Origin of the sequence: Streptomyces sp. NPDC005374 (assembly GCF_042872225.1) — a bacterium.
GTDB lineage: Bacteria > Actinomycetota > Actinomycetes > Streptomycetales > Streptomycetaceae > Streptomyces.
This window is the reverse complement of record NZ_JBIAKA010000025.1, coordinates 1-57331: the sequence shown is the minus strand read 5'-3', so window position 1 is coordinate 57331 and position 57331 is coordinate 1. Positions and strand designations below refer to the sequence as shown.

55 protein-coding genes (1 of these 55 cut by a window edge) are annotated in these 57331 nt (G+C 67.6%); 38 read left to right on the top strand and 17 right to left on the bottom strand.

Translation table 11 applies throughout. The annotated features are described in order from the left end of the window. From eccB to ACFYRX_RS42495, 16 genes are all read left to right on the top strand, one after another. Window positions 1-1122, top strand: the 3' portion of a protein-coding gene (eccB, locus tag ACFYRX_RS42570) for a type VII secretion protein EccB (RefSeq protein WP_389112252.1). Its footprint begins 456 nt before the window's first position; 1122 of the gene's 1578 nt are visible here — the last part of the coding sequence; its start codon lies beyond the left edge, outside the window; it ends in the stop codon at window positions 1120-1122. A gap of 335 nt (window positions 1123-1457) precedes the next feature. Beyond that, window positions 1458-1778: a WXG100 family type VII secretion target gene (locus ACFYRX_RS42565; protein ID WP_031049986.1), complete on the top strand. Its 321-nt coding sequence runs from the start codon at window positions 1458-1460 to the stop codon at window positions 1776-1778. Window positions 1779-1845: 67 nt separating this feature from the next. Next, window positions 1846-2139 carry a WXG100 family type VII secretion target gene (locus ACFYRX_RS42560; protein WP_389112250.1) on the top strand — a complete coding sequence of 98 codons (294 nt, stop codon included), beginning with the start codon at window positions 1846-1848 and terminating at the stop codon, window positions 2137-2139. 170 nt (window positions 2140-2309) lie between these two features. Then, window positions 2310-3608: a type VII secretion-associated serine protease mycosin gene (gene mycP, locus ACFYRX_RS42555; RefSeq protein WP_389112248.1), complete on the top strand. Its 1299-nt coding sequence runs from the start codon at window positions 2310-2312 to the stop codon at window positions 3606-3608. Window positions 3609-3613: 5 nt separating this feature from the next. Then, the gene (locus ACFYRX_RS42550; protein WP_389112246.1) at window positions 3614-3928 is read left to right on the top strand and encodes a hypothetical protein; all 315 of its coding nucleotides are present in this window, start codon (window positions 3614-3616) and stop codon (window positions 3926-3928) included. A gap of 38 nt (window positions 3929-3966) precedes the next feature. Further along, window positions 3967-5385: a WXG100 family type VII secretion target gene (locus ACFYRX_RS42545; RefSeq protein WP_389112244.1), complete on the top strand. Its 1419-nt coding sequence runs from the start codon at window positions 3967-3969 to the stop codon at window positions 5383-5385. A 75-nt stretch (window positions 5386-5460) separates the two neighbouring features. Continuing rightward, window positions 5461-6801 (top strand): S8 family serine peptidase, encoded by a 1341-nt coding sequence (locus ACFYRX_RS42540; protein ID WP_389112243.1) that lies wholly within the window; start codon window positions 5461-5463, stop codon window positions 6799-6801. 463 nt (window positions 6802-7264) lie between these two features. After that, entirely contained in the window at window positions 7265-7591 is a 327-nt protein-coding gene (locus tag ACFYRX_RS42535; RefSeq protein WP_389112241.1) for a hypothetical protein, read from the top strand. Next, window positions 7591-8877: a putative T7SS-secreted protein gene (locus ACFYRX_RS42530; protein ID WP_389112239.1), complete on the top strand. Its 1287-nt coding sequence runs from the start codon at window positions 7591-7593 to the stop codon at window positions 8875-8877. The genes ACFYRX_RS42535 and ACFYRX_RS42530 overlap by 1 nt, the downstream gene beginning before the upstream one ends. Beyond that, on the top strand, window positions 8874-9581 hold the full coding sequence (locus ACFYRX_RS42525; protein WP_389112237.1) for a hypothetical protein: 708 nt from the start codon (window positions 8874-8876) through the stop codon (window positions 9579-9581). Before ACFYRX_RS42530 ends, ACFYRX_RS42525 begins: the two co-directional genes overlap by 4 nt. Window positions 9582-9607: 26 nt before the next feature. Further along, the gene (locus tag ACFYRX_RS42520) at window positions 9608-10207 is read left to right on the top strand and encodes a hypothetical protein (RefSeq protein ID WP_389112236.1); all 600 of its coding nucleotides are present in this window, start codon (window positions 9608-9610) and stop codon (window positions 10205-10207) included. 97 nt (window positions 10208-10304) lie between these two features. Further along, on the top strand, window positions 10305-10856 hold the full coding sequence (locus ACFYRX_RS42515) for a hypothetical protein (protein ID WP_389112234.1): 552 nt from the start codon (window positions 10305-10307) through the stop codon (window positions 10854-10856). After that, window positions 10853-11599 carry a hypothetical protein gene (locus ACFYRX_RS42510; protein WP_389112233.1) on the top strand — a complete coding sequence of 249 codons (747 nt, stop codon included), beginning with the start codon at window positions 10853-10855 and terminating at the stop codon, window positions 11597-11599. Before ACFYRX_RS42515 ends, ACFYRX_RS42510 begins: the two co-directional genes overlap by 4 nt. Window positions 11600-11623: 24 nt before the next feature. Next, window positions 11624-12373 carry a hypothetical protein gene (locus ACFYRX_RS42505; protein ID WP_389112231.1) on the top strand — a complete coding sequence of 250 codons (750 nt, stop codon included), beginning with the start codon at window positions 11624-11626 and terminating at the stop codon, window positions 12371-12373. After that, the gene (locus tag ACFYRX_RS42500; RefSeq protein ID WP_389112229.1) at window positions 12336-13055 is read left to right on the top strand and encodes a hypothetical protein; all 720 of its coding nucleotides are present in this window, start codon (window positions 12336-12338) and stop codon (window positions 13053-13055) included. The genes ACFYRX_RS42505 and ACFYRX_RS42500 overlap by 38 nt, the downstream gene beginning before the upstream one ends. A 502-nt stretch (window positions 13056-13557) precedes the next feature. Beyond that, complete coding sequence (locus ACFYRX_RS42495; protein ID WP_389112228.1) at window positions 13558-13842, top strand: hypothetical protein; 285 nt, start codon at window positions 13558-13560, stop codon at window positions 13840-13842. A gap of 203 nt (window positions 13843-14045) precedes the next feature. Here ACFYRX_RS42495 and ACFYRX_RS42490 read toward each other — a convergent pair whose 3' ends face one another. The 5 genes from ACFYRX_RS42490 to ACFYRX_RS42470 all read right to left on the bottom strand — a co-directional run bounded on the left by ACFYRX_RS42490 (window position 14046) and on the right by ACFYRX_RS42470 (window position 17510). Beyond that, window positions 14046-14678 carry a hypothetical protein gene (locus ACFYRX_RS42490; protein ID WP_389112226.1) on the bottom strand — a complete coding sequence of 211 codons (633 nt, stop codon included), beginning with the start codon at window positions 14676-14678 and terminating at the stop codon, window positions 14046-14048. Continuing rightward, window positions 14675-15256 (bottom strand): hypothetical protein, encoded by a 582-nt coding sequence (locus tag ACFYRX_RS42485; RefSeq protein ID WP_389112224.1) that lies wholly within the window; start codon window positions 15254-15256, stop codon window positions 14675-14677. The genes ACFYRX_RS42490 and ACFYRX_RS42485 overlap by 4 nt, the downstream gene beginning before the upstream one ends. Before the next feature lie 9 nt (window positions 15257-15265). Continuing rightward, the gene (locus ACFYRX_RS42480; protein ID WP_389112222.1) at window positions 15266-16477 is read right to left on the bottom strand and encodes a putative T7SS-secreted protein; all 1212 of its coding nucleotides are present in this window, start codon (window positions 16475-16477) and stop codon (window positions 15266-15268) included. A 44-nt stretch (window positions 16478-16521) separates the two neighbouring features. Then, window positions 16522-16836 carry a hypothetical protein gene (locus ACFYRX_RS42475; RefSeq protein WP_389112221.1) on the bottom strand — a complete coding sequence of 105 codons (315 nt, stop codon included), beginning with the start codon at window positions 16834-16836 and terminating at the stop codon, window positions 16522-16524. A gap of 161 nt (window positions 16837-16997) precedes the next feature. Beyond that, entirely contained in the window at window positions 16998-17510 is a 513-nt protein-coding gene (locus ACFYRX_RS42470) for a hypothetical protein (RefSeq protein ID WP_389112219.1), read from the bottom strand. 387 nt (window positions 17511-17897) lie between these two features. Here ACFYRX_RS42470 and ACFYRX_RS42465 point away from each other — a divergent pair, with 387 nt between their 5' ends. The 7 genes from ACFYRX_RS42465 (at window position 17898) to ACFYRX_RS42435 (ending at window position 26277) form a co-directional block, all read left to right on the top strand. Further along, window positions 17898-18662: a hypothetical protein gene (locus tag ACFYRX_RS42465; RefSeq protein ID WP_389112217.1), complete on the top strand. Its 765-nt coding sequence runs from the start codon at window positions 17898-17900 to the stop codon at window positions 18660-18662. 283 nt (window positions 18663-18945) lie between these two features. Continuing rightward, a complete protein-coding gene (locus ACFYRX_RS42460) occupies window positions 18946-19383 on the top strand; it encodes a hypothetical protein (protein WP_389112215.1) in 438 nt (145 codons plus the stop codon). 83 nt (window positions 19384-19466) lie between these two features. Then, window positions 19467-21656: a DUF6571 family protein gene (locus ACFYRX_RS42455; protein ID WP_389112214.1), complete on the top strand. Its 2190-nt coding sequence runs from the start codon at window positions 19467-19469 to the stop codon at window positions 21654-21656. Between the two features lie 206 nt (window positions 21657-21862). Continuing rightward, window positions 21863-22345 (top strand): hypothetical protein, encoded by a 483-nt coding sequence (locus ACFYRX_RS42450; RefSeq protein WP_389112213.1) that lies wholly within the window; start codon window positions 21863-21865, stop codon window positions 22343-22345. Window positions 22346-23384: 1039 nt separating this feature from the next. After that, the gene (locus ACFYRX_RS42445; RefSeq protein WP_389112211.1) at window positions 23385-23708 is read left to right on the top strand and encodes a hypothetical protein; all 324 of its coding nucleotides are present in this window, start codon (window positions 23385-23387) and stop codon (window positions 23706-23708) included. Continuing rightward, window positions 23705-24835, top strand: a complete 1131-nt coding sequence (locus tag ACFYRX_RS42440; RefSeq protein WP_389112209.1) for a WXG100 family type VII secretion target — start codon at window positions 23705-23707, stop codon at window positions 24833-24835. Before ACFYRX_RS42445 ends, ACFYRX_RS42440 begins: the two co-directional genes overlap by 4 nt. Continuing rightward, window positions 24832-26277 (top strand): hypothetical protein, encoded by a 1446-nt coding sequence (locus ACFYRX_RS42435; protein ID WP_389112207.1) that lies wholly within the window; start codon window positions 24832-24834, stop codon window positions 26275-26277. The genes ACFYRX_RS42440 and ACFYRX_RS42435 overlap by 4 nt, the downstream gene beginning before the upstream one ends. A 423-nt stretch (window positions 26278-26700) precedes the next feature. Here ACFYRX_RS42435 and ACFYRX_RS42430 read toward each other — a convergent pair whose 3' ends face one another. From ACFYRX_RS42430 to ACFYRX_RS42410, 5 genes are read right to left on the bottom strand one after another with little or no spacing between them, the layout of a single operon-like run. After that, window positions 26701-28458 carry a WD40 repeat domain-containing protein gene (locus tag ACFYRX_RS42430; protein ID WP_389112206.1) on the bottom strand — a complete coding sequence of 586 codons (1758 nt, stop codon included), beginning with the start codon at window positions 28456-28458 and terminating at the stop codon, window positions 26701-26703. A 17-nt stretch (window positions 28459-28475) separates the two neighbouring features. Continuing rightward, window positions 28476-29252 (bottom strand): nucleic acid/nucleotide deaminase domain-containing protein, encoded by a 777-nt coding sequence (locus ACFYRX_RS42425; protein ID WP_389112204.1) that lies wholly within the window; start codon window positions 29250-29252, stop codon window positions 28476-28478. 5 nt (window positions 29253-29257) lie between these two features. Then, window positions 29258-29854 carry an SUKH-4 family immunity protein gene (locus ACFYRX_RS42420; RefSeq protein WP_389112202.1) on the bottom strand — a complete coding sequence of 199 codons (597 nt, stop codon included), beginning with the start codon at window positions 29852-29854 and terminating at the stop codon, window positions 29258-29260. Window positions 29855-29866: 12 nt separating this feature from the next. After that, window positions 29867-30499 (bottom strand): SUKH-4 family immunity protein, encoded by a 633-nt coding sequence (locus ACFYRX_RS42415; protein ID WP_389112201.1) that lies wholly within the window; start codon window positions 30497-30499, stop codon window positions 29867-29869. A 9-nt stretch (window positions 30500-30508) separates the two neighbouring features. Continuing rightward, on the bottom strand, window positions 30509-32227 hold the full coding sequence (locus ACFYRX_RS42410) for a nucleic acid/nucleotide deaminase domain-containing protein (protein WP_389112199.1): 1719 nt from the start codon (window positions 32225-32227) through the stop codon (window positions 30509-30511). 204 nt (window positions 32228-32431) lie between these two features. Here ACFYRX_RS42410 and ACFYRX_RS42405 point away from each other — a divergent pair, with 204 nt between their 5' ends. From ACFYRX_RS42405 to ACFYRX_RS42380, 6 genes are all read left to right on the top strand, one after another. Continuing rightward, window positions 32432-33154, top strand: a complete 723-nt coding sequence (locus ACFYRX_RS42405) for a DinB family protein (RefSeq protein WP_389112198.1) — start codon at window positions 32432-32434, stop codon at window positions 33152-33154. A gap of 216 nt (window positions 33155-33370) precedes the next feature. Then, a complete protein-coding gene (locus ACFYRX_RS42400) occupies window positions 33371-34147 on the top strand; it encodes a hypothetical protein (protein WP_389112196.1) in 777 nt (258 codons plus the stop codon). Window positions 34148-34270: 123 nt separating this feature from the next. Beyond that, window positions 34271-34558 carry a WXG100 family type VII secretion target gene (locus ACFYRX_RS42395; RefSeq protein WP_389112194.1) on the top strand — a complete coding sequence of 96 codons (288 nt, stop codon included), beginning with the start codon at window positions 34271-34273 and terminating at the stop codon, window positions 34556-34558. A gap of 65 nt (window positions 34559-34623) precedes the next feature. Next, the gene (locus ACFYRX_RS42390; RefSeq protein WP_389112193.1) at window positions 34624-35877 is read left to right on the top strand and encodes a putative T7SS-secreted protein; all 1254 of its coding nucleotides are present in this window, start codon (window positions 34624-34626) and stop codon (window positions 35875-35877) included. A 5-nt stretch (window positions 35878-35882) separates the two neighbouring features. Then, window positions 35883-37004 carry a hypothetical protein gene (locus ACFYRX_RS42385; protein WP_389112191.1) on the top strand — a complete coding sequence of 374 codons (1122 nt, stop codon included), beginning with the start codon at window positions 35883-35885 and terminating at the stop codon, window positions 37002-37004. A gap of 27 nt (window positions 37005-37031) precedes the next feature. Further along, window positions 37032-37901 carry a hypothetical protein gene (locus tag ACFYRX_RS42380; protein ID WP_389112190.1) on the top strand — a complete coding sequence of 290 codons (870 nt, stop codon included), beginning with the start codon at window positions 37032-37034 and terminating at the stop codon, window positions 37899-37901. A 75-nt stretch (window positions 37902-37976) separates the two neighbouring features. Here the strand turns inward: ACFYRX_RS42380 and ACFYRX_RS42375 are convergent, their stop codons facing one another. The 5 genes from ACFYRX_RS42375 to eccCa form a co-directional block, all read right to left on the bottom strand. Then, window positions 37977-38579, bottom strand: coding sequence for a hypothetical protein (locus ACFYRX_RS42375; protein WP_389112188.1), 603 nt, complete (start codon window positions 38577-38579; stop codon window positions 37977-37979). Window positions 38580-38599: 20 nt separating this feature from the next. Further along, entirely contained in the window at window positions 38600-39316 is a 717-nt protein-coding gene (locus ACFYRX_RS42370) for a hypothetical protein (RefSeq protein WP_389112186.1), read from the bottom strand. A 13-nt stretch (window positions 39317-39329) separates the two neighbouring features. Next, complete coding sequence (locus tag ACFYRX_RS42365; RefSeq protein WP_389112185.1) at window positions 39330-40628, bottom strand: hypothetical protein; 1299 nt, start codon at window positions 40626-40628, stop codon at window positions 39330-39332. After that, window positions 40625-40936 carry a hypothetical protein gene (locus ACFYRX_RS42360; protein WP_356593824.1) on the bottom strand — a complete coding sequence of 104 codons (312 nt, stop codon included), beginning with the start codon at window positions 40934-40936 and terminating at the stop codon, window positions 40625-40627. Before ACFYRX_RS42360 ends, ACFYRX_RS42365 begins: the two co-directional genes overlap by 4 nt. 88 nt (window positions 40937-41024) lie before the next feature. After that, window positions 41025-44963 (bottom strand): type VII secretion protein EccCa, encoded by a 3939-nt coding sequence (eccCa, locus tag ACFYRX_RS42355; RefSeq protein ID WP_389112183.1) that lies wholly within the window; start codon window positions 44961-44963, stop codon window positions 41025-41027. A gap of 260 nt (window positions 44964-45223) precedes the next feature. On the opposite strand from eccCa, the gene eccD reads away from it, so the two are divergent. The 6 genes from eccD (at window position 45224) to ACFYRX_RS42325 (ending at window position 52382) form a co-directional block, all read left to right on the top strand. Next, window positions 45224-46687 (top strand): type VII secretion integral membrane protein EccD, encoded by a 1464-nt coding sequence (gene eccD / locus ACFYRX_RS42350; RefSeq protein ID WP_389112182.1) that lies wholly within the window; start codon window positions 45224-45226, stop codon window positions 46685-46687. A 257-nt stretch (window positions 46688-46944) separates the two neighbouring features. Beyond that, window positions 46945-47232 carry a 30S ribosomal protein S15 gene (gene rpsO / locus ACFYRX_RS42345; RefSeq protein ID WP_007385095.1) on the top strand — a complete coding sequence of 96 codons (288 nt, stop codon included), beginning with the start codon at window positions 46945-46947 and terminating at the stop codon, window positions 47230-47232. A gap of 312 nt (window positions 47233-47544) precedes the next feature. Continuing rightward, window positions 47545-49761, top strand: coding sequence for a polyribonucleotide nucleotidyltransferase (locus tag ACFYRX_RS42340; protein ID WP_389112179.1), 2217 nt, complete (start codon window positions 47545-47547; stop codon window positions 49759-49761). Beyond that, on the top strand, window positions 49758-51137 hold the full coding sequence (locus tag ACFYRX_RS42335; protein WP_389112178.1) for a M16 family metallopeptidase: 1380 nt from the start codon (window positions 49758-49760) through the stop codon (window positions 51135-51137). The genes ACFYRX_RS42340 and ACFYRX_RS42335 overlap by 4 nt, the downstream gene beginning before the upstream one ends. Before the next feature lie 32 nt (window positions 51138-51169). After that, on the top strand, window positions 51170-51922 hold the full coding sequence (gene dapB, locus ACFYRX_RS42330; RefSeq protein WP_389112176.1) for a 4-hydroxy-tetrahydrodipicolinate reductase: 753 nt from the start codon (window positions 51170-51172) through the stop codon (window positions 51920-51922). Between the two features lie 7 nt (window positions 51923-51929). Next, window positions 51930-52382, top strand: a complete 453-nt coding sequence (locus ACFYRX_RS42325) for a hypothetical protein (protein WP_389112174.1) — start codon at window positions 51930-51932, stop codon at window positions 52380-52382. A 67-nt stretch (window positions 52383-52449) separates the two neighbouring features. On the opposite strand, the gene ACFYRX_RS42320 is transcribed toward ACFYRX_RS42325, so the two are convergent. After that, window positions 52450-53004, bottom strand: coding sequence for a hypothetical protein (locus ACFYRX_RS42320; RefSeq protein WP_389112173.1), 555 nt, complete (start codon window positions 53002-53004; stop codon window positions 52450-52452). 91 nt (window positions 53005-53095) lie between these two features. Beyond that, window positions 53096-53335: a hypothetical protein gene (locus tag ACFYRX_RS42315; protein ID WP_389112334.1), complete on the bottom strand. Its 240-nt coding sequence runs from the start codon at window positions 53333-53335 to the stop codon at window positions 53096-53098. A 191-nt stretch (window positions 53336-53526) separates the two neighbouring features. Here ACFYRX_RS42315 and thyX point away from each other — a divergent pair, with 191 nt between their 5' ends. The 3 genes from thyX to ACFYRX_RS42300 all read left to right on the top strand — a co-directional run bounded on the left by thyX (window position 53527) and on the right by ACFYRX_RS42300 (window position 57223). After that, the gene (gene thyX, locus ACFYRX_RS42310; protein ID WP_389112171.1) at window positions 53527-54267 is read left to right on the top strand and encodes an FAD-dependent thymidylate synthase; all 741 of its coding nucleotides are present in this window, start codon (window positions 53527-53529) and stop codon (window positions 54265-54267) included. A 217-nt stretch (window positions 54268-54484) separates the two neighbouring features. Beyond that, complete coding sequence (gene dapA, locus ACFYRX_RS42305; RefSeq protein WP_389112170.1) at window positions 54485-55384, top strand: 4-hydroxy-tetrahydrodipicolinate synthase; 900 nt, start codon at window positions 54485-54487, stop codon at window positions 55382-55384. A gap of 153 nt (window positions 55385-55537) precedes the next feature. After that, complete coding sequence (locus ACFYRX_RS42300) at window positions 55538-57223, top strand: ribonuclease J (protein ID WP_389112169.1); 1686 nt, start codon at window positions 55538-55540, stop codon at window positions 57221-57223. Window positions 57224-57331: the final 108 nt, after the last annotated feature.

The following is a 57331-nucleotide window of genomic DNA, read 5'->3' as shown; positions in this document are numbered from 1 at the left end:
GCGAAGACGGCGAAGACCTGGGCGCTGTGCCAGGCCCCGGGGGCTGACGGGCAGCCCGTCAGCGCGACGTACGTGCTGGACAAGAGCGACAACACCAAGCTGTTCGAGAAGAGCAACGGGCAGCTGAAGCCGAACCAGGTGCTGTACATCGAGGGCCCCACGGACCCGGAGGTCGGGCACGGCCAGCGGTACATCGTCACTCCGGACGGGAGCGCCTACCTGATCGGCGGCAAGCTGTGGCGGCTCACGGGCGACAACACGATGCAGGACATCGAGCGCGCGGTGCTGGGCAGCGGGGTGGCGCCGCAGAAGGTCGGAACGAACTTCATCAATACGCTCAACGTCGTCGGTGACCTCGAATTCCCCACACCGCAGGATCTGGGGGCGCAGCCGGGATCGGAGGCGCACATCGAGGGCCTTCTTCCCAAGTACTCGAAGGTCGGCCTCGTCCTGGACGCTCCTTCCGGCAGCACGCGGCACAAGTTCATCGTGCTGAAGGACAAGGTCGTGGCCCTGTCCGACTTCACGGCGCAGATGTGGCTGCGGAACCCCTTCATCGGTGCCGTGTACGGGACCGAGGACGCGGCGCCGGTGAAGGTCAACTTCAACGACATCCAGCCGGAGCCGGGGGAGTGGCTGGGAGGGAAGAACTGGCCCGACGAGATGGTGACCCAGGCCAACACCGTCTATGAGAAGGGCGGCAGGAAGACCTCGTGCAGCGTCTGGCACGGCGGTGACAAGAACGAGAAGACCGGCTTGCCGCTCATGTCGGTCTGGACCGCCGCGGACTTTCCGAAGGACGTCTCCCAGAGCGGGTCCCGGACCTACGTCTCGCCCGGCAGCGGCCTGCTCTTCAAGCGGATCACGGGCACCAACGCCGGCGGCGGCAGCACCTTCCTGGTGACGGACACCGGCCTGCGCTACTCGATCCCCGCCCGTAACGACAGCGAGGTGACGGGCGGCGAGAAGGCCGACGCCCAGACCCAGCAGACCAACACCTCCCAGGTCCGGCTCGGTTACGGCAAGATCCGCGCGGCGTCGGTTCCGGCGACGTGGGCGGACCTGCTGGCGGCGGGGCCGGAGCTCAGCAGCGGCAACGCGGAGCAGGCGCAGGGGTCGTAGGCCTGCGGGAGCTTCGCGCGCTCGAAGTGCCCGAAGTCCCCGAAGTCTTTGAAGTCCTCGAAGTCTTTGAAGTCCTGGACCCGGGCCGTCCCCTCCTGGGGCGGTCCGGGCGGGCCGCTGTGCCCGCCCATGTCACTCACACTTCACGAACGCACTTGTGAAAAAGGTGAGTTGACTTCATCGCGATCTTGATACAAGCCCCAACTGATGTTCGCTCTGTCAGCGGATGCGACTAGAGTGGAACCAGACCGGACTGGGTACGCCTGCCACCATTCGGTGACGGCGTTCCGGGTGAGGGTCTACTCAGAACTCCTACGTCTCATGGGGGACACGACATGGCTGGACAGCAGTTCACCATGACCGAGGAGGAGATGGTCGCGTTCAGCGGCAAGATCTCCTCGGTCAACTCCTCGATCCAGGGCGAAATCTCCCGGCTGCAGACCGTGATCGACACGATCACGGGCGGCTGGAAGGGCTCGGCGGCCACCGCGTACAACAACCTGCAGTCGCAGGTGAACCAGGATGCGAACAAGATCAACCAGATCTTGAACGACATCAAGGAAGCGATCGACCAGAGCACCAAGTCCTACGCCGCTTCGGAAGAGGAGCAGCGTGCGTCCATCCAGAACATCGCGGCTTCGTCCCCCTTCGGATGATCGGACCTGTGCGCCGCGGCGCACGGCCGTGACCGACCATCCACACATCTGAGGAGACACAGAAGAGATGTCCGGGCAGATTCTTGTAAATTTCGCCACGATCTCCCAGGCCGCGCAGGACGTGCGCAGCACCGCGGGCAAGGTCCGCACGCAGCTGGACGAGCTCGAGGCCGGCGTGAAGCGGATCTCCGCCAGCTGGGAAGGCTCGGCGCAGGAGTCCTACCGCGCCAAGCAGGCCGAGTGGGACCAGCGCGCCGCCTCCATGCAGCAGACGCTGGAAGCCATCGCCAAGGCCCTCGACAGCGCCGCCCAGAACTACCAGGCTACCGAGTCGAAGAACGCCCAGATCTGGGGCGGCTGACGTGATCGCTTGATGGGGGCGGGTGCGCGACAGCGCGCTCGCCCCCATCGGTGATTCACGGGGCGTGTGGACGTTTGTGCTCATAGCCGGTTAATCGGCTGATAGCTGTTCATGGCTATTCATAGCTGTTTCACGCGCCCGTACGGAAACAAAACGGGAGGACGTAAGAAGTGGGATCCGGGGCATCGCGCGCCGCGCATCGGAGCGCCGCAGGCACCGCCGCCCTGGCGGTCCTCGCCTGTGGGCTGCCCATCGCCGGCGCCGCACCGGCAGCCGCCGCGGACCGGGTGCGGACCGTCTTGGCCGACGACGACGTGCGCTTCCAGGTCGACGACACCAGCTGCTCGTTCCCGTCCGACATCATCAAGGGAACGCCCTGGTCGCTGCAGCGCATCGTCCTCGACCAGCTGTGGCAGGACACCAAGGGCAAGGGCATCAAGGTCGCCGTCATCGACACCGGTGTCGACACCGTCAACGCCCAGCTCAAGGGCAACGCAGTCGCCAACGGCACGGACTTCCTGCACAAGGGCGGCAACGGCAAGAACGACTCCCAGGTGGGCCACGGCACCAAGGTGGCGGGGATCATCGCCGCCCGAAAGCTCGACGGCACGGGCTTCATCGGCCTCGCCCCGGAATCGACGATCATCCCGATCCGCCAGAACGACGACAAGGGCAGCGGTAACGTCGACACGATGATGAAGGCCATCAGGTACGCGGCCGACGCCGGTGCCAAGGTCATCAACATCTCGCAGGACACCGCGTCGAAGATGGACCCCGCGGTCGACGAGGCCTTCCGGTCGGCCATCGCGTACGCCCAGTCGAAGGACGCGCTGATCGTGGCCGCGGCCGGCAACGACGGTGCGGACGGCAAGATCAAGGAGACCTACCCGGCGGCGTACCCGGGCGTGCTGGCGGTCGCGGCTTCCGACCGCAACAACGCCCGCGCCCCCTTCTCCCAGTCGGGCCCGTTCGTGGGCGTCGCGGCACCGGGCATCGACATGGTCTCGACCGTCCCGACGGGCGGCAACTGCGTCGACCAGGGCACGAGTTTCGCGGCCCCGTACGTCTCGGGCGTCGCGGCCCTGATCCGGGCCAAGCATCCCGGATGGGGCTACAAGCAGGTCATCACCCAGATCGAGCAGACGGCGGACCGGACCAAGCCGGGCCGCGACGACTTCGTGGGCTGGGGCGTCATCGATCCGGCGGCTGCGGTCAACGACGACACGACGGAACCCTCCGCCGCCGGCCCGAAGCCGGACTCGGCCGGCCCCGCCGGCGGCTCCGCCGACGTCCAGGCCGCGACGCTGGTCCTCGGCGAGACCGAACAGCAACGAACGGAACGCTACGCGCTGTACGTCCTGGCAGCCGGCTTCGCCCTCGTGCTTCTGCTGTTCGGGGGCGGCCGGGTACTCAGTGACTGGCGGCGCAAGCAGGGTGTGGGTAACAACGTGGAGTCAACGGGGAGCTGAGCAGTATGGCTGAGCAGTACAAGGTCGATCTGAGTGAGATCGAGGGGACGATCACCAAGCTGAACGCTGTTCTCAAGGACATGTCGTCCTCCAAGGCGAGCGTTCAGAACAAGACGTATCTGCCGCAGGGGGCGCTCGGGACAGGCTTCGGGGAGGCAGAGACGTTGTACACGGCTCATGCCCAGATGAAGGAAGTTCTTGAGGGCGTTGTCCAATACCTGGAAGACCTGCTGGACGATTTCGGGCAGAAGACGAAGAAGACGCACGATGCGTTCAGTGACGCTGAAGCGGACAACTATGCCGCATTCCAGGGTAAGTGACAGGTGTTCTGCTACATGGAGATGAGGGGACTGTAGCCATGGCTGGCAAGGGCATCGGGGATTTGGAATACATTCCGGCCGACCAGTGCTTCGCAGCAAAGCCCACCACAAAATTCGGGCTGGAGTGCGACATGGACCAGATGAAGGCCATGGTTCAGAGCGCAGATGCCGGAACCGTGAAGTCGGTGGCGCAAGGGTGGGCCGACCTCAGCAACGAACTGATCGGAAGCGGCGGTATCAAGGAGGGCCTTGAAACCGCTGTTCAGCACGTGCTGGCACACTGGGAGGGCCAGAGCGCGGACCTGTTCAAGGCGCGGGCGCAGGAGATCGGCAAGACGCTCAGCGACAGTGCGGGCTACGCCGACCATGTGGCGGTGTCCCTGCGGGGCGCGGCTGCGGTCCTTTCGAGCGTCAAGGACGCGGTCTTGGCGATGGAAAAGCCGGGGAAGCTATCCAGGGCGGCGGACTTCGTCGGAGATTTTGGTGACAGGGACGGGGGCCCGGCTGCTGACGACGCCCTCAAGAATGGGGCCAGCTCGGGGGATGTCCTCGCCAATAAGGAAGGCAGTCTGTCTGCAGGACGCGAGGCTCAGCTCAAGATGGCTGAGCAGATGGAGATACTGGGGGCGGCCTATAACAGTCGGGCCCTAGAGATGGGCAAGTGGAAGGGTGGGATTCGGGATTCCGAGGACTACCCTGGCGATCCTAGTGGCGCGGTTCCTCCCGCTCCCGTGATCTTGCCTACAGGGACCGCGACGCGAAGCCCGCAAAAGGTAACGGCTGCCACTGCTCGCAGTGGCAGCCAGACCAGCACGATCAGTTCGTCCAAGGCAGTGACTCCGCCATCGGGAATCACAGGCGGTGCACACAAGCCGTCTGTCTCGCAGCCGCAGGTCGGCACGGCAATTGACGGTATCGGCGGTGGTCGTACAGGTGCGCCGGTAGTCGGTGGTGGCGGGAGCGCGGTGGGTGGTGGCTCCGTCGGCGGCGGTACGGTCGGCGCCGGGGGCTTCATCGGTGGCGCGGCTGGTGGTGCGGCGCCTGGGGCTGGTGCCGCTCGCGGCGGCATGGTTGGTCGTGCCGGAGCCGCCAGTGCCGGTGCGGGTGGCACGGCAGGTCGTGCCGGTGCCGGCGGCGTAGGTGGCGCAGGCACCGCCAAGGGCGCGGCTGGACGTGTCGGAGGCACGGCTCGCGGTGGCGTAGTCGGCGGCACGCCCAAGTCCGGTGCCGGCGCAGGCAGGGGGACTGCCGGCGGCTCGGGCTTGCACAGCAGCCGCGGCGCCGCAGGCAAGGGAGCCAGCGCTGTCCGCAAGGGTGGCATCGCAGGCGCCCCTGGCTCGCGCACTGGCCGCCGTAAGGAAGACGAGCAGCACGAGGGCGAGCGTCCCGACTACCTTGTCGAGGACGAGGAGACGTGGACTCCGCAGACCAACGCGGCCCCTCGAGTCATCGAGTAGTCGCCTATGTTCAGCGGCAAGTGACAGGATGCGTGGGCGTGGTCGAAAGACTGCGCCCACGCTCAGTAACGGGAGATGGAAGACGGAATGACCTTCAGGCGAACGGCGCGTGCGCTGAGTGCTACAGCATTGACTGGCGCTCTGATCCTGGCAGCGGCTCCCGCTACTTTCGCAGACCAGACCAGACGTGATCAGTGGGCGCTGAAAGCACTGCAAGCCGAATCGGTTTGGAAGGTCTCAACCGGCAGCGGCGTTACTGTTGCTGTAGTCGACAATGGTGTTAATGCCGAGCATATAGACCTGAAGGGTAACGTACTCAAGGGACGAGACTTCGAGGACGGCGACGATGATGCGAGCCCGGTAGGAACAAATTCGGGGTCAGGTCACGGCACATCAATAGCTTCGGATATTGCTGGTCATGGTCACGGTCTAGATGGAGAAGACGGCGTCAAGGGGTTGGCGCCGGACGCTAAAATCCTCCCTATTCGTTCAGGTACCAATGGATACGCGGATGCAATCCGCTACGCCGTGGATCAGGGTGCCGAAATCATCAACATTTCCGAATTCCAGACGCAGGATCTCCCTCAAGACCGAGAAGCTGTGGCATATGCAATTGCGCATAATGTCTTGATCGTCTCAGGTTCGGGAAACGGTGGAAGCGCTAATATTCAGTTTCCCGCGAAGTATCCTGGTGTGCTGGCCGTCGGTGGCGTGGACAGTAGTGGGGAAATTTGGGAAAAATCCAACTACGGACCCGAGGTTCTTCTGGTTGCGCCAGCCGCTCGCATTGTAAATGCAGGGTGGCCCGGCAACACTAAGCTCAGCATCGGAGACGGGACATCGGACGCCACTGCCTTTGTGTCTGCCGCCGCAGCGTTGATCCGTGCGAAGTTCCCGGACCTTACAGCAGGCCAGGTCGCTAACCGCCTGGTGAAGACCGCAGTCGTCCCCGCATCCGTCAAAGGTATTTCCCTCCCCGATGAGAAGTACGGTTACGGCATCATCAACCCGCTGGCGGCGCTGACGAAGGACATCCCTGCAGGCTCTAAGTACGGACCGCTCAAAGTTTCAGGCTCTGAGGGCTCTTCCTCCGCTGCTCCCAGTACCAGCAAGTCTGACGCCGACAACGCCGCAGAAGGTAAAAAGGAAGACCAGGGGTCGAAGGCTCTCCTCGTCGCCCTTGGGGTGGTCGCTGTCGTGGTGATCGGCCTCATTGTGCTCCTGACCGTGAAGCTGTCTCGGCGCAACAAGAACAAGAATGGTGGGCCCGGTGCTCCGGCCGCGTATCCGCAGCACGGTCAGCAGCCCTTCCCTCCGCAGCAGAATCCGTATCAGCAGCCTGTCTCGCCGCAGCAGCAGAACCCATACCAGCAGCAGCCCACCCCGCCCCCTGGGCAGTGGCCACCGCAGCAGTAGATAAATTTCTCGCTGCTCATCTGGGATATGTGTGCGTGGGTGCAAGTGACGACTAGGTCGTTGTTTGCACCCATGTTGCTTTCTGGGTAATTGCGTGATGATTGGAGGCGAGGTCGGCTGATTGGGCGGGTGTCTTCTGCCTGCGAGGATCGGAAGGGGAAAAATCAAATCGGCGTCTGTGATTAAGTCCCCCGCGTGTAGCTGCATCCATTCCACTCTCAGTAGAACAGCGCCTCGGGGACATCCTTGCTCTGCCCCTGGGGCGTCTTCTTGGAATGGTCGAACCTCAGGGCATGGTCGCACAACTGCTCCACACTTCGTCATTCAGTGCGATCAGGTGGACCGAGTGATAATCGCCCTCGGTAGGATCGGGTAAGTTTTCACAGAGCGGTGCCGTGGGAAAGCGCGAGCTGGCTGTTACGTGCCGCTGGGCTGCTTTTATTGCCGTCGCGAAGGGGTCGCATTGAGCGGGGAATTCAAGGTTGACCTTGACCATCTGAAGTCGTTCGGTGACACGTTGAAGCGATCGGTGGAGGAATTGGAGGGGGCGCGTAAAGCTCTCGCGCATGTCCGCGCCGACCAGATCGGCACAGCTCGGTTGGACGAGGCCTGCGACACCTTCCAGGATCGATGGCAGCACGGGACCGATGAGTTGAAGGAGCTGATCGAGGCGGTCGGCGAAGGTGTCGAGACGACCATGCTCAGCTACAAGAAGTTCGAGGAGGAGCTCTCGAAGGCCCTCCAGCAGATGGGGGATACGGCGGCAGCGAACGCAGGGGGGAGGCGCTGATGGGTGCCAATCCGTATCCGAGCCTCGGTTGGAACCCGGTACCCGGCGCACCGGACGAGGTTTCCGCGCTGCACCACAAGGTGAAGTCGGCGGCGGAGACGCTCGACAACTGCCATCGCCAGATCGAGCGGTTGCTCGCGGCCAGTTCCAGCTGGCAGGGGGACGCGGCGAGCGCGTTCCGGGATTCCCTCGACGGTGACCTCAAGGAGTACATGAGGAACGCGGGGCGGTCCCTCGGGAAGGCGGCCGGCTGGTTGGGTACCTGGGACGGCGACCTGGCATCGCACCGTGACTTGGCGAGGAAGTACGACGATGCCGCACAGGAGAACAAGTCCGAGGTAGCCAAGGCCCAGCAGCGCCACGACGAGGCCACCAAGGATCCTGACCTCAAGCTGGCCGGGAGGGAGTTCCCCAGCCAGGCGGAGGCTGATGCCGCAACGGCGCGTCTACGGGCCGCCGAAGGCGCGCTGACCGAGGCCACGACCCAGCTCAACAATGCCACCACCGCGTACGACGACGTCATCAAGAAGGCGCGAACGCTGGAGGAAGAGCACACTCAGCGGGCCAGTTTCATCGCGGGCAAACTGGACGAGGCCGACGACAAGTTGGCGCCGAAGGAGCCTGGCTGGCTCAGCAAGACCGTCCAGGCCATCGGTGATGCCCTCGCATGGGTCGGCGAGCAGATCCTGGAGCACGCCGGAACCATCGGGGCGATCGCCGGCCTGCTGGCACTCCTGCCGACGCCGGCGGCGCCGATCTTCCTGGCGATCGCGGTGGGGGCGAGTGCCCTCTCCATGGCCAAGAACTTTGCCAGCGAGGACTTCAGGGATGCGCTGACGCTCAAATACGGTTTGAAGGAAGGCTTGTTCGCGGGGGCCTCCCTCGCCGGCGATGCTCTCGGAATGGTGCCCGGAGTTGGAGCGCTCGCCAAAGCGGGAGGTGAGGTAGGGCTCGTTGCGGCGGCGGCCAGAGAAGGCGGTGAGGCCATGTCGCTGGGAGCGAAGTTCAGTAAGTTCGGCAGCGAAATTGTGCCGGCATTCAACTTCAAGGCCCTTGAGTCTGCGACGGATCCTCGCATCGGAAAGCTTGACTATTCGATTCAAGGTGCCAACGTTCTGGCGAACTCGGCATCCTCCTTGGAGTCCATTGGTGTCTTTCCGAAGGATGGGCCCGGGCATGATGCCGCGGAGGTGACGAAGATGGGCGCAGCCTCCAGAGATCTGAAGGGTGGAGTTACCGACATCGTGCGCGACCTGGGCGAACTGGTGACAGGGGTCCGGCTGTGAACGGTTTTCTGGACATTGCGCCACCCGAGCCGAAGCCGGACTTCTGGTATGGGCTCCCGCACGGTTACGTCAGGTTGGACCTCCAGCCGACCGCCGAGGGTCTCCAAGAGGTGGCGCGGCAGATCCATGAGCTTCCCAGCGAAGCCCGTGACCACGCCGAGCAAGTGCTCCGCTTGTACACGGTCGTCGTGGCGATGCTGCGGAAGCAACAAGTCCAGGGATGCGCTCTCGGAATGCACCCCGATGACAACGGCGGGTCTTCGCTGTCCGTCCTCACGGTCTCCACACTCCCGACGCCGGTCGCGAACCCCAAGGCTGCGCTCACGCAGATTTTGTCGCGAACTGGAACGGGACCCGACAACGGGATTGTTCCGGTGACGCTCCCCGTTGGGACGGGATTCCTGATCGAGTCCGAGCAGCGAACCATCGCGCCGATCGCCCCTCCCGAGGGTCAGGAGGCGCCTCCGGAGGAAACCGTTTGGCAGGGGACCGTTGCCATCCCCAATATGGCGTCTTCAGCGGTTATCACTGTGCAGTTGGTGACTCCAGTGATAGAACTTTCGGCAGACTACCGTGGAGTATTGCTGGGCGTTGCGCGTACGGTTACGTTGGCTGATCCAGCAGTGCTGACCGAAGGCGGCGTCAATTCGGGGCCGCTTTTTGCTCCTGGTGCCGCAACGGGAGATTCGAATCCCTTCGGATGAACACAGGCGAGCGCAGAGGAAATGCTATGGCAGAGACTGTTCCGGCTCCTTACGTAACGGATGGAACGGACTTCAGAGGTGCGCTGAAGTATCACTACGGCATCGCACTGAGGCGATTCGCTAAATTCGGCATTCCCTGTGCGGTAATCTTCGTTCAGATGTACCTGTGGCCGATGGAGTATCGCGGATTCCTTCTGCCGGTGGCAATTATTGGGTTTCTTGGATTCATGTTCACCTCGATTCTCTTCTATGCGCGAATGTCCATGATCTGGAACTGTTCTCGGGTATTTCGAACATACCCGTTGGAGTTTCGTGGGCCGCTAGAGCAGGGCAGGTTGGAGAACCGAAAGCAGTACCTGCGTTTCAGTCAACAGGCTGGTCAGTTGGTGACGATGCTCCCAAAGGATCCCCTCCAGCGCTCAGGGTGGCCCAAGAGGGCAGTCGACGGCGTCTGGTTCGCTGGCGATGATCCGTTCGGCGGGGCGGCCATTGTGCCGGGCACGGGCGAGCTGCTCTTCATGCAGCCCAGCGAATGGCACCAGACAGCAGAAGCTCGAGAAAACGCGGGAGGAGATCGCATCACGCAGGCCAAGCGCGCCGGAATCAAGAAAGCCGTTCGTTATTAGCCTTGATCGTTTGTAAACCCCTGTAGGCTTCCGCAATTTAAGTCACAATAGCGGGCGGGGATCTGACGCTTCATATCGTTGCAGTATCCCGGAAGGTGTGCGCAGGGTAGCGACTGATGCCGAAGAAGCGGGCCGCTCGTTAGCAGTGGACCGGACTGATCGTGAGCCGCAGTTGATTGACCGGCCCGCCACTGTGACTTCACCCCCGGCGGCAGCCTGCCCCGGCCTTATGGTCAGTGGCGACCTTGCCAGTAAACGCAGTTCGAGCCGTATGGGGACTCAACTACACCGGGCCGGCGGACACACCCGGGGCCTTCAACTCGGCCCAGACCGTCTTTCCGATTCCGCCTTCGCGTTCCTGAAAGCCCCAGCGGTAGGTCAGCGCGTCCACAAGCAGCAGTCCGCGTCCGCCGGTCTTGCCCTCGCTTTGAAGCAGTTGAAGGACATCGGTCCCAAGGGCTCGGTCTATGCCGAGCTGGAAGAGGCCTGTGATGCGTTCCAGGATAAATGGGGCTATGGGATCGGTCTGATCGCCGATGCCACGGGCGGCGTTACTGAAGGACTCTCGGAGTCCCGAAAGGTCTACGAGACGCTGGAGGATCAGATCGCCGAGGCGTTCCAAGTGTCACGGAAGGCAGGCAACAAGTGACGGCGGGACCGGAGTCCTCGACCGAGGGGCAGGCGGAGGCCGGCCTTGCCGCGCCGACGTTTCGCTTCCAGGTTCAGCCCGAGTTCCACGAAATCCCCTTGGGGATGGGTGCCGACGAGTCCGCTTTTGACGCGCAGATGGCTGCGTTCGCGAGTGACTACTGGGGTGGGCAGGAAGAACGGGAGCCACTTCGAGTGCTGACCGCAGGTCTCTACGGGGCGAATTCGCGGCATTTGGCTTCCGAGGGAGCGGTCTACAGCGCGATGGGCGTCTTTCCTGTCGGAGGTAGTGCGGACGGATTGGAGCGACCGGAGCGGGTCAGCCGTTGCACCCTGCTGGCCAGTGTTCAGGACCTCGACAACCCTGACCCCACGCTTGCCGCGGCTGGAATCGCCGAGACGCTGGCACGGAGCAATGACGGTGGCGACGTCATGCAGGTCCGCCTCCCGGCCGGCCCCGCCGTCGTGCACGTCGCAGGCACGCGCATGGTCTGGGAGCTTTCGGACGGTACGCAGGAACGATTCGCCATCCGCATAGAGATCTGGTTGCCGTTCCCTGACGAGGATCGGGTTCTCCTGATGTCTCTGAGCACCGCTGACGTTCAGGACCTGTACATGTACCAGGCGATCCTGGCGGACACCGCCGACACCGTCACTTTCGGTGCCGGCGATGAAGCCCACCAGGAGGAACTGCCCCTCATTCCTGCCATGGCCCCTCCACCCACCTCCAACCCGTTCGGATGACCGCGTCGAGGAGGACGTAAACGCATGAGCACGCAGGCCTACGATGCGCTGGGCTTCGACCCGGCGCCGGGTGTGTCGGCATCGGTGCAGCAACTCGTCGCCACTTTGAGCAAAGTGGGCAACCAGCTGAGCACGGCCCACGGCACGCTCACCAAGGTGGGGAAGACGGACGGCGTATGGGAGGGCGATGCCGCTTCCGGCTTCGCCAAGAAGGTCGGAGAGCTGCCGAAGTACCTTTCCGGCGGCCACAGTTCCCTGACCGATGCCGCGCAGGCCCTGAACCAGTGGCACTCTCGGCTCAGCGATTTCCAGGTGCTCGCTGCCCGTTACGAGCGGGAGGCAGAGGAGGCCCGCAGGGTCCTCAAGGAGGCCCATGCCAATCCCGACCTCGGACTCGTGGGGAAGACCTTCGACTCCGAGACGGCGCTGGACAACGCTCAGAAACGTCTCGACTATGCGGTCAAGCGGGTCAACGAGGCGACCCGAACGCCATCATCAAGAAGGCCCAGGATCTACTCGGTGACCACGAGGAAGCCGCGAGGGCCGCTGCCGAAGCCATTCGCAGAGCCGCCGAGGGCGCCCCGGACAAGCCGGGTCTCTTCGACCGTTTCATGGATGCGCTCAAAGGCCTCGGCGACAAGATCAAGGATCTGGCCGGGGATATCTGGGAGTGGATACAGGAGCACGCCGACACGATCTACAAGATCGGTGACTGGCTTGGCATGGCGGCCGCAGCATGCGATGTGCTGGCCATCGTCTTCTCCGAGACGGTAATCGGAGCCGCCGTCTTCGAGATCGCGGCAGGATCCTCAACGCCGGCGCAGTCGGCTTCTACGCGGCGGGCTGGGCAGCCGGCGCCAAGAAGGGTTCCTGGCTGGACATCGGCCTCGACATCGCTGGCTTCGTACCCTTCGGCGATCTCCTCAAGGGCGGCAAGGTTGCCATGGGCGCATGGAAGGGGGTGGAAATCGCGGCGGATTCGTTCAAGGCGACCGACCGTATAGCCGAGATTGCCGGGAAGGCCAAGAACGCTGAGGTATTCCTGGAGTCGAAGAAACTCCTGGGTGTGTTCGGTGAAGGTAAGGCGGTGTACCGGGTCACAGCCGACTCAGTGAAGGACCGACTCGCGATGGCCACTGAACGGGTCTTCAACGATGCGACGCGGTATGAGAGGCCGCTGACAAGTCCCGTCAAATGGGCGGACGAACACCTCTTCCCGAAGATCATCGACCACACTCCGCTGGGTAAGATCCCGGCTTTGGCCGAGGCCGTACAACTGGGTGAAAACGGCAAGACGTTCATTGATCCGACCTCGTGGGTCTCGCGTGGTGCGGAGGCCACGTACCGTGGATACAAGTTCGTGGAGTCGGCGGAAACTGCGCTGTCCGACGAGGTGCAGGGCAAGTACGAGAAGTACAAGGATCTGGCCCATCGAGGGCTCGGAGCATTTGGATGAGCACCATGACCCTTGGAATCGGCCGGGATTGGGATCCGAGACCGCCCAAGTCGGCGTTTCGTATCTGGGTACGGTATTGCGTGCAGTGGCTCTGGGGTCCCGTGGTCTGGTTGCTCGCCCGGATTCCACTGTTGCTGCTGACCGTTCTCGAGATTGAGGTCCAGGGATCGGGTACCGGACGGATGCGGAAACCGCGTTGGCGGCGACGGATCTGGGTGGACCGGGAGCGACTGCGTCTCGACCGAATGCGTTACCCGCAGGCGCAGGAGCGTGAGTTGCGGCAGCTCCTCGCGGACCATCGCCTGAACTGCGTCCCGCCGCGGCCTGGAGCACCTGTACCGCTCCCCTGCTCCGGAGGCAAACACCGGCTGGGTATCGACGACTGCTACTACCGTCTTCTGGGGGCGGGGCGCGCACTGGACATCGCCTCCAACGAGTTCGGGTGGGTACTGGTAGAGGGTGCCGAGAGTGAGCTGCCTGGTTGGCTGCAGCTGCGATGCCCGTGAACTCGCAGGATGGTCCTGGGGTGGTGGCGGCGTGCCTGCAGGAACGGCTCGCCGGCCCCCGGGCTGTGACTGGACGCGCGGGAAGCACGGCGCAGATCATTCAGGTGGATGACAGCTGTTTCCGTCAGATCGGTGCCACGAGGGCGTTGCAGATCGTGGGGGAGTACGGCTGGCACCTGCCCGAGGACACCGCTCGCTACGCGCCGAAGTGGCTGGTACTGCGCCGTTCGGCAGAAGTGCCGGAGTACCAGCGGCAATTCGGGACGCACACGCCGCGCTGAGCACAGCAGTCGCAGAAACAGGAGCCGGGCCTTCCTGCGCCGTCCGCTCCGATCCCGCTTGGCAGACATTCCACTGCGGGCGAGATCGGCGAGCGGATCCGTCTCCGGGGCGCGGGACCGTGGGAGGTCGGTCTCGCTTGGATCGCCTTCGAGTCGGGGGTGACGCAGTCAGCGACATCCGCTGCCCCCTGCGGGCAAGGCATTCAGGCTCCCACCCCGCCGGGTGCCAGCGTCACGCTTCGGAGGAGCTCGGCGATCACCCCGCAGTAGTCCTCCCAGTGATCCGTACTGGGTGTGCTGAAGGTGATCACGATCAAGTCCTGTGCGCCGGGCACGGTTTCGCGGGGGACAGGGATGAAAGCCTGGATCTGGGCGACCTCGACCGGGAGGTCCTCGCCTGCCGTGGTGAGATCTGCCGGGATGCGGAGCGTGGCGCTCTGCTGGAAGGTCAGGACGGCTTGGCCGCAGGGGAGGTCCCAGAGTCGTACGGCGCCGTCGGGGCCGTGTCGACGGGTCATGAGCTCGCCGATGCCGATGACGGCCGTATGGGGATCGCGGTAGGTCAGAGGCTGCCTTGCGATGGTCAGAGTGCCGCTCGACAGGTCGCCGTTGATTGTGCCCAGGCATGTTGCCGCGTAGAACATGTTTGCCGCCTCGAGAATCGAGGACGCCCTGGCGTACTCGGCTGTGAGGCTGTCGAGACGTTCTTCGTCGAGATCGTCGAGATCGTCGGCACGTCGGCCGATTCGGGCCCCGGCTTGGGCGCGTGCCTCGGCGGGGTCAAGGCCCGGCATGATCTCCCGGAAGAACGAAGGGACCCGGAAAGTGACGTTCATCGGGGGCCTGTCCATTCTCCGCGTCGCCCTGCGGAGCGGCCTGTCAGGTAGAGGGCTGCTGCTCCGGCCAGAAGCACGACGGCGATGACAGCCGGTACGGCGAACGTCTGTCCGGCCTGTGCGGCGCTGACGGCCTTCGCCGACGCGGCGGCACCGATGAGGCCGAGCAGGAGGGCCAGTCGCTTGATGCCGCCAGGATTGACGGACTTCCTGACTTGCTGGGCTGCGGACTGGAGTTCGGCGGAACCGGGCCCGGGGAGAGAGCCGGTCGGCAGGGACGGGGTGAACGGTCCGGTGAGTCGGAGAACCAGGTACCGGTTCTGCATGCGGTAGCCCTCGGTGTGTGACAGGTCGTAGCCGTGCCGGCGGGCGAGCCACACCGTTTGCTCGACCGACAAGCCGGCGCCCGTGGCCGGGACCCGCACCTCTGGCCGTCCGTCGAAGGACTTGAGGATCTCCTGTCGACGGCGCTCGCGTGTCGCGGGAGAGCCGACGTGCAGGTTGTAGAAGAGGAAGGGCAGGGCGATCAGGACGATGAGCCCCAGGCCCATGAGCGCAAGCAGTACGGCGGTCTTCATGTCTGGCCCTCAGTTCCCCGCCCGGTGCTGTGCCGTGCGGTCCTTCTCGCTGCCGGTGTTCCACGCGTTCTCGAAGGCGACCGCGAGTCCCCCGCCGGGTACGGCCATCTCGACGCCTTGCCGGACATCACGGGGGATGAAGTAGCCGACCGCGGTGCTGTCCTCGACCGACGCCCATATCGAGTCGGCGGTGCCACCGATCCCGAGGAACTTCTCGCCGCCCGCCACGGCGGCCACCGTCTTCTCGGCCATGTCGGCGCCCTTCAGTAGAGCGCTGCCCGCTCCCAGCGAGACGACTCCGGCGGCATCCTCCGCGAACGTCCGCCAGGACACGTCCGCCCCGGCGAGCGCGGCACCACCGTGGACGACCAGGGCGCCCGCTGCGAGGCCGCCGGACACGGCGCCCAGGATGACGCCGGCCGGGGCGCCGATACCGGTGGCGTCCAGAGCCAGGCCGACCACACCGATGACCGTACTGAGCGTGGACAGTACGTCTCCGATGGCGGCGATTGCGTTGGCGTGCTCCTTGACCCAGTCCGCGACCTCGTTGGCGAGCCAGGCATGGGCCTCGATGAGCTGCTCGAAGCCTTTCCTGACCCGGTCGAAGAAGCCTGGTTCGTCAGGGGCTTCCTCACAGGCTCGGCGCAGCAGTTCCGCGACTTGGTCGCCCAGGTCGTCGTGTTGCCGCTGAAGACGTCTGGCGTCCTCGAGGATGCGGTCGAAGTCGGCCTGCGCCCGGCTGAGTTGTTCGGTGGCACTGTCCAGACGGCCCTGGGCGTCGGCCAGTGCCACATCGGTGGCGAAGGTCCGGCCGGCCAGCTTCAGGTCGGGATCGGCCTGCGCCGTGAGCACCTGCCGACGGGCCCGCTCCGCCTGCGCCTCGTACTCACGCGCGGACCGTTTCATGAACGACAGTTGGTGCTGCCAGTCGAGCAGCGCGCTCTGGGCTTCGTGGAATCCGTCCGTCGCGGTGGACAACAGTCCTGGAAGATCCTTCACCTTCGCGGTGAAGGCGTCCGCCGCGACGCCCGTCCAGCCGCCGCTGCCGCGGACGATGCCTTTCAGGATGTCCTGAGCTGCGAGAAGTTTGCCGTAGGCCGTGTTGATGTCGTCGGCGAGCGCCTGCACAGCGCCCGGGTTACCCGGCGCCGGGTCGAAACCCAAGGCGGGAAAGGCCCCCTGAGCTCCTGGTATGACGGGCACGTCGTCCCCCGAATTCATGTTCTTGTGGTGCAGGACCGTTGGTGAAATCGGTGTTCAGGGAATCAACCGAACGGTGAAGACTCAGCGGCGGGGCTATTGGAGGCCGTGGCCGGTGTCATCGCCTTCTGGACGGCGAAGTCGGTCTGGCTGTATGCCTGAGCAGTGGCCTGCAATCCGCCTCGGATCGAGTCGGTCAGCTCGGAAAGCTGTTTGATCCCGTACTCCCATGAATGCCGGAAGCTGCCGCACGCGAATTCCACCGCCTCATGGCCCATGTCCTCAACCGATGCCTGCTCCAGCCGGTAGCCGGCAGCCCGCATCTCCGAAGTGCAGTCGCCCAATTTCGTTGCCAGCCCGTTCAGTTCTTCGGCATCCACGCGGAATGTTCCTGACACAGGCGACATTTGCCACTCCCGTCGATCGATGCGTCACTCGCGACGCGTCACCATACGGGGCGGTTTTCCCGATCTCCCCAACGGATTGTCTGCGGGAGGGGGTGAAGTGTTCTGGTCTTGGTAAAGAATGATGCCGCTCGATCTCACAATTTGCCGAAGGCCACCCCACGCCAAGTCCAGCCGGACGTGAGGACGGTGTCCCGCAGGGGGTCGAGGAGATCCGCGCTGTCGAAGCGGAAAGTCTGCGTGACCTCACGGCTGCCGTCCTCGCCGCGTCGGATCCCTCGGTGGGTGGAGATGGTCCTGCCGGGTCCGCGTGTGTACTGCGACGAAATCTTCAGTCTCGGAGGATTCCCGACGCGGCTGACCTCCCACCCTTCCTGCAAGGCGCGTACCTCGTGGTTCTCGTGGACAAGGCGCATACGGATGCGGACGGCGCGGGACAGTTGGGACTGGAGGAAGAAGGGCTGCCAGATCGGCTCCGCCAGTCGCCACTCCGCGACCAGGTCCGCGTCCTCCGGGGCGCCGTCGCGGATGACGTAGGGGAGGTCGGGCCGGTTGAGGCCCAGGAGTGCTGTCCGTACCTCCTTGGCCGAGGTTGGTACGACACCGTCGGCGGGGCGCCGGGTTCCGGTCAACTTGTCGAAGAGTCCCATGAGATCAATCTACGAGTACCTGTGCCGAGAGGTTGAAGAGCATTCCGAATGGTTCCGCGCGGGGCGGAGACTCCCGGCGGGTTGTGTGAAGCATTGGTGGCCGACGGGTGGGGATATCGCTGTGATTCGCCCATGTTTGGAGAGCGGAGCTGTCTGTCGCCGGTCCTTGCGTCGGGCTCGCCCACTCCGGCGATCAGATCTCAGCGCGGCTCGCTCGCGAGTTCCGCTAGGCTGCGACGGCCGTATCGGCGTCGAGGTGCGATATCCCGATATCCCCGAGGGTTTCGGGCTGCAACTCCGCCGATCGGTAACCGAGTTGGAGTGCCGGGCGACTGCTGTTAAATGATCACGCAAGTTCGCCCGCTGTCGAATATCTACGGGGTATTGATGCAGAAGCAGATTCTTTCCGTGCGGCGTGTCGCCGTTGCGGTCGCCTGTGCCACCGCTCTGGTGTCACTCACGGCATGCAACAGCGACAGCAATGCCGCAGATTCCGCGGCCGGCTCCACGCCCTCAAAGGCCGCGGATGCGATCCCCGCCGCCAAGCCGAACGGAATCGACAAGCTCTCCGTGAAGGAGATCTACAACACGGCCATGAAGACCAACGCCGCGGCGGGATCCTTCCACGAGAAGATGGAGCGCGCCGACGCCAAGACCGATCTGCGGGTGTCCGCCACGGAATGCGTCGGCACCGTCGAGATCTCGGAGAAGGGTTCCTTCGAGATCATCCGCAAGGGAAGCGACGTATGGGCAAAGCCCGACTCGACGTTCGCCGAAGGCATGAACGCGGCGCTCGGCAAGACCACGTTGTCCACGGAGAAGTGGATCCACGGGACACCGGCCAACGCGCTGATGGCGAAGCTCGCCAGCTGGTGCCACCCGGAACAGTTCACCGCCCCCGACACGCTCGACACCGGCAGCAAGGCGACCAAGGGCAAGGTCACCACGGTGGACGGTCAGCAGGCGGTGGAGCTCGTACTGGCGGAGAAGGGGGAGTCCGTCACCTGGTACGTGGCGACCACCGGCAAGCCGTACTTCATCAAGCAGGACAGCACCCGTGACGACATGCAGGACCTCACGGACGCCGACTTCGGCACGCCGGTGGGCGCGAAGGCGCCGTCCGGGACGGTCGTGGCGGCCCCCGTGGTCTGATCCGCAGTGAGCAGGCGACGGCTCGGCGGGGTGGGTGACCGTCGGGCCGTCCGCGGCTGCCTTCGCGTCTCACGGTCCGGTGAACGGTGGTCCGCACAACGGGAGATCCGGTATCTTCAGCCTGCTTGATTGGCATGTCCTCGCCCTGCAGCGCGCCTCAGTGCGCCGAGTGCGCGGCTCGGCCGGAGTGGGCGCCTCACGTCGTACGGGTGAGGCGAGATCCGCAGGCCGGGGAGCGGACCGGGCATGCCCACCACTTTTCACCACGGGGATGGGACAAGGGATGAGTACTCCCTTCGATGCGCCACAGCACGGCCAATCCACTCGGACGCGGCTGAACTCCGTGCCCGCGGACGGCGGCGGAGGGGGCGGTGGTGGTGGCGGAACCGACGTCGACACCCAGCGCCTCGACCAGGCCGCCAACGCGCTCGTCGAACTGCGCGGTGACACCGAGAACGCCGACAACGGCGCCGACGACGACTGCCTGAGCGCGTCCAGGGGCCTGAACAAGCACACCGCCGGCGGCATGGCCGAGGGCGGCTCCTGGGCCACCGCCGGCTCCCTGGTGACCATGGACGTCCGCTGGGGCTCCCAGGTCCTCAATCTCAAGCGTCTGCTCCAGGACATCAGCGACAAGCTCCACACCACCTCCGGTCACTACACCAGCACCGAGCAGGAGGAGCAGGCCCGGCAGCACTCGATCAGCACACCCTTCGGGTGAAGCAGGCCGCCCGGGCCGCCGTCGCGCTGCCCGGGCCGGCCCATCGAGTCCGACCGGAACCCCCTCACTAGGAGCTGTCGCACATGGTGTCCATCCCCTACCTCGACAAGGCCGACCTCGGCCCGCTGGCCGACGCCGCCGCGTCCTGGAAGGCACTGCCGGCCAAGTACGACGCGCTGCAGCGGGAGTTCGAGCAGCGGGTCATCAACCATCTCAAGGGCCACTGGGACGGCGACGCGGCCGACGCGGCCTTCGTCACCATGGGCAAGGCCCGCACGGAGTACGAGAACGCCGCCACCGAGGCCGAGCGCATCGCCAAGCTGCTGCTGGACGCCCACGGCGAATTCACCGCTTCCCAGAAGCAGTTGCACGCCCTGCTCGACGAGGCACGCAGCGACCACTACAAGGTCTACGACGACGGCCGCGTCGAGGACGTCGACCCGAGGCAGGACAGCCCGACCGCCTCCGCCTCACCCGGCCTCGCCGAGGAACGCAAGAAGAAGCTGGACTCGCTCGTCTCCCGGCTGACCCGGGTCCTGGAACTGGCCACCGCCGCGGACGAGGCCGCCAGTTCGGCACTGGAGCGAGACTCCAACGGCGACAGCCAGTCCTTCAACACCAGCGTCTACACCACCCTCGACTCCGTCGAAGCCGACCAGGCGGCCGCGCTGATGAACAAGAAGGGCCGGCTCTCCGACGCCGAGATCACCAAGCTCAACCTGCTCCTCTCCGCGAACAAGAACGACCCGGAGTTCTCAAGGGACTTCGCCGTCAAGACCGGCGGCGAGAACATGCTGAGCAAGTACAACGAGCTCATGAGCCCGCCGGCCGGCACCACGCTCTCCAAGGCGCAGCTGGCCCAACTCAAGGAGCTCAAGGCGAACTTGGGCACCACCATCGGAACGGCCACCACGTCGGACGACAAGGGCGGCCCCGACAAGGACATCACCAAGTTCCAGAACGACCTGCTCAAGGCGGGGCAGCGCGACTTCAACGCCAACCCCACCGAGTCGCCGTACGGCCTCAGCGGCTACCAGCTCACCAGCAGCCTGATGGGCGAGGGCAAGTGGGACAAGGACTTCCTCCAGGACTACGGCGACGCACTGATCACGGCGGAGAAGAACGGGGCCAACGCGGGGCAGAACCCGGATGCGTACTGGGGGTATCCGCGGACGCTGGGCTCGACCAACATCGGGGCGCTCGACCCGATGACGGGATTCATGGACGCCCTGGGGCACAATCCGGATGCCTCCACCGAGTTCCTCACCTCGGACGCCACGATCGACGGTGAGAAGGTGGACCATCTGGACTACCTGCTGAAGGACCGGCACTGGCCCGAAGGGCCGGGCTACACGGGCGATCCCGCCAACCCCAGCGGGTACAACAACCTCGGCCACGCCATGGAGTCCGCCACCTCGGGCCGATCCTTCGACGACGACGGCGCTCCCGTGAAGCACACCCCCGAGCGTGCGGCTCTGATGAAGGACGTGGTCGACACCATCGGCGGCGATCCCAAGCTCGCCAGTGACTCCGGTCGCGACGCGCTCCGCGACAGCCTGGGCAACATGACGGCGGAGTACATGGCGGACGTGCAGGCGGCCATGGGGAACGAACAGGGCACGATCAAGTCCTTCGGGGCGGAGGCCGACCTGGACACGGCGACTCTCCAGCCGTTCCTCGGGACGGTCGGCCGGGACCCGGATGCCTATGTCGCGATCACCGAGGCCTCACAGGCCAACACCGCGATCTGGATGCAGCAGGTGGCCGAGAGCAACCCGTCCGACATGGCCACCGCGATGCAGAACGTCGCTCATCCGGGCGGGGTCGTGGCAGGCATCCTCAGTGACGCACGCGACCAGGCGATCTTCGATGAGCACTCGGCGTCCGACAAGGACTTCAATGACGCCGTGGCGGTGGGCGACAAGTGGGCGGGCCGTGGCCTGGGCATGGCGGTCGGGGCGGCGACCAGTACCGCCGTGCCGATCGTGGGAACGATCGCGGGATGGGCCGTCGAGGACATCCAGGCGATGGTGGTGGACCAGGTTCAGCAGGACACCGTCGACGAGGCCCAGCACGAGGCACGCGAACGGTATGCCGAGGGCAGGGAAGGGGTGAGGTCCTCGAGCGCGGAGTCGCTGCGCCAGGCCATCGCGCACTCCGGTCTGCAGATGTCCCAGCAGGACATCAATGTGTATGCCGAGGCCGTGGCGCGTGCCTCGGAGGACGGATACGCCGCGGGCACCACTTGGAACTCCACGACGAGCGGACGGTGATCACGACAGTGCCCAGCTTTCCTGAGCCACGTACCTTCTCCAGGGCCCGGCGGCGGCTCTGGCCGCTCGTCGCGGTCGTCACGGCGGCACTGGCTGTATCCAGCTGCAGTAGCGGAGGCGACGACAAGACGGACAACCGGAGTACCTCTGTGTGCGACGGCAAGCTCCGGGGCGAGTTCTCCGGAACGCTCGCGGGTGACGGTGGCGTGACGTCCGAAGAGACCCACGACTTCCATCCCAAGGAGTGGACCGCGGCCGGCAGATGCTATCTCTACGGGGAGAAGCACTCCGTGGAGATCGACTATCTCTTTCACTCGGACACCATCGACAACCTCGACAAGTACAGGTCCCCGGGCCCCTCCACCGTCAAGACCTTCAAGGTCGGGTCGGCCACCGGATACCTGGAGACGACCAAGGTGCGGGTGGCCAAGGGAAACGTGAACCAGAACCGGGCGTGGCTGGCTCTGCCCTGTGCCATTCCGGGAGAGGCGACACGCGATCACGCCATGCTGGAGATCGAGGTGAAGGAGCCGCCCCCGGCGCGGACCCTCGACGACTCGCTGACCAAGGCGTTCGTCTCCGCCCTGACCGTCGCAACGAGCTACCTCGGTGACGATGTCTTCAAGTGCTCGGCTTCCCCCTCCGCAACAGCGTCCGGATCGGCCTCCCCGAGCGCTTCGGACGGCTGAGACCGGCATGCGGTGGCATCACCGGGCTTTCCGGCGTTTCCGGAGCGGGGAATGCGGGCGTCGTCTGATGGGTTCCGTGGTGGCACTTGCCCGCTGAGTTTCGTTTTCTATGGGTCTCAGCTGCAGTACTCCGCCACCCGGACCGGTCGGGCGTGCAGCGGGAGGCTCCCGGTCGGCCCGATGCTTGAATCCCGTGGGAAGTCGAAACTGTACTTTCCGGTCTCGGTTTTCATACGTCCAGTTGGCAATTCGATGTCTCGGACGAGGTGACGGCGCCCCGGTCCGGCCACTCGGTGCAAGGTGGGCTGCGCCGAGGTCGCCAACGAGACCTCGGCGGGCGCCCTCAACGCATACGGCGCCCACACCTTCAGCGCGATCCGGAGCGCTTTCCGGCACCCCTGAATGCGCGTTGGCAGTGTCTGATGGTTGCTGACGTCGACGAAGCCACGGCATCCGTGCTCCTCGACTGCGACAACTGGATGCCGGAGCAGCGCGGCGTGCGGCGGAGAAGACCGGCTGCGAAGCGGAAGCCGCCGACGTGAGTGCGCTCCCCGCCCCGGTGACCGACGCGAGGACCGTATCGGCTGATGATGCCTCGGGGACCTGGGACGGGATGGCCTTCGCATCGACAGTGCGCGAGACCGACGTAGGAAAGTCACCGGTGGAAGACTGTCTGCTCGTTGGGGGCTTGCAACTCACCGCTGCGTACGGCCCCTTCAGCGACGCGTCCGACGCGTCGGACGCGCTGGCCAACGGCAAGTACGCGGGGTACTACCACGCCTCCCCGGTCGAGGGCAGGGACCGCAGGTTCACGTCGAACCCACTCATGTCGACCTCACCCACGTCGCCGACCGGCCAGCCGCTCGTGATGCCGTACGGCGGAAGGTCTGGATGCCGTCGGGAACGCGGTGAAGGGGCATACGGCGTCCCTTGGTTGACGCAGTCCCTCCATCGTGTGCAGGTACGTGACTCTTCGGTCGGCGCGAGGTTGCGGAAGTGCACATCAAGATCTCGAAGGGTGAGGGGTGCGAAGCGACGCATGTCCGGTGACTTCTATGTGGATCCGCAGGAACTGGCCAAGCTGGCCAACGCGTTCGACACGCGGGCGTACGACCTTGCCAGTGCGGTCAAGGGCTTTCAGGGGGCGGCAGGAGCGGAGCAGATCCACGACGGTTTCGGGTTGCTCACGGAATCCGAGGAGGTGACGTCGACCTACGTCGAACTGGCCTCGGAGATGGCCGAGTCGCTCGGGGATCTGGCGCGGCACTTCGACGAGGTGAGTCAGGCCCTCAAGGACAACGCGGAGAACTCCGCAGCCTCGGACGACGCTCTCACCGGTCTCTTCAAGGGCGGCCGGACGTGAGCGGGGAGAGCCTCGCCGAGAAGGTGTACGAAGCCGGGATCGAGCTCGTGAATCCCGGAGGCCGCCCGGATGTGCTGCGTGCGGCGGCCAAGGGGTGGCGGACCATGGGAGAGGAGCTCGCGGAGGCGTACGGCGGGCTCGACAGGAAGGTGCAGGGCGTCCTCGGCGAGCACTGGCGAGGGGAGTCGGCCGAGGCCTTTCGCGCGTACTGGAAGAAGATCGGTGACGCGGTCCATGAGACTGTGCCGCTGTTCGGGCAGGCGGCGAAGGGGCTTGAGGAGGCGGCCGACAACATCGAGGAGATCAACGAGGAGATCCATCAGATCTACCTTGAGATCGGTGTCTCCATCGCCGCGTCGGCCGCGCTCTCGTTTGTCACCCTGGGCTTCTCCGCGCCTGCCGGAGCCGCCAACGCACTCCGTCTGGCCGCGCAGGCCGCCGACGCCGCCTCGAAGTTGGGGCGCCTGCTCAACTCCGCTGCTCGTGTGTTCCGGTACCTTCGCGGGTTGGCGAGGGGGAACGCGTGGTTGCGGCTGGCTGCCGAGCTCAGTGTGCAGTGGGGCGCGGGAACCGGTACGGGAATCGTCACGAGTTTGGCCACCGACAATGGCCCCGAGTATCAGAGCAATGCCATCAACGGTGCTGTGGGCGTCCTCGGCGGGAAGTTCCTGACGGGCCATCTGGCCTCGACGCTGGGCGGAGGCATGATGGCGAACGCCGTGGACGGCGCGACGGTGGGGGTTCTCTCGTCGGTCGCCGGTGACACCGTCAACACCCTTCGTGGCAAGCAACGATTCGACGGATCGCAGCTGGCACTCGGAGCCCTCGCCGGAGGCCTGACCGGAACAGCAGGGAGTGTGGCAGTGCACCGGGCCACGGACGGCCGGACCCTCTCCGCGACGCACAGCCTGGTCGGTGATGTCGCGACGAACGCCCCCATCGGCTTGGGCCTCGGCGTCGGCGGCAACCTCTCCAAGCAACTCGACGGGGCGGTCAACGGTGATCCCAACGCGGATGCCGAAAAGGAAAGGCCCGGCGCTGCCGCTGACAGTCGGAAGGACGCGACTGAGGATGGCAAGGCTTTGCGGGAGTGGCCCGACACACAGCGCTATGGAGTGTTCGGGTGAGCAGTGAGCGGACTATGGACAAGGACGCGAACGGTGCAGGCGAGGCCGGGTTTCGTCTCTTCCCGCGCTGTGGAAGATTCGTCGCCGCGGCAGTCCCGCTCGCTCTCGTGGTGCTGACCGCCGCGTGGCTCTTCTTGGGAGCCACGCTGGTCCGGACGGCTGCCCTGTGGTGTTCGTTGGCGCTGCTGGCCGCATGCGTGGTGGTCCTGGGCGTGGTGGTGGGGTGCGCGGGCGGTCCGTGCCGTCGCGAGACCTACCGACGGGGAGTGCGGGTCGCTCTGACCACCCCGGGCCGTGGTGAGGGCACAGTGCCCTTGCGGCTGGGCGGAACGCGCTGGTTGTCGGCCCGCTACGCGGGTGCGATGGTCGCCGTTCCCACGCTGTTGACCCTCTGGGTGACGCTGGCGGCAGCCGACGCGCGGGGGACGGGTACGAGTGCTGTACTCGCCGAGGCGGATGCGGTGATCGAGAAGCGTCCCATCGTGAAGATCGAGAACGAGGTCGCGGAGGGGAGCAGCCGCTTCGCCGCCGCCACGGCCGACCTCACGGTCCTGCTCCCGTCACCGAACGGCGGACGCGCTGTGCCGGCCACATTCGAGGCCTCCACCAATCGGCGTCAGGGCGTCGGCAGCGAGCTCTACGTCGCCTACGCCCCCACCCACCCCGAGCTGGGCGCGATCGGCGACGACCAACGCGAGGACGTCGAGCGGCAACTCGCGGGGCGGGCCGTGCAGTTCGGTGACTCTTGGACGATCGCGGGCTTCTGGGCCCTGGCGACTCTCGGCCCGCTCGTCTACTGGTGGAGGAAAGAGAGCCTGCGCCGTCCCCCGCGCACCGTCGGTCCCGACTGGAAGGCACTGCGCGTCACCGTCAAAGGAACCGTCGCGCACACGGACGCACCCCCGCCCGGCAGCCCGGAAGCGGCGGACGAGAAGAAGCGCCGGGAGAACACCCGTACCGTGCGATGCCTGGCGCTGGAGGGCCGCGAACGACAGGTTCCCTTCCACGCCCAGATGGCCGGCGAAGTCGCAGGGACCGTCCTGACGGGCGCACAGGGCTGGCTGCTCTGGCATCCGCGACAGCACCGTGGCCGGGACGTCCTCGCCGAACTCGTGGGCGACGACGGCTGGCAACTGCCGGGTGCGGTCCCGGTGCGGGTGGCGGAGCAGATGGAAGAGGCGGGCGTCATGGATCCCGCACATCCCGACCCCGACCGCCGGGTCCGCCTCCTTGACCTCGGCGCCGGCTGGCTCGCGACCGCGTCCGCGCTGCTCCTCGCGGGGGCCGCGGTGGCACTCGGTTGTCTGGCAGTCCTGCTGCTCGTCCCGGACAGCGGCGCTTGGCGGCTGTGGACCGCCGCGGCGGGTGTCGTGGCACCCCTCGCCGCCTTCACCACGCAGGCGGTGGTGAGGATGGAGAACGGCGACGACGCAACGGGTTGACAGCCCCTTCATACCGGAGCCGCCTCACCTTCTTTCCCCGTAGACCGCGGAAGAGTTACGGCTGCGGCAGCGGTGCCCAGCCTCCCTGCCTCTGCGAATACGCGCCGCCCGCCCTGCGGGCGGCGGTACGACATGGACAAGCTCGACGACCGTACTGCTACGGCGACAGAACGGACCTGCCGCGGCGCAACCGTAGGAAGGTCGCGCCCGAGGCGTTGCGCGAGGAGTTGCGCGGCGAGATCCGGGGCGGTGCCCCGAACGCCCGGGGTACATCCTGGTCAATCCCGCCCAATATCCCGGGATTTCCGTCGCCGAAACCGAGGCCGAGGAGGACTTCCTGGAACTGGCCACGCAGGTATCTCCACGACGGCCCCGGCGATGGCCGGCGCCCCGCAGCGCCTTCGTCTTGGCCGGCAAGCCACCTCACTCCTCCCACAGCCCATCCAGCCGCAGCCGTACGCCATACAGCCCCTCGGCGTTCCCGAGGACCAGCAGACCCTCGGGTGTCATCGTGAGGGCGTCGCAGCCGTGCAGCCATGGCAGCACGCGCACTCTGCCCGAGAGCACGTGCCACAGGTGCAGCTCGCCGTCGCTCCAGGCCACGGCGAGCACCGGGCCGGCGGGGGTGTCGGCGGCGGCGAGCGCGGTGGTCCGGTACCGGCGCTGCTGCACCGGCACGGGCATCGGCTCGGCCGAGACCTCCCACAGCCTCACCGAGCCGTCCGCTCCGGCGCTGAAGGTCAGGGTCAGGCCGTCGGCGGTGTCGACGCAGGTGACGGCCGTGACCGGCTGTTCGTGCACGCGGTAGGAGCGCGGGACGTCCTGGTACTCGCCCAGGGACCACACGTGCACCGTGCCGCCCCGGTCGCCGACGACCGCGTACGCGCTCCGGGAGCCGCCGCTGCCGAGCGCGGTGACCAGCGACTCCTCCTCGGCGAGCGCGGCCGAACCGTGGTGCTCGGCGATGCGCCCGAGCGCGAACGCGGTGGTCGGGTCGTCCTCGGTCACGAGCGGCAGCAGTGCGTCGGACCCGTCGAGCAGCAGCGCCGAACGGGCGTCACGAGGGGCGACGGAACGCGGTCGTACGGGGGTCGGGTGGGTGAATGACGACGCGGTCCCGTCCGGCGCACCGCTCTCCACGTCGTACGTCCGCAGCCGCCCCGCCGGGTCCGACACCAGCAACCGATGCTCCCCGCCCGGCAGTTGAGCCAGTGCGGTCACCGAGAGGTCCGGGCGGGCCCACGCCGCCGACCACCAGTGCCGCTGGGCGAGCGGGCGCAGGTACTCGGTCAGGTGCGGGTCCGTGCCGACCGCGGCGGCGTGCAGCAGGGCGGCCCGTTCGGCGCTGTCGGTGTGATACGCCGTCAGTTCCGGTGCGGCACGCCTCCACACCTCGCGGAGTCGCCCCGGCACCGGGATGCGCTCGTCGGCGAGGGTGGCGGTGAGCGCGGCGGCCGAACCGTGCACCAGGAACCCGGGATCCGCCAACAGGCCGCGTACGGCGGCGCCTTCGTCATCGGTGCGCAGTGCCACGTCGAGGATGCGGCGGCGTACCGCGTCGGGAGCCCGGGACCAGTCCGGGCGGTCGTCCGGTGTGTGCGGAACCGTGGCGACGAGATCGCCGTACGAAGCCTGGTCGGGGCCTTTGCCGACGCCGTCCCCCAGGTCGATGACCTCGACGCCGTCCGTGGTCAGCAACCCCGACCTGCCGACCTCGACGGCCGCACGCAGATGGGGAATCGCGAGCAACGGCTCCAGCAGCTCGGTGACCAGCGTCTCCGGTGCCGCCGACGGAAGATCCGCGGGTCCGGCTCCCGCCCGGTGCAGATCGGGTATGAGCAGCAGCAACGGCCGTTCGTCCGCGCCCACTTGGTCGAGCAGACGGGCGGGGGAGAGGGTGCCGTAGCCGAGCTGGCGCCCCAACTCCCAGGCGAAGGTCTCCGTTGTCAGCCCCGCGGACGGCACGGTGGCATGGACGGTGATCCCCGGCCGGCCGACGGTCCCGGCCAGGAGCCAGGCGAGCAGGCCGCTCTTTCCGCTGCCCTCCGCGCCCCGCAGCAGACACAGCCGGGGTCCTTCGGTGTCGGCCGCCCAGTCGAGCAACTGCTGCCCCGCAGCCCGCTTTTCGTCGTCCAGCGGCGGCCAGGAGGCGATGTCCGGCGTGACGGTACCGACGGTCATGATGTGCTGGATCCCCTTTACTGCGGCTGCTGGGCCGCTGCTTCACGCAGTTGCCGGATGCCCTCGGCGCGGGACTCGGCCGTCTCCCCGTAGGGGAAGTTGTGCGTCAGCTGCGCCTCGGGGAAGGTCTGCCCGAGCCACAGCGAGCAGTAGTGCCCGGGCGTGAAGCAGGCCTCCAACTCGGTGTGGATCCGCAGGACCTGCTCCGGTTCCACACCCGCGGCCTGCAACCGGGCCCACAGCCGCTCCTCCGGGTGGACGCCGATGTCGCCGGCCTGGGTGACGATCTGCTTCTCGCCCTGGTCGTTCAGGATCTCGAAGGCGGTGAACCACTCCGCGCTCGCGGTGTCCCGGATGTCGTCCAGGACGAGGGGCCACCAGTTTTCGCGTCCCTCGAACGCCCGCGCGTCCAGCGCCCGCAGCCGCTGCTCCAGCTCCGCGTACGCGGCGGCGGCCGCCTGCGGCTCGTCGGTGCCGAGGATCGCGGCGAGGGCCTGGTCGAGCGCGGCGAGTGACTGGGCGAACGCCTCCGCGGTCGCGTTCACGAACCTCGACTCCTCGGTCCAGTCGAGGAGTACGGCCCGTACGACGCCCTCGGGGTCGGCGCAGAGCTCGAACCCGCGGTCCGAACCGAGCCGCGTCCACTGCCGGCATTCGTCCAGCACGACCGTACGGCCGACGGACTCGGCGAACTCCTGCAGCGGTACGGGGTCGGACTCGGCCGTCGCGAAGTACGGGCCGACGGTCAGGGGGAGGGTGATCTCCGCGATGCGTCGAATATCGCTTTCATTCATCGCCATTACCTCGCCTCGGGTTCGGCGACATACTCAAGGATGTCGTGCCAGCGGGAATTGCTGACCTCAAGAGCGGCCGGGTCGATTTCACGCATCTGCTCGTTGAGACGGGTCGCGGCACTCTTCGGATCGATGTCCTCGAGTTCCGACTCGAAGTCGTAGTTCGGACGCTCCTTCTCCAGCAGGCGGAGAAAGTGGGCGAAGGAGGGGAGGTCCTTGTTCAGCGGATAGGTCCTGGACTCGTCGCCAGGCAGGCAGTACACGACTCCGGTGACCCCGTCCAGGGCGATGTCGTCATGGGGCACCATGCCGAGAAGGAGCCAGCCCTCGGCCCCTTCGGGCAGGTCGGTCCAGCGCTCGCGGAGGTCGTCGTAGGCGTCGCCGAGCGTCCTGGCCTGCTCCGGAGATCCGTCCACGAGGTCGAACCAGGGATTCGGGCGGCCCGGAATGCCGACATCGCGAAGAAAGTCCGCGCTCGGCCGGTGCCGGATGTCCGCCGCCGCCACCGCCGCCGCGGAAAACGTCGTGAACTCCCCCGGATCGAACGGATCGAACGGACCGAACGGATCGAAACGCCGGACATCGCCTGCGAAGGCTGTCATGGATGGTTCCGCCTAGTCGATGGACTCGTACACGTTCGACAGCACATCGTCCCACGGGGGCAGTCGAGGAGCGTCTTCGTCATCCCGGTCGACCTCCTCCGACCAGGCGGGTTCCACACCCTCGAAAGGAAGCGGATCGGCCTGGATCATCCGTTCCCGCAGAGAGATCGCCACTGCCTCGGAATCGTCGACGTCCTCGGACACCGAGAAGTCGTACTTCGGGCGCTCGACCTGAAGCAGATAGGTGAAGTAGACGAAGGAGTCGAGGTCGCGGTTGAGCGGGAGTGCCCGGTACTCGCCGTCCGGCAGGCAATACACCCTTCCGGACTCGGGATCCAGGACGACGACGTCGTAGAAGATCTCACCGATGACCAGCCAGTTCTCCCAGCCCTTGGGCATGTCCTCGTAGTCGGAGAAGCGGGCGATTTCCGCGCAGCGGCGGAAACGGCCCGGGGTGTCCTCGCCCTCGAAGAGCGCGCCGTCCAGGAGGAAGAAGGAGCTGCGGTCGTGCGGAAGTCCGACCTCGGTCAGGACCGTGCGGGCCGAGGCGTGAAGTCCGGCGGGGAGTTTCTCCTCCTCCCACCTCTCGATCTCCTCGGCGGGGAAGACCGACTCCATCATCGCGTGGTCGACGAGCGGGGGCATGTGCTGTTGCTACCTCTTCTTCGGGTTCATGCCGGTCAGGTACTTCTCCATCGCGTCATTGCCCCTCTGCTTCGAATCCGGTGTGTCGCCGTATTCGACGGTATGGGAGACGCGTACGTCCTTCGGGAGGTACTCCGACATCCAGGCGCTGCAGTTCTGGGCGCCCTTTCCGGTCGAGCAGGGTTCGCGTTCGGTGTAGAGCTCGGTGAGCCCGTCCTTGGTCCCGGCGTTGAGGAACGGTATGCCCACCTGGCGCTCCGAATGCGATGCGGGCCATTTGCTGCGCCCGACGATGATGAACTCGTCATCGCCACCCTGCTTTCCGTAACGGCCCGCGGCGTAGTTCCGGCTGGAGAAGCCCTTCTTCGACTTTCTCCCGTAGTCCTTGTTGGCCTGCCGGGCCGTCTTCGTGGCCTGCGAGAGATCAGTGCTACCGAAGGCTACCTGCTGCGAGGGTTTGCTCTCCCGCCTGTCCTTGGGCGGCAGCGGGTAGTTGCCCGCCTTCCGCTCGGGGACGGTGTCGCCCTGGAGGTTCAGCGAGGTGAGGCGGGTGCGGTCGTCGTCGGTGAGGGAGTGGTGGCCCTCCGGGGTGATCCGGGTGACCTTGCCCTTGTCGTCGAGGTGGTAGACGGGGATGTCACGGCTGGGCGACTTGGTGAGGCCCTGGATTTCGGTCGCGATGCCGTCGTCGTTGTCCTTGTGCCGCTTGGCCATCTGCTTCAGGCCGCCGGTCATGCTCTCGTCGAGGTGGGCGGCGGAGCGCTTGACGCCCCGGCCTATGCCCTCCATGACCTCGTCCACCATGGGGTCGAGCGCCGCGGTGAGCGGGTCCTTGCCGCGGGCGCGGCCGTGCGAGGACTTCGCACGCGACAGCTTGGTGCCCGCCCCGTCCCGGATCTTGCCGCCCGCGCTCTTGAGTCCGCTGCCGGCGCGGTCGTAGGAGTCGGGGTCCATGCTGAACTGACCGCCGCCGCCACCGCCGCTGCCCGAGCCGCTGGATCCGCCGTCGGCACCGGCCAGTTGCATCGACGCGCCCGCGCTGCCGCCGGCGCTCGCCAGTTGCATGCCGCCCGACTTGAGGGTGTCGACGCCGTCGCCCAGGCCCTTCTCACCGGCTTTCGCGGTCTGACCGAGGTCAACGCCGTTCTGTGTGCCGAGGGCGTTGCCGCCGATCTGCACGACCAGGTCGCCCGCCATCGCGCCGATCGCCTGGAAGACCGGGCCCATCGCGACCTCCATGATCCGCCCGGCGATCTCCTCGCACACCTCCTCGAAGATCTTCTTCACGGCGACCCGGGTGACCTGGGTGCCGGCGATACCGCCGAGCGTCGACAGGCCGAAAGTGAGCGGGGCGGCGGCGATGGCGGCCGCGATCTCCGCCGCCAGGATGCCGAGTTGGACGATCGCGGCGAGCTTCGCGCCCTCGATCAGCACGGCGACCGCGTCCAGGGCGGTCGCCGCCACCCGGCCGCCCTCGGCGAGGTTGGTCAGATGCTTGCCCTTGACGAGGTCCCAGTGCTTCTCCAGCGCCTGGATCGCGAGACCCTCGTTGCCACCGATCAGATCGGTGATCGCCTGGTGCGCGTCGGCGGCGCCGTCGTCTATGTCGTCGGCGAACTCCCGCATGGCCTGGGCCATGTCGCGGTAGTCGTCCTCGTCGACGTTGGGCCAGCTGATGCCTATCAGGTCCAGGGCCGCATCCAGCTCGCTCGGCAGGACTACACCCACAAGGCCCCCCGTTCGAAAGTTTCTCGAGGAAACGTAACTTTGATCGAATCGTGGACACAAGTTGAACCACCGTCACATGACTTGATCTGAGGCCCAGTTGGCGCAGACCTTTCCCAACGGAACCTGGAGGCACGGAAATCCGTCGCACCCGCCGCGGAGGGCCGGTTAGCCTCCGCCCGGACGGGACCGAGAGGGGAGCCGGGCATGGAGACGGGACGCGTACGGACCGACCGACTGGGCGTGCTGCTGGACCAGTTCGACTGCGTCAGGGAGCGGGCGCAGGTACGGCTGGAGGGGCTCGGCGACGAGGAGTACCTCTGGGAACCGGTGCCTGGCTGCTGGTCGATCCGGCGCCGGAGCGAGGCGGTGACACCCAGGGCCTACGGTCCCGGCGAATGGCTGCTCGACCAGGGCGCCCCGGACATCCCGGCGGGCGAGTACGCCGAGGTCGCCCGGCAGGCCGCCGACGGCATGAGCGTCCCGAAGATCGCCGAGGACTGGAGCGTGAGCGTCGAGCGGGTCGAGGAGGTCCTCGCCCACACCGGCCCGGTGGAACCCGACATCACGCCGGTCACGACCATCGCGTGGCGGCTCGGGCATCTGCACTCCTGCTTCGCGGGCGAGTGGGAGTGGACCTTCGGCGAACGCCGCCAGGACCCGAAGCAGATGGTCGACTTCACCCCCTCCGCCGCGGTGGCCCAGGCGCGCTTCTGGTCCCTGCTCGACCGCTGGCGCGACGCCGTCGGCCGGGTGACCGAGGAACAGCTCGACACCGTCGGCTTCTCCCAGTACCCGTACGGCTCCGCCCCCGACGAGCCGTATATCTCCGTGCTGTGGGGGTCCAACCTCGAACTCATCCATCACATGGCGGAGATCGCCCTGCTGCGGGATCTGTGGCAGGCGCGGGGCGGGCGGACGTCGTTGTAGCGACCGGGAGCCGAAGACCGCGGAGGCGTGGGCCGTGTGCCGGACGCCCGGCGTCGTGGTGGCCTCCACAGAGCGATTCTTCGGGGGAGTTCCCGTGAACACCCTGTGGACGAGTCGTCGTCGAACCGCCCGACACCGTCCACCCCGCGACACGGCCGACCGACCTTTGAGATTCTGGCGCTCGTCATCGTCAACGGCATCGACAGTTGGGCGGCCATGAACCACAGCAGCCAGGAACGGTCCTCGCAGGGGCGGCAGCCGGGGCCACCGCAGGCCCCGGGACAGTACGGCCAGGCCGCCGCCCCTGCGTCGCCTGCCGGCTCCGCGTCCGAGATCAGGATCGAGATCGACAGCAAGCGGCTGCGTGCGTACGCCCGGACCAAGGCGGGGGAACAGACTCTCACCGTGCGTTCGGCGGGCGAGGAGACGAAAGGAAACCCGCTCGCCCACGTCCATGTGCCTCAGGACGGCCCGGACGGTGGGCGTCAGTCGCGGCCGCCGTTCACCGTGAGCGACCTGAACGCCCAGCTGCTCTGCTCGGTCCGGCCCAGCGGCCCGGGTGTGTACGAGGTGTACGCGGGGGACGGCGCACCGATCGGCCGGATCACACGCCAGGACGGACGGGCGCTGCCATGGCCGCGCCGCCCGCGCTGGACCGTGCAGGCGGTGACCGGCGGCGAGCCTCTCACCGCGAAGCGCGGAACCCCGGCCGGGTGGGCGCTGTTCACCGTGTTCTCCCCGGTCTACCTCGTCATCTGGGTGCTCGGGGCGCTCCAGGGTCTGGTGCCGCTGCTGTTCGGCGACAAGGAAGAGGCGAAGAAGGAGTCGGCCTGGGACCTCGGCCTTCCGAGCCGCGCGCTGTGGCACGCCTCGGGTGATTCCGAGGTCGTCGTCGACTATCGGGGCGGCGGCATCTTCCACATCGCGGCGACGCGGCTGGACCTCCGGCTGGCGTACGCGCAGTCGGTGCTGCACGTGTGGGACGGCGTCTGAGGCACTGTCCGCGGCGCCGTCCTCACATGTTGGCGACCGCGAACATCCTCAGGTACCCCGGCGGTTGACCCTCCGATAATCTGTGCGCCGGTGACTGGATCACGACGACGGGGAGACACGGGGATGGCGGACTTCCAGATCGATGTCGATCGCATGAAGACCCTGATCAACCGGCTGGACCAGGTGGACGACCGCATGCGCGGTGCCCAGCAGCGGCTCAACAAGGTGGGCCCCAAGGGACTCGGCACGGACGGTCTCGACAACGCCTGCGACGGCTTCCAGGACGACTGGGGCGACGGCATCAAGCGGATCGCCGACGGCGCCAAGCAACTGCACGAGGGGCTCCAGAAGACGCTCGAGTCGTACGAGTCGACCGACCGGGAGCTGCAGAAGGGCTTCAGCCAGAAGTAGTCCCGGCCACGTCCCGGCCACCGCCGGTCCGACAACTCGCACACGCACACAACGGGGAGAAGACGATGGGGATGTTCGACGATCCCAGCTGGCCCGGACTGACGTTCAACCCGGCCAAGGGTGACCTGCACACGATCGAGTCGCTGGCGTACGACGTGAAGACGGTCGGGGACGAACTCGACGAGATGCGCGAGATGCTGGTGGGCATCGGCAGGACCGACGGGATCTGGGACGGCGAGGCCGCCAAGAAGTTCCAGGAGAAGGTCGGCGAACTGCCCAAGTACCTTCAGCAGGGCCACGAGTCGATGGCCGCCTGCTCCAGGGCACTGCGCGGCTGGCACGACGAACTCGAGACCATGCAGCGCCAGGCCAAGAACCTCGAGGAACGCGCGGTCGAGGCGCGCAAGCGGCTCGACCAGAAGAACGGCGACGTCGACCGGGTCAACGTCAAGATCGAGGGAGCGCAGTTCCAGCAGCTCACCGAGCAGCAGGCGAAGGCCCTGTCGGAGGAGGCGGACTCGGCTTCCAAGGCCGCCCAGGACGCCGCGTCCGACCTCAAGATCCTCATCCAGGACGGCGAGGCGCTGCGCAGGTACTGGGAGGAACAGGCCGCGAAGGCGGAGAAGGCCATCCGCGAGGCCGCGAAGAACCGGCCGCCGGACATCAGCATCTGGGACAAGATCACCGATGGTCTGAAGGGCGCCTGGGACGGCTTCAAGAACTTCCTGATCGACAACGCGGACCTGTTCTCCACCATCTCCAGCGCGCTGGCCGCGGCCGCGATCGTCGTCAACGTCATCCCGGTCGGCGGCCAGGTCGCCTCCGCGATCCTGGGCGCGGGCGCCATCGCCTTCTCCGGCGCCGCCATGGCCGGTCACTGGATGGGCGGGGCATCGCCCTTCAAGGTCGGCATGGACGCGTTCGGCATGCTTCCCGGCATGGGGGCGGCCAAGGGCCTGTTCACCGGCATCAAGGCGGGAGCCAAGGGCGCCAAGCTCGCCGCCGGTCTCACCCAGGGCGGCAAGGGCCTGATGCAGGGCATCAAGAACGGTGTCATGTCGACCCAGATCAACAAGCAGATCCTGGGCCGCCTCGGCAAGGCCCTGCCCGAGTCGGAGGTCTGGAAGATCTCGCTTCCCACGAAGGCGGGCAGCGCCCTCTTCGGCACCGGAAAGCTCATCTTCGGCGGCGACGACGGTGGCAGCCAGCCCGCGGTGTCGACCCACCCGACCCCGGCGAACCCGAGCCAGCCCTCTCCGGTCCGGACGATGCCGTACCCCGCCACGGGTGACAAGTTCCTCCAGACCCTGGCGGCCTGAGCACCATGACCGAAGTCACCACCGTCATGGCAGACCCCGAGAGCCGGCGCGGCGACCTCCACGTCGGCTGGATCATGCCGCCGTTCTTCCACGAGCTTCCCGTGGACGCGGAGAACGTCGACGAGGCCGGCGACCGGCTCGGCGAACTGGTCACGACGATCCTCGCGGAGGGCAGCGAGGACGATCAGATCACGATGTTCGCCCTCTACCTCCAGATCACCGCTCAACTGGCGGAGGCCGGCGCCGAGTACGCCGGCTTCTGCCTCATGGACATGGACGGGCGCCGGAGCACCGCCACCGTCGCCGTCTACCGCATGTCGCTGGAGAAGATCACGTCAGGCGAGGCGCTGTCGGAGGCCTACTCCACGCTTCGCCGGGCCTATCCCGACGACGACGTCCAGATCAGCACCCTGCCCTCGGGCAGGGGGGACAGCCAGGCCGTCGTGAGGATCGGCGGCGCACCGTTCGTGATCACCGCCGACGCGTCCCCGACCGGGGAACCTCTGGAAGTGCCCCGCGGCCAGATCCAGGTCTACATCCCCCTGCCCAACGACGCCGACATGCTGGTGTTCGAGCTCTCCACGCCCTCCATGGAGGACTGGGACCTCTACTCCGAACTGTTCGCGACGATCGTCCGGACGCTGGACTGGGCCACCGAGGAGGAGGCCGAGATGGCCGCCGCCCTCTCCCAGGCCCAGCCGGTCCCGGACGTGACGCCCGACCAGGCCGTGGTCCAGGAGCTCTACGCCCACTCCAGCCGGATCCTGGACGCCCTCGGCGTGCGCGGTCGGATGGACGAGGGCAACGCGGTGTCCGCGGTCACCTGCGTCGACTGCTGGTCCAGGGGCCTCAGATCGGTGTGCACGGCACGCCATCACTGGCAGATCGACGGGGTCGAGGAAGCGGAGCTGACCGTCGCCCTCGGGCGGCTCGAAGAGACCTTCCGGGGGGAGGGCTGGCTCAAGGTGTCGGGGACACCGGGCCAGAGCGTGTCCCTGGCCGCGGACGGTGACTCCGGGCACCGTGTCAACGTCACGCTGATCTCCGGCCGCCAACGGCTCGTCGTGGAGGTGATCGCTCCCTGCACACGTGTCGTGCGGGGCCCGGTCGACTCCGCCTTCGGATAGAGGCCGACCTGAGGAGGCGGCCGCATCATGGACAACAACCCCAGTGATCTCCTGCCGATCGGCGCGCACGCGCTGTCCGCGGACCCGCGTCTCGCCGACGCGGTACGGCAGGTCGGCAACACCTACGGCTACGACTACTTCGACGACGGATCGGTCAGAAAGACCCTCGCGGAACACGAGGCCGCCCTACGACGGCTCGGGCGCGGGGGACTGGTCTGGGCCGGATCCCTGGCCATCGCAGTCGGCATCGTCTGGCTGGTATGGGTCGCGGCCGGCAAGCCGGACAACATGGCGGTGGCGGCAGCACCCCCGGCGGCCCTGCTGGTACTGGCGCTCGCCGCCTTCGTCCAGGTCAACCTCCAGGGCAGGCGCAAGCTCCGCCACCCCTTCCTGGAGGGATACCGGCACGTCCTCGCGGCGGCGCTGGCGCACGGTGCGCCCGTGACCTACGTGCCCGCCTGGCTGACCGGCCGGGGCGGCGCGGCACTGGACGTGGCCCCGCTGCCGTCGTACGCCACCCCCGTCGGCGGACCGTCCACCAGCGGCGGAGCCACCCCTGTGGCCCCGCCGCCCAAGCCGCCCGAGGTCGAGGAGTATGAGCGGATCGCCGACCACGGCGGCTGGCACGACGAGGCGGGCTGGATCCTCGTCGTCGCCGGAGCCGTCGGCGTGGGCTACGCGGTGGTCAAGGACCTGCCCGCGGCGTACGCCTCGGTACTGCTCATCGCCCTCGGTATCTGGACCTGGCTGGCCGGACACCGTCTCGGCAGGCGCCAGAGGGAACTGTCGGGCGAGGCCCTGCGTTACCTCGACGAGCTGATCAGGTCCCAGGCCGCCGGAGCTCCCGTGCACGAGCTCTCGCCGCCCTTGCGCAAGCTCCTGGACACACGGCTCTGACAGACGGCGCGCATACGACGGTGGCGGCACCCGGGGAGGGTGCCGCCACCGTCGTGTCCGAGACCGCTCAGCCCCTCACCCGACCCGCGCCCCCGCCGCCCTGGCCCGCTCGCGCGCCTCGTCGCTGACACCGCGCTTGCGGGCCGACATCCGGTCGTCCACCGCCGTACGCTGGGCGACCCCGAACAGCCGTCGCGGGCCCGGTACGGCGACCACGCCCAGGAAGCGGGGGTCGCCCGCGAACCAGACCTGGTCGACGTCGCCGGCCTTCACCTTCCGGACCCAGAAGGTGTAACCGCTGCCCAGGAAGCTGCCGTAGCCGAGGGAGACGGTCTTGTCCGGGCGTTCGGGGTCCGTGAAGGAGAAGCGGGTGGTGCCGTTCTTCGCGATCGACGCGGCTCCGGGTACCGACTGCCAGGGGTAGACCTTCAGGACCCGGCGCAGCGACCGGATGCCCAGGACCCTCGCGGTGCTCAGCATGGCCAGGTAGATCAGCACGAACAGGGCCGGGAAGAGGACCCAGAGCGTCCACACCGGTGTCAGCAGCACCGCGTACAGCCAGGCCACGAAGGACCCGAGCGAGAGCACGAAGGCACTGAGCCGGAACGCGGCCGTGCGGCGCCAGGCCCGCCGGGTGGCCGGGTCCTCGTACGCCGTCTTGGTCAGGGGAACGTCCACTGCGTTTGACTCCATCAGGGTCAGCCGAAGACCGCGCGCACGGACGCCTCGACCTCGGACTGGGGGATCCGGGCCTTGAACTCCTCGGGGAGCGGGTTGTCGAAGCTCACCATCTCCGCCATGGCGCGGTGGATGTCACGGTAGTTCTCGCGAGCGTCGACGGCCGTGGTCGTCAACGTGAGGACCGCGAGGTTCCGCCCGTCCGGGAAAGGCAGGTACGCGGTCGCCTCGTACAGGGAACGCTGCCGGGGGTCGGCCTCCGCAGGCAACTCCACCAACGCCTCGGTGAACGCGCCGGGCCCGCAGGGCAGATCCACCACGGCGACCGGCAGCGCGTTCTTCCGCGCGGTCGCCGCCTGCGCCGCCGCCAGCTTGGGCGGGGCCCAGGGGATCTCGCGCCGGGCCAGCATCACGACGGACTCCAGCATGGCGCCGTCGTCCCCCTCGTGGGCGCCGATGGCGAAGCTCACCACGCCTTCCCGCCGCATCTGAGAGGTCAGGGCCTGTGCCTGGGCGAGCTGTTCCAGGAAGCCCGCCTGCTGCTCCTGGGGGACCAGTTCGAGGAGCGACTGGACCGCCTCGACCACCCTCGCGCCCTCGGGAGACTCCGGATCGGCGAAGAGGTCGCGGAAGGGGACCTCCACATAGCCGGGCGCGAGCGCGAACCACAGGTCGCAGCCGCGCTCCATGGCCGACTCGTCGATGGCGTACTCGAACTCGTCCGCGTCGTCGGTCATGAGTTCCACTCCTTCAGTGTGTCGCGCCGAACAGGATCTTCAGCGTCTTCAGGGCGGTGGCACCATGGCCGGCCCCGTCGAAACTGCCGGCCCGGACACCGTCCGCCCCGGTCGCCGCGTTCTCCGCGACGGGGTTCTTGATCTCGTCCCACATGTTCTTGGCCACGCCGTACGTCCCGGTGAGCGCACCCGCGCCGGAGACCGAGACGTCGATGATCCTCGCCGCCGCGGACGGGTCGGCTGCGCCCTTCACCAGCCAGGTGGTGAGCGGGTTCTCGGCCGCGTGGATGCGCTGCGCGGCCAGCCACGTCTTACCGCCCGCGCTGCTCAGCTTCTCGCCCAGGGTGAGCACCTCAGCACCGGCGCTCGCCGACCGCGCGGCCCCGTTGACCCCGCGTGCGACGGCACCGACGCCCGGCACCATGCCGAGGGTGTCGCCGACCACGCCCACCGCGTTGCTCCAGAAGTCCGCGTCGAACTCCCCCTTGGTGAAGCCGTCCTTGAGGGAGGCCCGCACCACCGGGTTCGACAACCGGCTGATCAGCGTCGCCGCGCTCGCCGCCGCCGCGACCAGCAGGAGGATGGGGCCGACCGGCACGGCGAAGAAGAGCGCCGCGAGGCCCGCGATGGCGGCGATCGTGCCGAGGATGTCGGTGAGGTTGTCGCCGACCCAGTCCATGGCCTTCTCGAACCAGTTCGGCTCCTCGGGCGCCAGCTTGTCGGTGGAGTCCCGCAGCACCCGCGCCTTGCCGCGGGCGTCGGTGCCGTGCTCCTCCTGGAGCTCCTGCGCCTTCCTGACGACGTCGCCGTAGGCGGTCCTGGCGTTGGTCACCGCCTCGCGTGCCCTGGTGAGTTCCTCGGTCGCCCGGTCCAGCCGCGCCTGCGCGTTCCTCAGCTCGGCGTCGTCCGTGAACGTCCTGCCCGCCAGCTTGAGGTCGGGGTTCGCGGAGGCGGTCTTCTCCTGGCCCTCCGCGGTGTCGATCCTCCCCTTCGCGTCCTTCGCGTCGCCGTCGAGGGCCCGCGCCCGCTGCTGGTAGCCGTCGAGCGCCTTGTGCCAGTCGGCCAGCGCGGTGGCCGCCCTGGTGATGGAGGCGTGGGCGTTCTTCAGGTTCGTCGGCAGCGCCCCGTCGAGCTGCTCGCGGAAGGCGACCGCCGCGTCGCCCTCCCAGTCGCCGCCCGACCGCAGGTTCTCGATCATCTTGTGGGCGTCGGAGATGGTCTGCGCCGACTTCTGGAGCCGTGACGTCAGTTCGGACACGACCGACACGCTGCCCGGTGCCGGGTCGAAGCCCAGCGAGGGATAGGTGGTCACTTGCCGCCTCCCTGTGCCGCCGCCTTGCGGAAGCCCTCTTCGAGGGCGTGGTCGACCTCGTCGTAGTTGGCCTTGCTCTGGCCCACACTGTCCGCGAACTTCCCGGTCAGCTCCGCGATCTGCTCGGAGCCGTACTTCCAGTGCTCGTGGAACTCGGCGCAGGCGTCGTCCAGCTCCTTGGTGCCGATGCCCTCCGCGGACACGTCCTGCATCCACTTGCGGACGTTGTCCAGCTCGGCCTTCGCGTCCTCCAACGTCTTTCTGAACCGCCCGAGTTCGGCGGTGTCGGTCTTGAAATAGTCCGTCACGATCTCTCTCCCCGTTCGACACGTTTCTTCACAAGAACAAAGGGAGGCGGGCCGCAGACACGGCCCGCCTCCCTCGCCGAGCCGCTACTCAGCTCTCCGGCAGATATCCCGTCTGGACGAGCTGGCCGCTCGACCGGCGCGAGATGAACTGGCCACGGCCCTGCGGCTGCGGAGTGGCCTTGATGTTGTTGAACACCGGGCCCTCCGACGGGTCGCCGGACAGCACGATGCCCTGCGCGCCGAGCTCCTTGATCCGGGTGAGGACCGGCTCGAAGGACGAACGCGAGGCACCGGAGGTGGTGCGGGCCAGGATGATGCGCAGGCCCAGGTCACGCGCGAACGGCAGGTACTCCATGAGCACCGACATCGGGTTGCCCATCGACGTGGCGACGAGGTCGTAGTCGTCGATGAAGATGAACGCGTCGGGCTCGTTGTACCAACTGCGGTTGCGCAGCTGGTCCGGCGTCACGTCCGGACCCGGCATACGGCGGCTCATCGAGCCGGCCAGCGACTCCATGACCTCCTGGAGCTGCGGCCCCGAGGCGCAGTACTTGTACATGTGGCTCTCGGGCACCTGACCGAGCAGCGCGCGCCGGAAGTCCGAGACCACGAACAGCGCCTTGTTGGTGGCGTACCGCTCCGAGATCTGCTTGGCGATGAACCGCAGCAGCGAGGACTTGCCGGACTCGCTCTCGCCGTAGATGACGAACAGCGGGTCGGTCTCGAAGTCCACGAACACCGGCGAGAGGGTGAGCTCGTCGACGCCGACCGCGATGCCGCGGTTGCCGAAGTCGCCGCCGCCGGGCAGTTCGGACGCGTGCAGCATCGTCGGCAGCATCCGCACCTTCGGCGCCTGCGGGCCCTGCCAGGCGTTGTTGACGCTCTGCACGAGGCTCGCCATGCCGTCGGCGAGGTCCTCCACCGCGGTCGACCCGTCGATCCGGGGGGTGGCGGCGAGGTAGTCCAGCTTGTCCGGGGACAGACCTCGCCCGGGCTTGCCCATCGGCACGTTCTCGGCCCGCTTGCGGTCGAACTCCGACTCCATCGCGTCACCGAGCCGCAGTTCGAGCCGGCTCAGGATCTGGTCGCGCAGCGCCGGGCGCATCTCGGTGTACCGGGTCGCGGTGATGATCAGGTGAACACCGAAACCGAGACCGCGGGTCGCGATGTCGGCGATCACCGGGTCGAGCATCTCGTAGTCGTTCTTGAACGTCGCCCAGCCGTCGATGATGAGGAAGACGTCGCCCCACTGCTGGTCGGGGTAGTGCCCCTGCGCCCGCCGGGAGCGGTAGGTGTTCATGGAGTCGATGCTCTTGGAGCGGAAGAACTCCTCACGGGCGTTGAGGATCCCGTGCACCTCCGCGACCGTACGGCGGACCTTCTCCTGGTCCAGCCGGGAGGCCGCGCCGCCCATGTGGGCCAGGTTCTCCAGCGCGAGCATGCCGCCGCCGCCGAAGTCGAGGGCGTAGAACTGCACTTCGGCCGGGGTGTGGGTGAGCGCGAACGACGTGATCATCGTGCGCACGAGCGTCGACTTGCCGGACTGCGGGCCACCCACGATCAGCGCGTGACCTGCGGCACCCGACAGGTCCGCGTACATCACGTCGCGGCGCTGCTCGAAGGGCTTGTCGACCAGGCCGACCGGCACGGTCAGCTTGCTCTGGGCGTGGTAGCCCTCGGCGTGCAGACCACGCTCCGGGCTGACGCCCAGGACGGGCAGCACCTGGTCGAGGCTGAACGGCTCGTCCAGCGGCGGCAGCCACACCTGGTGGGCGGGCGGACCCTGACCGTCCAGCCGGCTGACGATGACGTCGAGAACGGTGTCGGCGAGCGCGTCGTCGACCTGGTTGGTGCGGGTCTCCGGCTCCGGATCGGCGAGGATCCGCACCGGCACCGGCGCGGCGGTGAACAGCACGGGGGAGCGGTCGATCCGGCCGCCGCCCTGCGCCGTCGGCCCGTTCGACCGGTAGGTGCCCGACACGTACGCGGCCTTGAACTGCACCATCGTCTCGGTGTCGTACTTGAGGATGCCCGCGCCGGGCACGTTCGGCAGGTGGTAGGCGTCGGGCACACCGATCGCCGTACGGGACTCGGCCGCCGAGAAGGTGCGCAGACCGATGCGGTACGACAGGAAGGTGTCCAGGCCGCGCAGCTTGCCCTCCTCGAGGCGCTGCGAGGCGAGCAGCATGTGCACACCCAGCGAACGGCCGATACGGCCGATCTGGATGAACATCTCGATGAAGTCCGGCTTGGCGGCGAGCAGTTCGCTGAACTCGTCGATGATCAGGACGAGCGAGGGCAGCGGGTCCAGGGCGGCGCCGGCGGCGCGCGCCTTCTCGTAGTCGGTGATGTTCTGGTAGTTGCCCGCCTGCCGCAACAGCTCCTGACGGCGGTTCAGTTCACCCGTGATGGAGTCACGCATACGGTCCACGAGCGTGAGCTCGTCGGCCAGGTTGGTGATCACCGCGGAGACGTGCGGCATGTTGCCCATGCCGGTGAAGGTGGCACCACCCTTGAAGTCCGCGAGGACGAAGTTGAGCGTCTCGGACGAGTGGGTGACCGCGAGGCCGAGCACGAGGGTGCGCAGCAGTTCCGACTTACCGGAACCGGTGGCGCCGACGCACAGGCCGTGCGGGCCCATGCCCTCCTGCGAGGCCTCCTTGAGGTCCAGCATGACCGGCTCGCCACTCGAGCCGAGACCGATCGGGACCCGCAGCCGTTCGTGCAGTGTGCGCGGCCGCCAGGTGCGCGAGACGTCGACGCCCGCCGCGTCACCGATCTGCATGAGGTCGGTGAAGTCCAGGTTCGCGAGCAGCGGTTCGTCGGCGTCGGCGGCACCCAGCCGCAGCGGCGCCAGCTGGCGGGCCAGCGACTCCGCCTGCGCCTGCGACAGGACGTCGGGGGTGCCGGTGAAGACACCCGTGCCCGCCTCCAGCTCCATGCTGTCGGGCCACACCCGCACCGACAGCGAGCCGCGGTCCTCGCCGAGTTCACCGGGCACCACCTCGACGATGGTCACGCCCTGCAGGCCCTCCGCCGAGGCGAGGACCGAGTCCGCGGGTACACCGCCGCCGTCCAGGACGACGACCACGTGCGGCTGGTCCAGGACCGGCGAGCCGTCCCGGGTCCAGCGGGGGCGGCCCTCCAGCTGGTGGGCGATCATCTCCTCCAGCTCGCCGAGATCGAAGCAGAGCAGACGCCGGGTACCGGCACCGTCGGACTCCTTGTGCTGCATGTGCGGCAGCCACTTGGTCCACTCCCAGTCCACCGCCGCGCCCGGCGAGGCCACGACCGCGATCAGCACGTCGTCGGGGGAGTGCAGCGACGCCAACTGGCCGACCACGGAACGGGTCTGGCCGTAGACCGTCTCGGCGTCCCCGGAGATCGTCACGTGGTAGAAGGAGCGCAGCCCGATGGCCAGCGGGAGTTCACCGAGCGTGCCGTAGCTCGCGATGAACTGCTGCATGGCGTGGGCGGTGAGCGGCTCCAGCTCGTCCACCGGCGCGGTGTCGGGAGCGACCAGCGGAGTCGCCAGCTGCTGCGGGCCGAGGCCGATGCGCACCTGGGCGAAGTCCGGGTCCGTGGAACGCCGTTCCCACAGCCGCGACCCCTCGGCGACCAGCGCCCACAGCTGCTCCGGCGCCGGGTGCAGGTAGTACTGGGCGTCGCGCTGCTTGTGCACGGTGCGCCGCACCTCGCGCCGCTTCTGCGCCAGGTACTTGAGGTAGTCGCGACGGGCCTCGGCCATCTGACCCGACGGCCCCTTGCGGGCCCGCACGATCTGGGCGACCAGCATCGCGACCGTGGAGACCATCATGAGCCCGCCCATGATCTTCATGAAGCCCTGGGCCCCGGGCATGAAGAAGAACGCCGCCGACGAACCCATGCCCAGCATGGGCAGCAGGTTCATCAGCAGGCTGTCGTCCTCGGTACGAGGGAGTTCGGGAGGTGACTCGAGCTTGACCTCCTCACTCGGCACCTCCGGCGGGTATACCCGCGGCGGGCGCTTGACGATGACGACGCTCACCGATCCACCAGTCCTTCACGCAATCGCAATGTCGAACCGCCCCCGTCGTGACGGCCCCCGTATGTTCGTCGACTCATGGGGCTTTGCCAACGCATGAGTCGGGCGCTGATCCTACTGTTCTGCGGGGCCGTTGAGCCGGGAGGGGATGGGGAGATGCCGCGAGAGGACGGTAGGGTGACGCTCCAAACGAAGCGCGGAGCGGGTTTCGCCCTGGCAAACCGCGACGAATCACCGAGTACTGGACTAGGGGGAACCGTCAGGTGAGTACGGTTTCAGCAACCGGATTCTGCCGGGTCACGGTGGCGGCACCGAACAGCCGGATCGACGTGGCACTTCCCGAGGACGTGCCGCTCTCTGACGTATACCCGGAGATCCTGCGGCTGTCGGGGCAGACGCCCGAGGAGGCCGCGCCCACCGGGTACAACCTCGTACGCAGGGACGGTTCCGTCCTCGACGACGGGCGCTCGCTCGCCGAACAGCAGATACGCGATGGTGAATTGCTGCTCCTGCGGCCGTTCGCGGACTCGCTGCCGCCCGCCGTCTTCGACGACGTCGTGGACGCCGTGGCCGCCGTGGTCGAGGCCGACCGGCGCAGTTGGAACGACAACATGATGCGGGTCGTCGGCCTGACCGCCGGCACGCTTCTGCTGACCATGATGGCGCTGGCGCTGTGGTTCTCGGAGCCGCTCCGCCACGACATGCACGGCCTGCCGGGCGTCATCGCGGGCGTCACCGGAGTCATCCTCGTGGCGCTCGCGTCCGTACGGGCCCGGGTCTACGACGACCACCACGCGGCCGTGGCCCTCGGCCTCGCCTCGCTGCCCCACCTGATGGTCGGCGGCTCCGGCGTCATGGGCCTCGACGCGGGCGAGGGCCCGGGACGTCTGAACCTCCTCGTCGGCTTCGCCGCCGTCCTCGTCGCCGCGGTGCTGCTCGTCCTGATGCTGCCCCAGAAGGACGCGCCCTTCATCGCCGCCGCGTTCGGCGCCGGCATCGGAGTGCTCGCCACCTTCGCCGCGATCGTCTCCGAGGCCGAGCCGCGTGAGAGCGCCGCGGTCACCGCCGTGGTCATGGTCGCCGTCATCGGCTTCCTGCCCGGCTGGTCCGCCCGCTTCTCCCGGCTCCCGATCGGCTTCCGCTCGCCCGACCAGATCGCCAAGCGCGGGCGCGCCGAGGACCAGCAGGAGCAGGAGCCGGTCGACTACCAGCTCATCACCGACCAGGCCCGCCGCGGCCACGAACTGCTGCTCGGCCTCGTCGGCGGCTGCGCGGTCACCGGTGTCGCCTCCGCCGGTGTGGTGCTCGGCTTCTCCACCAGCGGCTGGGCCCAGCTGCTCTCGCTGGCCGCCGGCCTCGCCATGCTGATGCGGGCCCGGCTCTTCCTGTACACGTCCCAGGTCGTGACCCTGATGATCTCGGGCATCATCACCGTCAGCCTGCTGGTCCTCGGCCTCGCCCTGAACCCGCCGGCCGACATCATGGAAGAGCTCATCTACAACCACAACCACGCGCCGCTGGACATCCGCACCGTCTGGCTCTCCGCCGCGGTCGCGTTCGGCGCCATGCTCCTTGTGGCCGTAGCCCTGATCGTGCCGCGCAAGGGCGTGACCCCGTTCTGGGGCCGCATGCTCGATCTGAGCGAGGGCGCGGTGCTCCTCTCGCTCGTCCCGCTCTGCCTCGCGGTCCTCGACCTCTACGCGGCGGCCCGCGGCATGACCAGCTGACGCCCGTACCGGCCAGTTGACAGCGGCTGTCACCCACATGGGTGGCAGCCGCTGCGTCATGTGTACGACGTAGGCATGGACCGGGGCACTGCCGCGGGGCTGATACCCTGGCTGACGGCCGTTTGTGTACGCACCCCCGGAGCCGCTCGCCCCGGAGGCCGCGCCCGACGGATCCCCGCCTCCCGAGTTACGGAAGCTCCCCTGAGAAGTGGACCAGGGGCACTCGGTGGCTACCCAACAGACTACGAGGAGTACGCGTGTCGCTCGACGCCGCTACGAAGAAGCAGATCATGACCGAGTTCGGCCAGAAGGAGGGCGACACCGGCTCCCCCGAGGTCCAGGTCGCGATGCTCTCGCGCCGTATCTCGGACCTGACCGAGCACCTCAAGACCCACAAGCACGACCACCACTCCCGTCGTGGTCTGCTGATCCTGGTCGGTCAGCGCCGTCGCCTTCTCCAGTACCTGGCGAAGAAGGACATCCAGCGCTTCCGTGCGCTGGTCGACCGCCTCGGCATCCGCCGCGGTGCGGCGGGCGCCAAGTAGGACGCCGTGAAGGGAGCGGTTCCCGAAACGATCGGGGACCGCTCCCTTTGCCGTACGCGCGGAAACGTGCGCAGTGTCACACCCGCTTTGTAGTGTGGTAGCACAACGCAGCATCACGCAGTATCACGAGGAGAAGTGCACCTCGCCGCCGCCGGTCCTCGGTAGTGGCCCCCGGGCGGTAGGAACCCCGGGTGCTTCGATCGAAGACCGGCCCGCACCAGACGGAGCGCTTCTCCGCGCATGTCCCCCCGCCACACGGGCGGATCGGGACAAAAGACGAAACGCAGACGAAAAGTAACGGAGAAAACGCTAGTGGAGAACGAGACCCACTACGCCGAGGCCGTCATCGACAACGGCTCCTTCGGCACCCGCACCATCCGCTTCGAGACGGGCCGCCTGGCCAAGCAGGCCGCCGGCTCCGCCGTGGCGTACCTGGACGACGACACCATGGTGCTGTCGGCCACTACCGCTTCCAAGAAGCCCAAGGAAAACCTGGACTTCTTCCCCCTCACGGTGGACGTCGAGGAGCGGATGTACGCCGCCGGCAAGATCCCCGGCAGCTTCTTCCGCCGTGAGGGCCGTCCCTCCGAGGACGCCATCCTCACGTGCCGCCTGATCGACCGCCCGCTGCGCCCGTCCTTCAAGAAGGGCCTGCGCAACGAGATCCAGGTCGTCGCCACGATCATGGCGCTCAACCCCGACCACCTGTACGACGTCGTGGCGATCAACGCCGCCTCCGCGTCCACCCAGCTGGCCGGTCTGCCCTTCTCCGGCCCGATCGGCGGCGTCCGCGTCGCGCTGATCAACGGCCAGTGGGTCGCCTTCCCGACGCACTCCGAGCTCGAGGACGCCGTCTTTGACATGGTCGTCGCGGGCCGCGCCCTGGAGGACGGCGACGTCGCGATCATGATGGTCGAGGCGGAGGCCACCGAGAAGACCATCCAGCTGGTCGCGGGCGGCGCCGAGGCGCCGACCGAGGAGGTCGTCGCCGCCGGTCTGGACGCCGCGAAGCCCTTCATCAAGGTGCTCTGCAGGGCCCAGGCCGACCTCGCCGCCAAGGCCGCCAAGCCGACCGGTGAGTTCCCGGTCTTCCTCGACTACCAGGACGACGTCCTGGAGGCCCTGACGGCCGCGGTCAAGAGCGAGCTCTCCCAGGCGCTCACCATCGCCGGCAAGCAGGACCGCGAGGCCGAGCTGGACCGCGTCAAGGAGATCGCCGCCGAGAAGCTGCTCCCGCAGTTCGAGGGCCGCGAGAAGGAGATCTCCGCCGCGTACCGCTCGCTGACCAAGTCCCTGGTCCGTGAGCGCGTCATCAAGGACAAGGTCCGCATCGACGGCCGTGGCGTCACGGACATCCGTACGCTGGCCGCCGAGGTCGAGGCCATCCCGCGCGTGCACGGCTCGGCGCTCTTCGAGCGTGGCGAGACCCAGATCCTGGGCGTCACCACCCTCAACATGCTCCGGATGGAGCAGCAGCTGGACACCCTCTCCCCGGTGACCCGCAAGCGCTACATGCACAACTACAACTTCCCGCCGTACTCCGTCGGCGAGACCGGCCGCGTGGGCTCCCCCAAGCGCCGCGAGATCGGCCACGGCGCCCTCGCCGAGCGCGCCATCGTGCCGGTCCTGCCGACGCGCGAGGAGTTCCCCTACGCGATCCGTCAGGTGTCCGAGGCCCTCGGCTCCAACGGCTCGACGTCCATGGGCTCGGTCTGCGCCTCCACCATGTCGCTGCTGAACGCCGGTGTGCCCCTCAAGGCCCCCGTCGCCGGTATCGCCATGGGCCTGATCTCCCAGGAGATCAACGGCGAGACCCACTACGTCGCCCTCACCGACATCCTCGGTGCGGAGGACGCCTTCGGCGACATGGACTTCAAGGTCGCCGGCACCAAGGAGTTCGTGACCGCCCTCCAGCTCGACACCAAGCTGGACGGCATCCCCGCCTCCGTCCTGGCCGCCGCTCTCAAGCAGGCCCGTGACGCCCGCCTCCACATCCTCGACGTGATGATGGAAGCGATCGACACGCCGGACGAGATGTCCCCCAACGCCCCGCGGATCATCACCGTCAAGATCCCCGTGGACAAGATCGGCGAGGTCATCGGCCCGAAGGGCAAGATGATCAACCAGATCCAGGAGGACACCGGCGCCGAGATCACGATCGAGGACGACGGCACCATCTACATCGGTGCCCAGGTCGGCTCGCAGGCCGAGGCGGCCCGCGCGACGATCAACTCGATCGCGAACCCGACCATGCCGGAGGTCGGCGAGCGCTACCTGGGCACGGTCGTCAAGACGACCACCTTCGGCGCGTTCGTCTCGCTGCTCCCGGGCAAGGACGGTCTGCTGCACATCTCGCAGATCCGCAAGCTCGCCGGCGGCAAGCGCGTGGAGAACGTCGAGGACGTCCTCGGCGTGGGCGCCAAGGTCCAGGTCGAGATCGCCGAGATCGACTCCCGCGGCAAGCTCTCCCTCATCCCCGTGATCGAGGGCGAGGGCGACGAAGAGAAGAAGGACGACACCGACCAGTGACGTCGACCAGCTCCACGGCGACGGCCCGCACCTCCTCGGAGGCGCGGGCCGTCGCCCGTACCCAAACCCTCATCCGGGGCACCAACGGCATCGGCACGGTCCGCAAGACCACCCTCCCGGGCGGCCTGCGCATCGTCACCGAGACGCTGCCCTCGGTCCGCTCCGCGACCTTCGGCATCTGGGCGCACGTGGGCTCCCGTGACGAGACACCGTCCCTCAACGGCGCCACGCACTACCTGGAGCACCTCCTCTTCAAGGGCACGTCGAAGCGCAGCGCGCTGGACATCTCCTCCGCCGTCGACGCGGTCGGCGGCGAGATGAACGCGTTCACGGCGAAGGAGTACACGTGCTACTACGCGCGCGTGCTCGACACCGACCTGCCCCTCGCCATCGACGTCGTCTGCGACATGCTGACCGGCTCGCTGATCCGCGAAGAGGACGTCAACGTCGAGCGCGGCGCGATCCTCGAAGAGATCGCCATGACCGAGGACGACCCGGGCGACGGTGTGCACGACCTGTTCGCGCGCACCATGTTCGGCGACAACCCCCTCGGCCGTCCGGTCCTCGGCACCGTCGACACCGTCAACGCCCTCACCGCCGACCGCATCCGCCGCTTCTACAAGAAGCACTACGACCCCACGCACCTGGTGGTCGCGGCCGCCGGCAACGTCGACCACGACAAGGTCGTACGACAGGTCCGGGCCGCCTTCGAGAAGGCCGGCGCCTTCAGGAACCCCGAGGCCACGCCCATCGCCCCGCGCGAGGGCGTGCGCACCCTGCGTGCCGCGGGCCGCGTCGAGCTGATCGGCCGCAAGACCGAGCAGGCCCACGTCGTCCTCGGCATGCCCGGCCTCGCCCGCACCGACGAGCGCCGCTGGGCCCTCGGCGTGCTCAACACCGCGCTCGGCGGCGGCATGTCGTCCCGGCTCTTCCAGGAGGTCAGGGAGAAGCGCGGGCTGGCCTACAGCGTCTACTCGTACACCTCCGGCTTCGCAGACTGCGGCCTGTTCGGCGTGTACGCCGGCTGCCGGCCCTCGCAGGTGCACGACGTGCTGAAGATCTGCCGCGACGAACTCGACCAGGTCGCCGCGAACGGCCTCTCGGACGACGAGATCGGCCGCGCCATCGGCCAGCTCCGGGGCTCCACGGTCCTGGGCCTGGAGGACACGGGCGCGCTGATGAACCGCATCGGCAAGAGCGAGCTGTGCTGGGGCGAGCAGATGTCCGTCGACGACATGCTGACCCGGATAGCGTCGGTCACCCCGGACGATGTCCGCGCGGTCGCCCGCGAGATCCTGGGGCGGCGCCCGTCGCTGTCGGTCATCGGCCCGCTGAAGGACAAGCAGGCGGCCCGACTGCACGAGGCCGTTGCCTGATCCCCTCGCAAACCCCGGTTAGGAAGCAAGAGATGAGCAAGCTGCGCGTGGCCGTCCTCGGTGCGAAGGGCCGCATCGGTTCCGAGGCGGTGCGGGCCGTCGAGGCGGCCGAGGACATGGAGCTGGTGGCCGCCCTCGGCCGCGGCGACAAGCTGGAGACCCTCGCCGGGGCCGGCGCCCAGGTCGTGGTCGAACTGACCACTCCCGCCTCGGTGATGGACAACCTCGAGTACTGCGTCGGCCACGGCATCCACGCCGTCGTCGGCACCACGGGCTGGACCGACGAGCGCCTCACGAAGCTGAAGGGCTGGCTGTACGCCTCCGCGGAGACGGGCGTCCTCATCGCGCCCAACTTCTCCATCGGCGCCGTGCTGAACATGAAGTTCGCGCAGATCGCCGCGCCGTACTTCGAGTCGGTGGAGGTCATCGAGCTGCACCACCCGAAGAAGGTCGACGCCCCTTCGGGCACCGCCACTCGCACGGCCCAGCTCATCGCCTCGGCCCGCGCCGAGGCGGGTACGGCTCAGGCACCGGACGCCACGGAGACGGCCCTGGACGGCGCGCGGGGCGCGGACGTCGACGGGATCCCCGTCCACTCCGTCCGCCTGCGCGGACTGCTGGCCCACCAGGAGGTCCTGCTGGGCGGCGAGGGCGAGACACTGACCATCCGCCACGACTCCCTCCACCACAGCAGCTTCATGCCGGGCATCCTGCTCGGCGCGCGCCGTGTGGTGACCACCCCGGGCCTGACCTTCGGCCTGGAAAACTTCCTGGACCTGGGCTGACACCGTCATGCGAGCCAAGCTGTCCTACGCCGTCACGGCCGCCGTCCTGCTCGTCTACTTCGTGCTGGTCGGCAGCCGCGGCGTCATGCTCATCCAGTCCGGCACACTCCTGACGGTCACCTTCGGCGTCGCGGTGCTGATCCTGCCGGTGATCGGACTGTGGTTCCTGTGGAAGAACACCCAGTTCGTCCGCAGGGCCAACGCCCTGGCCGCCGAGCTCGACGCCGAGGGCGGCCTGCCCGTCGACGAGCTGAAGCGCACGCCCGCCGGACGGATCGACCGTGACTCGGCCGACGAGGTCTTCGCCAAGCGCAAGGCCGAGACCGAGGCGGCCCCCGACGACTGGCGCAGTTGGTTCCGCCTCGCGATCGCCTATCACGACGCCCGCGACACCCCGCGCGCCCGCAAGGCGATGCAGCGCGCGATAGCCCTGCACGACGGCAGGACGATCGAGGCCTGACCGCACGTACGCCGAAGGGGCCGGCCCGCATCTGCAGCGGACCGGCCCCTCCGGCATACGTGACGTGTCAGCCCCGCCGGTACTCCGCCGCCCAGGCCTCCACCGTGTCCGCGGCCCGGTCGAACGCCTCGCCGCGCGCCAGGAAGTCCGCGTTGTGCGAGGTCAGCAGCGGCCCCTCGGCCTCCGGCGACCGGCCCTGCCGTACGACGGTGAGGGCCTGCCCCTGAACCGTGCGCGGCAGTCCGAGCCAGCGCACCGGCTGCTGTGCCGTCCGCACGGTGACAACCTGCTCCCAGGACACCGTCCGGGTGAGGAGGAAGCCCACCCGACGCACTCCGCGGGCGCTCACCCACACCCCCATGCGCAGCAGCCGCAGCGCGCCGACGATGACGAGCCCCGCGATGCCGAGCACCACACCGGCCTCGGACGGCGAGTCGGTGAGCGCGATGATCACCGCGGCGAACAGCACGTACGAGGCGAGCAGCAGAAGGAGTGCGGCCACTCCCACCCGCCACGGGCCGGGCCGGTAGGGGCGCCGCCAGCGGTCACGGTCGTCGAACGGCAAGGCGACGTCGTCCGTCGTCTCGAATGCGCGGTCGGCCGTCAGGAAGGGCAGGGGCACGGCGGGTCCTCACTCGATCCATGCGGTGGGCTGTGCCCGGTGAGGTTATCCGCCGCTGTCCCCGCGAGCCACCTTTGGGGGCGCGGTCGAGTCAGTGTCCCTGGGACGCCTGCGACTGCTGTGTCTGCGAGGGAGGTTGATCCTGCGACAGCGCAGGCATGCCTATGAGCAGGGAGCCCACGAGTCCGGCGACGATGGTGAGTCCCATCAGCCAGCGCCCGGCCATCTCACCGGCGGACGCCCTCTGCGGGGGTGGAGGAGTGACATTGCTGCGGAACCTGTCGGCTTCGGCGAGAAAGGCGAACGGTACGGGTTCGCGCCGACGCAACAGCATGGGGGTGCTTCTCCCTTCGGGGGTCGAACTTCGGGATCGAACGAATCGCTGCTGTCTGTACAGACGAGCGACTGCCGCAAAAGGTGCCCGTTTTCGCCGACTTGACTCGGGCACGGCAGTGAAAGTCCCGTTTGGTGGGCCGTAGAGTGTCGTCGCCACCGAACGAGCAGGGAAGGACCCCCCGAACCGTGACCCCCACCCCCGACGACGATTTCAAGATCGAGCTGCGCGACGACGTCACCGTCGAACTGGTCAAGCACAGCGCGGCCGACTCCGACGTGCTGTTCGCCGCCAGGGTGTCGACCGTCGGAGAGCAGTCCCTGGAAGAGCTGAGCAAGGACCCTGAGCGCTCCAAGGGCCTGATCAACTACCTCATGCGGGACCGGCACGGCAGCCCGTTCGAGCACAACTCCATGACCTTCTTCATCAGCGCCCCGATCCTCGTGTTCCGCGAGTTCATGCGGCACCGCGTGGGCTGGTCGTACAACGAGGAGTCCGGCCGCTACCGCGAGCTCCAGCCCGTCTTCTACGTCCCCGGTCCCGACCGCAAGCTCGTCCAGCAGGGCCGCCCCGGCAAGTACGTCTTCGTCGAGGGCACCCCGGAGCAGCACGCGTCCGTCGGAAGCGCCATGGAGGAGTCGTACCGCCAGGCGTACCGCGCCTACCAGGACATGCTCGCGCAGGGTGTCGCCCGCGAGGTCGCCCGTTCGGTCCTGCCCGTCGGCCTGTTCTCCTCGATGTACGCCACCTGCAACGCCCGCTCGCTCATGCACTTCCTCGGCCTGCGCACCCAGCACGAGCAGGCGAAGGTGCCGTCCTTCCCGCAGCGGGAGATCGAGATGGTGGGCGAGAAGATGGAAGCGGAGTGGGCCGCGCTCATGCCGCTCACGCACGCAGCCTTCAACGCGAATGGCCGCGTCGCGCCGTAACGGACGTGGACGCCTGTTTCCCCGTAGGGCACAGATGTACGGGCCCACCGTGCGAAGTGTCCGTATTGCGGCATTTGGAGAAGTTCATCTAGCCTGATCAAACGGACCCGGCACTGCTTGAACCCCCGAGCAGGCAGTGCCGGGTTCCATCTTTGTCCTGACTTTTCCCGCCCCCCTAGGGCAGACCCCGCCTTGAGCAACGAGTAGCGTGTTCCCCATGGCTCCGACCTCCACTCCGCAGACCCCCTTCGGGCGGGTCCTCACCGCCATGGTCACGCCTTTCACGGCGGACGGCGCACTCGACCTCGACGGCGCCCAGCGGCTCGCCACCCACCTGGTGGACGCAGGCAACGACGGCCTGATCATCAACGGAACCACCGGTGAGTCCCCGACCACCAGTGACGCGGAGAAATCGGATCTCGTACGAGCCGTGCTGGAGGCGGTCGGCGACCGCGCCCACGTGGTCGCAGGTGTCGGCACCAACGACACCCACCACAGCGTCGAGCTCGCCCGCGCCGCCGAGAAGACCGGCGCACACGGCCTGCTGATCGTGACGCCGTACTACAACAAGCCCCCGCAGGAGGGCCTGTACCGGCACTTCAAGGCAGTCGCCGACGCCGCCGAACTGCCCGTCATGCTCTACGACATCCCCGGCCGCAGCGGTGTCCCGATCAGCTCCGAGACCCTGGTCCGCCTCGCCGAGCACCCGCGGATCGTCGCCAACAAGGACGCCAAGGGCGACCTCGGCCGCGCCAGCTGGGCCATCGCCCGCTCCGGTCTCGCCTGGTACTCCGGCGACGACATGCTGAACCTCCCGCTGCTCTCCGTGGGCGCGGTCGGCTTCGTCTCGGTCGTCGGCCATGTGGTCACCCCGGACCTGCGCGCCCTGGTCGAGGCGTTCGTCTCCGGCGACGTCCAGAAGGCCACCGAGATCCACCAGAAGCTGCTTCCGGTCTACACGGGCATGTTCCGCACCCAGGGTGTGATGACGACCAAGGCGGCGCTCGCGCTGCAGGGCCTGCCCGCAGGCCCGCTGCGCGCTCCCATGGTCGAGCTCTCGCCCGAGGAGATCGAGCAGCTCAAGATCGATCTTGCTGCCGGCGGGGTACAGCTCTAACACCAGACTTCGCGCGCCCGGCGCGCAAACGGACTCAACAACTGAATACGCGGGCCACCGGTGCCCGCACCACCATGACAACTGCTGAACGCACGAACGTCACGCACGCCACGTGCCCCACCGGTACGTGGCGTGCGTGGTGAGGAGAGTCTTTTGAGCCATCCGCATCCTGAACTGGCCCCGCCCCCGCCGCTCGCCGAAGGCGGCCTGCGGGTCACCCCACTCGGCGGTCTCGGCGAGATCGGCCGAAACATGACGGTCTTCGAGTACGGCGGCCGTCTGCTGATCGTCGACTGCGGCGTGCTCTTCCCCGAGGAGGAGCAACCCGGAATCGACCTGATCCTGCCGGACTTCTCGTCTGTCCGGGACCGCCTCGACGACATCGAGGGCATCGTCCTCACACACGGCCACGAGGACCACATCGGCGGCGTCCCCTATCTCCTCCGGGAGAAGCCGGACATCCCGCTGATCGGCTCCAAGCTGACCCTCGCGCTCATCGAGGCCAAGCTCCAGGAGCACCGCATCCGCCCGTACACCCTCGAGGTGGTCGAGGGGCAGCGCGAGCGCATCGGCCCCTTCGACTGCGAGTTCGTCGCGGTCAACCACTCCATCCCCGACGCCCTGGCCGTCGCCATCCGCACTCCCGCGGGCATGGTGGTGCACACGGGCGACTTCAAGATGGACCAGCTCCCACTGGACGGCAGGCTCACCGACCTGCACGCGTTCGCGCGCCTGAGCGAGGAAGGCATCGACCTCCTCCTCGCGGACTCGACGAACGCCGAGGTTCCGGGCTTCGTTCCGCCCGAGAAGGAGATCTCGAACGTCCTGCGGCAGGTCTTCGGCAGCGCCCGCAAGCGGATCATCGTGGCGAGCTTCGCCAGCCACGTCCACCGCATCCAGCAGATCTTGGACGCGGCCCATGAGCACGGCCGAAGGGTCGCCTTCGTCGGTCGCTCGATGGTCCGCAACATGGGCATCGCACGGGACCTCGGCTACCTGAAGGTCCCCCCGGGCCTGGTGGTCGACGTCAAGACGCTCGACGACCTCCCGGATCACCAGGTGGTCCTGGTCTGCACGGGCTCCCAGGGCGAACCCATGGCGGCCCTGTCCCGCATGGCCAACCGCGATCACCAGATCCGGATCGTCCAGGGCGACACGGTCATCCTCGCGTCCTCCCTGATCCCGGGGAACGAGAACGCGGTCTACCGCGTGATCAACGGCCTGACCCGCTGGGGTGCCAACGTCGTCCACAAGGGCAACGCCAAGGTGCACGTCTCGGGCCACGCGTCCGCCGGCGAGCTCCTGTACTTCTACAACATCTGCCGGCCGAAGAACCTGATGCCGGTCCACGGCGAATGGCGACACCTGCGTGCGAACGCCGAGCTGGGCGCCCTGACCGGCGTCCCGCACGACCGGATCGTCATCGCCGAGGACGGTGTGGTCGTCGACCTCGTCGAGGGCAAGGCGAAGATCGCGGGCAAGGTCCAGGCGGGTTACGTCTACGTCGACGGCCTCTCGGTCGGCGATGTGGGCGAGCCGGCCCTCAAGGACCGCAAGATCCTCGGAGACGAGGGCATCATCTCGGTCTTCCTGGTCGTCGACTCGTCCACCGGGAAGATCACGGGCGGCCCGCACATCCAGGCGCGCGGCTCGGGCATCGAGGACTCGGCGTTCGGCGACGTGATCCCGAGGATCACCGAGGTCCTGGAGCGCTCGGCCCAGGACGGTGTGGTCGAACCGCACCAGCTGCAGCAGCTGGTGCGACGGACCCTGGGCAAGTGGGTCTCCGACACGTATCGCCGCAGGCCGATGATCCTCCCGGTGGTGGTGGAGGTCTGACGGATCGTCGGACAGCCGTCCGAGTGAACCAGGAGCGGGGGGGGGGGGGGGGGGGGGAAAATAAGCTAAAATATGATTTTAGGGGAAGCGGCCAACAGCGGCGCGGGC

Coding starts and splice junctions, on each gene's coding strand:
- ACFYRX_RS42485 (WP_389112224.1), bottom strand. CDS start 15,256: ATGAAGACCGCCGTACTGCTTGCGCTCATGGGCCTGGGGCTCATCGTC.
- ACFYRX_RS42370 (WP_389112186.1), bottom strand. CDS start 39,316: ATGACCGACGACGCGGACGAGTTCGAGTACGCCATCGACGAGTCGGCC.
- ACFYRX_RS42550 (WP_389112246.1), top strand. CDS start 3,614: ATGGCTGAGCAGTACAAGGTCGATCTGAGTGAGATCGAGGGGACGATC.
- ACFYRX_RS42405 (WP_389112198.1), top strand. CDS start 32,432: ATGGAGACGGGACGCGTACGGACCGACCGACTGGGCGTGCTGCTGGAC.
- ACFYRX_RS42505 (WP_389112231.1), top strand. CDS start 11,624: ATGAGCACGCAGGCCTACGATGCGCTGGGCTTCGACCCGGCGCCGGGT.
- ACFYRX_RS42380 (WP_389112190.1), top strand. CDS start 37,032: ATGGACAACAACCCCAGTGATCTCCTGCCGATCGGCGCGCACGCGCTG.
- dapB (WP_389112176.1), top strand. CDS start 51,170: ATGAGCAAGCTGCGCGTGGCCGTCCTCGGTGCGAAGGGCCGCATCGGT.
- ACFYRX_RS42430 (WP_389112206.1), bottom strand. CDS start 28,458: ATGACCGTCGGTACCGTCACGCCGGACATCGCCTCCTGGCCGCCGCTG.
- ACFYRX_RS42415 (WP_389112201.1), bottom strand. CDS start 30,499: ATGCCCCCGCTCGTCGACCACGCGATGATGGAGTCGGTCTTCCCCGCC.
- ACFYRX_RS42390 (WP_389112193.1), top strand. CDS start 34,624: ATGGGGATGTTCGACGATCCCAGCTGGCCCGGACTGACGTTCAACCCG.
- ACFYRX_RS42420 (WP_389112202.1), bottom strand. CDS start 29,854: ATGACAGCCTTCGCAGGCGATGTCCGGCGTTTCGATCCGTTCGGTCCG.
- ACFYRX_RS42325 (WP_389112174.1), top strand. CDS start 51,930: ATGCGAGCCAAGCTGTCCTACGCCGTCACGGCCGCCGTCCTGCTCGTC.
- ACFYRX_RS42470 (WP_389112219.1), bottom strand. CDS start 17,510: ATGGGACTCTTCGACAAGTTGACCGGAACCCGGCGCCCCGCCGACGGT.
- ACFYRX_RS42520 (WP_389112236.1), top strand. CDS start 9,608: ATGGCAGAGACTGTTCCGGCTCCTTACGTAACGGATGGAACGGACTTC.
- ACFYRX_RS42385 (WP_389112191.1), top strand. CDS start 35,883: ATGACCGAAGTCACCACCGTCATGGCAGACCCCGAGAGCCGGCGCGGC.
- ACFYRX_RS42465 (WP_389112217.1), top strand. CDS start 17,898: ATGCAGAAGCAGATTCTTTCCGTGCGGCGTGTCGCCGTTGCGGTCGCC.
- ACFYRX_RS42545 (WP_389112244.1), top strand. CDS start 3,967: ATGGCTGGCAAGGGCATCGGGGATTTGGAATACATTCCGGCCGACCAG.
- ACFYRX_RS42460 (WP_389112215.1), top strand. CDS start 18,946: ATGAGTACTCCCTTCGATGCGCCACAGCACGGCCAATCCACTCGGACG.
- ACFYRX_RS42540 (WP_389112243.1), top strand. CDS start 5,461: ATGGAAGACGGAATGACCTTCAGGCGAACGGCGCGTGCGCTGAGTGCT.
- ACFYRX_RS42455 (WP_389112214.1), top strand. CDS start 19,467: ATGGTGTCCATCCCCTACCTCGACAAGGCCGACCTCGGCCCGCTGGCC.
- ACFYRX_RS42445 (WP_389112211.1), top strand. CDS start 23,385: ATGTCCGGTGACTTCTATGTGGATCCGCAGGAACTGGCCAAGCTGGCC.
- ACFYRX_RS42395 (WP_389112194.1), top strand. CDS start 34,271: ATGGCGGACTTCCAGATCGATGTCGATCGCATGAAGACCCTGATCAAC.
- ACFYRX_RS42425 (WP_389112204.1), bottom strand. CDS start 29,252: ATGAATGAAAGCGATATTCGACGCATCGCGGAGATCACCCTCCCCCTG.
- ACFYRX_RS42490 (WP_389112226.1), bottom strand. CDS start 14,678: ATGAACGTCACTTTCCGGGTCCCTTCGTTCTTCCGGGAGATCATGCCG.
- dapA (WP_389112170.1), top strand. CDS start 54,485: ATGGCTCCGACCTCCACTCCGCAGACCCCCTTCGGGCGGGTCCTCACC.
- ACFYRX_RS42500 (WP_389112229.1), top strand. CDS start 12,336: ATGCGATGTGCTGGCCATCGTCTTCTCCGAGACGGTAATCGGAGCCGC.
- ACFYRX_RS42400 (WP_389112196.1), top strand. CDS start 33,371: ATGAACCACAGCAGCCAGGAACGGTCCTCGCAGGGGCGGCAGCCGGGG.
- ACFYRX_RS42480 (WP_389112222.1), bottom strand. CDS start 16,477: ATGAATTCGGGGGACGACGTGCCCGTCATACCAGGAGCTCAGGGGGCC.
- ACFYRX_RS42565 (WP_031049986.1), top strand. CDS start 1,458: ATGGCTGGACAGCAGTTCACCATGACCGAGGAGGAGATGGTCGCGTTC.
- ACFYRX_RS42530 (WP_389112239.1), top strand. CDS start 7,591: ATGGGTGCCAATCCGTATCCGAGCCTCGGTTGGAACCCGGTACCCGGC.
- ACFYRX_RS42560 (WP_389112250.1), top strand. CDS start 1,846: ATGTCCGGGCAGATTCTTGTAAATTTCGCCACGATCTCCCAGGCCGCG.